51 protein-coding genes and 1 riboswitch (2 of these 52 only partly in view) are annotated in these 57,671 nt (G+C 38.7%); of the genes, 23 read left to right on the top strand and 28 right to left on the bottom strand.

Translation table 11 applies throughout. The features are described from left to right. From NY10_RS09810 to NY10_RS09765, 10 genes are all read right to left on the bottom strand, one after another. Positions 1-304, bottom strand: the 5' portion of a protein-coding gene (locus NY10_RS09810) for a LemA family protein (protein ID WP_058919788.1). 251 nt of this gene lie to the left of the window's left edge; only the first 304 of its 555 coding nucleotides appear in the window; its start codon is at positions 302-304; its stop codon lies off the left edge, out of view. Between the two features lie 131 nt (positions 305-435). Next, positions 436-705, bottom strand: a complete 270-nt coding sequence (locus NY10_RS09805; RefSeq protein ID WP_058919787.1) for a type B 50S ribosomal protein L31 — start codon at positions 703-705, stop codon at positions 436-438. A gap of 134 nt (positions 706-839) precedes the next feature. Then, positions 840-2,135, bottom strand: a complete 1,296-nt coding sequence (gene rho / locus NY10_RS09800) for a transcription termination factor Rho (RefSeq protein WP_058919786.1) — start codon at positions 2,133-2,135, stop codon at positions 840-842. Between the two features lie 11 nt (positions 2,136-2,146). After that, positions 2,147-3,421 (bottom strand): UDP-N-acetylglucosamine 1-carboxyvinyltransferase, encoded by a 1,275-nt coding sequence (gene murA / locus NY10_RS09795; RefSeq protein WP_058919785.1) that lies wholly within the window; start codon positions 3,419-3,421, stop codon positions 2,147-2,149. Positions 3,422-4,035: 614 nt separating this feature from the next. Beyond that, complete coding sequence (gene fba / locus NY10_RS09790; protein WP_058919784.1) at positions 4,036-4,893, bottom strand: class II fructose-1,6-bisphosphate aldolase; 858 nt, start codon at positions 4,891-4,893, stop codon at positions 4,036-4,038. A gap of 146 nt (positions 4,894-5,039) precedes the next feature. After that, positions 5,040-6,638, bottom strand: a complete 1,599-nt coding sequence (gene pyrG, locus NY10_RS09785) for a CTP synthase (protein ID WP_058919783.1) — start codon at positions 6,636-6,638, stop codon at positions 5,040-5,042. Between the two features lie 217 nt (positions 6,639-6,855). Then, positions 6,856-7,464 (bottom strand): DNA-directed RNA polymerase subunit delta, encoded by a 609-nt coding sequence (gene rpoE, locus NY10_RS09780; protein ID WP_058919782.1) that lies wholly within the window; start codon positions 7,462-7,464, stop codon positions 6,856-6,858. A 44-nt stretch (positions 7,465-7,508) separates the two neighbouring features. After that, positions 7,509-7,946 carry a YwiB family protein gene (locus tag NY10_RS09775; protein WP_231726730.1) on the bottom strand — a complete coding sequence of 146 codons (438 nt, stop codon included), beginning with the start codon at positions 7,944-7,946 and terminating at the stop codon, positions 7,509-7,511. Positions 7,947-8,062: 116 nt separating this feature from the next. Then, complete coding sequence (locus tag NY10_RS09770) at positions 8,063-9,043, bottom strand: alpha-ketoacid dehydrogenase subunit beta (RefSeq protein ID WP_058919780.1); 981 nt, start codon at positions 9,041-9,043, stop codon at positions 8,063-8,065. A 10-nt stretch (positions 9,044-9,053) separates the two neighbouring features. Continuing rightward, positions 9,054-10,040 (bottom strand): thiamine pyrophosphate-dependent dehydrogenase E1 component subunit alpha, encoded by a 987-nt coding sequence (locus tag NY10_RS09765; RefSeq protein WP_058919779.1) that lies wholly within the window; start codon positions 10,038-10,040, stop codon positions 9,054-9,056. A gap of 201 nt (positions 10,041-10,241) precedes the next feature. On the opposite strand from NY10_RS09765, the gene NY10_RS09760 reads away from it, so the two are divergent. Genes NY10_RS09760 through yidA form a run of 3 tightly spaced genes read left to right on the top strand, consistent with a single transcriptional unit; the run spans position 10,242 to position 13,318 of the window. Next, a complete protein-coding gene (locus NY10_RS09760) occupies positions 10,242-11,114 on the top strand; it encodes a lipoate--protein ligase family protein (RefSeq protein WP_058919778.1) in 873 nt (290 codons plus the stop codon). Further along, on the top strand, positions 11,114-12,496 hold the full coding sequence (locus tag NY10_RS09755) for an HD domain-containing protein (protein ID WP_058919777.1): 1,383 nt from the start codon (positions 11,114-11,116) through the stop codon (positions 12,494-12,496). Before NY10_RS09760 ends, NY10_RS09755 begins: the two co-directional genes overlap by 1 nt. Positions 12,497-12,502: 6 nt before the next feature. After that, positions 12,503-13,318: a sugar-phosphatase gene (gene yidA / locus NY10_RS09750; RefSeq protein WP_058919776.1), complete on the top strand. Its 816-nt coding sequence runs from the start codon at positions 12,503-12,505 to the stop codon at positions 13,316-13,318. A gap of 64 nt (positions 13,319-13,382) precedes the next feature. Here the strand turns inward: yidA and thmT are convergent, their stop codons facing one another. Continuing rightward, positions 13,383-13,562 carry a 2-hydroxymuconate tautomerase gene (thmT, locus tag NY10_RS09745; RefSeq protein ID WP_058919775.1) on the bottom strand — a complete coding sequence of 60 codons (180 nt, stop codon included), beginning with the start codon at positions 13,560-13,562 and terminating at the stop codon, positions 13,383-13,385. Between the two features lie 272 nt (positions 13,563-13,834). Here thmT and asnB point away from each other — a divergent pair, with 272 nt between their 5' ends. Both asnB and NY10_RS09735 read left to right on the top strand, forming a co-directional pair. Continuing rightward, a complete protein-coding gene (asnB, locus tag NY10_RS09740) occupies positions 13,835-15,745 on the top strand; it encodes an asparagine synthase (glutamine-hydrolyzing) (protein ID WP_058919774.1) in 1,911 nt (636 codons plus the stop codon). A 415-nt stretch (positions 15,746-16,160) separates the two neighbouring features. After that, positions 16,161-16,601 carry an organic hydroperoxide resistance protein gene (locus NY10_RS09735; protein WP_058919773.1) on the top strand — a complete coding sequence of 147 codons (441 nt, stop codon included), beginning with the start codon at positions 16,161-16,163 and terminating at the stop codon, positions 16,599-16,601. Positions 16,602-16,661: 60 nt separating this feature from the next. Here NY10_RS09735 and NY10_RS09730 read toward each other — a convergent pair whose 3' ends face one another. After that, positions 16,662-17,111, bottom strand: coding sequence for an NUDIX hydrolase (locus tag NY10_RS09730; RefSeq protein WP_058919772.1), 450 nt, complete (start codon positions 17,109-17,111; stop codon positions 16,662-16,664). A 164-nt stretch (positions 17,112-17,275) separates the two neighbouring features. Next, positions 17,276-17,794, bottom strand: a complete 519-nt coding sequence (locus tag NY10_RS09725; protein WP_058919771.1) for a folate family ECF transporter S component — start codon at positions 17,792-17,794, stop codon at positions 17,276-17,278. 39 nt (positions 17,795-17,833) lie between these two features. After that, a riboswitch (THF riboswitch) is annotated at positions 17,834-17,936 on the bottom strand. A gap of 843 nt (positions 17,937-18,779) precedes the next feature. On the opposite strand from NY10_RS09725, the gene NY10_RS09720 reads away from it, so the two are divergent. The 5 genes from NY10_RS09720 to NY10_RS09700 all read left to right on the top strand — a co-directional run bounded on the left by NY10_RS09720 (position 18,780) and on the right by NY10_RS09700 (position 23,549). Beyond that, the gene (locus tag NY10_RS09720; RefSeq protein ID WP_058919770.1) at positions 18,780-19,853 is read left to right on the top strand and encodes a methionine ABC transporter ATP-binding protein; all 1,074 of its coding nucleotides are present in this window, start codon (positions 18,780-18,782) and stop codon (positions 19,851-19,853) included. Between the two features lie 15 nt (positions 19,854-19,868). Beyond that, positions 19,869-20,549, top strand: coding sequence for a methionine ABC transporter permease (locus NY10_RS09715; protein ID WP_058919769.1), 681 nt, complete (start codon positions 19,869-19,871; stop codon positions 20,547-20,549). Between the two features lie 47 nt (positions 20,550-20,596). After that, positions 20,597-21,424: a MetQ/NlpA family ABC transporter substrate-binding protein gene (locus NY10_RS09710; RefSeq protein WP_058919768.1), complete on the top strand. Its 828-nt coding sequence runs from the start codon at positions 20,597-20,599 to the stop codon at positions 21,422-21,424. Positions 21,425-21,467: 43 nt separating this feature from the next. Further along, the gene (locus NY10_RS09705; RefSeq protein ID WP_058919767.1) at positions 21,468-22,289 is read left to right on the top strand and encodes a MetQ/NlpA family ABC transporter substrate-binding protein; all 822 of its coding nucleotides are present in this window, start codon (positions 21,468-21,470) and stop codon (positions 22,287-22,289) included. Between the two features lie 63 nt (positions 22,290-22,352). Further along, positions 22,353-23,549 (top strand): amidohydrolase, encoded by a 1,197-nt coding sequence (locus NY10_RS09700; protein WP_058919766.1) that lies wholly within the window; start codon positions 22,353-22,355, stop codon positions 23,547-23,549. Between the two features lie 110 nt (positions 23,550-23,659). Here NY10_RS09700 and NY10_RS09695 read toward each other — a convergent pair whose 3' ends face one another. The 3 genes from NY10_RS09695 to NY10_RS09685 all read right to left on the bottom strand — a co-directional run bounded on the left by NY10_RS09695 (position 23,660) and on the right by NY10_RS09685 (position 25,919). Next, positions 23,660-24,025 (bottom strand): hypothetical protein, encoded by a 366-nt coding sequence (locus NY10_RS09695; RefSeq protein ID WP_156413291.1) that lies wholly within the window; start codon positions 24,023-24,025, stop codon positions 23,660-23,662. 514 nt (positions 24,026-24,539) lie between these two features. Further along, complete coding sequence (locus NY10_RS09690; RefSeq protein WP_058919764.1) at positions 24,540-25,520, bottom strand: aldo/keto reductase; 981 nt, start codon at positions 25,518-25,520, stop codon at positions 24,540-24,542. Between the two features lie 192 nt (positions 25,521-25,712). Further along, positions 25,713-25,919, bottom strand: coding sequence for a hypothetical protein (locus NY10_RS09685; protein ID WP_058919763.1), 207 nt, complete (start codon positions 25,917-25,919; stop codon positions 25,713-25,715). An 866-nt stretch (positions 25,920-26,785) separates the two neighbouring features. On the opposite strand from NY10_RS09685, the gene NY10_RS09680 reads away from it, so the two are divergent. Both NY10_RS09680 and NY10_RS09675 read left to right on the top strand, forming a co-directional pair. Then, positions 26,786-27,868, top strand: a complete 1,083-nt coding sequence (locus NY10_RS09680) for an iron-containing alcohol dehydrogenase family protein (protein WP_058919762.1) — start codon at positions 26,786-26,788, stop codon at positions 27,866-27,868. A gap of 142 nt (positions 27,869-28,010) precedes the next feature. Continuing rightward, positions 28,011-29,672: a peptide ABC transporter substrate-binding protein gene (locus NY10_RS09675; RefSeq protein WP_058919761.1), complete on the top strand. Its 1,662-nt coding sequence runs from the start codon at positions 28,011-28,013 to the stop codon at positions 29,670-29,672. Between the two features lie 592 nt (positions 29,673-30,264). Here the strand turns inward: NY10_RS09675 and NY10_RS09670 are convergent. After that, complete coding sequence (locus tag NY10_RS09670) at positions 30,265-31,143, bottom strand: LysR family transcriptional regulator (RefSeq protein WP_082664230.1); 879 nt, start codon at positions 31,141-31,143, stop codon at positions 30,265-30,267. Positions 31,144-31,260: 117 nt separating this feature from the next. Between NY10_RS09670 and NY10_RS09665 the strand changes: the two genes are divergently transcribed. Further along, the gene (locus NY10_RS09665; RefSeq protein WP_058919760.1) at positions 31,261-32,295 is read left to right on the top strand and encodes a YeiH family protein; all 1,035 of its coding nucleotides are present in this window, start codon (positions 31,261-31,263) and stop codon (positions 32,293-32,295) included. Positions 32,296-32,532: 237 nt separating this feature from the next. Here the strand turns inward: NY10_RS09665 and NY10_RS09660 are convergent, their stop codons facing one another. Both NY10_RS09660 and NY10_RS09655 read right to left on the bottom strand, forming a co-directional pair. Continuing rightward, positions 32,533-33,711: a NupC/NupG family nucleoside CNT transporter gene (locus NY10_RS09660; RefSeq protein WP_058919759.1), complete on the bottom strand. Its 1,179-nt coding sequence runs from the start codon at positions 33,709-33,711 to the stop codon at positions 32,533-32,535. Beyond that, complete coding sequence (locus NY10_RS09655) at positions 33,704-34,369, bottom strand: deoxynucleoside kinase (RefSeq protein ID WP_058919758.1); 666 nt, start codon at positions 34,367-34,369, stop codon at positions 33,704-33,706. The genes NY10_RS09660 and NY10_RS09655 overlap by 8 nt, the downstream gene beginning before the upstream one ends. Before the next feature lie 624 nt (positions 34,370-34,993). On the opposite strand from NY10_RS09655, the gene NY10_RS09650 reads away from it, so the two are divergent. Further along, positions 34,994-37,528, top strand: coding sequence for a vitamin B12-dependent ribonucleotide reductase (locus NY10_RS09650; RefSeq protein ID WP_058919757.1), 2,535 nt, complete (start codon positions 34,994-34,996; stop codon positions 37,526-37,528). A 79-nt stretch (positions 37,529-37,607) separates the two neighbouring features. Here NY10_RS09650 and NY10_RS09645 read toward each other — a convergent pair whose 3' ends face one another. The 5 genes from NY10_RS09645 to gnd all read right to left on the bottom strand — a co-directional run bounded on the left by NY10_RS09645 (position 37,608) and on the right by gnd (position 43,729). Beyond that, entirely contained in the window at positions 37,608-38,387 is a 780-nt protein-coding gene (locus NY10_RS09645; RefSeq protein WP_231726729.1) for a sulfite exporter TauE/SafE family protein, read from the bottom strand. A gap of 153 nt (positions 38,388-38,540) precedes the next feature. After that, on the bottom strand, positions 38,541-38,984 hold the full coding sequence (locus tag NY10_RS09640) for a PTS mannitol transporter subunit IIA (RefSeq protein WP_058919755.1): 444 nt from the start codon (positions 38,982-38,984) through the stop codon (positions 38,541-38,543). A 19-nt stretch (positions 38,985-39,003) separates the two neighbouring features. After that, the gene (locus NY10_RS09635) at positions 39,004-41,109 is read right to left on the bottom strand and encodes a BglG family transcription antiterminator (RefSeq protein WP_058919754.1); all 2,106 of its coding nucleotides are present in this window, start codon (positions 41,107-41,109) and stop codon (positions 39,004-39,006) included. A gap of 50 nt (positions 41,110-41,159) precedes the next feature. After that, positions 41,160-42,635, bottom strand: a complete 1,476-nt coding sequence (locus NY10_RS09630) for a PTS mannitol transporter subunit IIBC (protein ID WP_058919753.1) — start codon at positions 42,633-42,635, stop codon at positions 41,160-41,162. A gap of 197 nt (positions 42,636-42,832) precedes the next feature. Further along, the gene (gnd, locus tag NY10_RS09625; protein WP_058919752.1) at positions 42,833-43,729 is read right to left on the bottom strand and encodes a phosphogluconate dehydrogenase (NAD(+)-dependent, decarboxylating); all 897 of its coding nucleotides are present in this window, start codon (positions 43,727-43,729) and stop codon (positions 42,833-42,835) included. A gap of 133 nt (positions 43,730-43,862) precedes the next feature. On the opposite strand from gnd, the gene NY10_RS09620 reads away from it, so the two are divergent. Continuing rightward, positions 43,863-44,711: a MurR/RpiR family transcriptional regulator gene (locus tag NY10_RS09620; protein WP_058919751.1), complete on the top strand. Its 849-nt coding sequence runs from the start codon at positions 43,863-43,865 to the stop codon at positions 44,709-44,711. 147 nt (positions 44,712-44,858) lie between these two features. Here NY10_RS09620 and NY10_RS09615 read toward each other — a convergent pair whose 3' ends face one another. Then, positions 44,859-45,392, bottom strand: coding sequence for a dihydrofolate reductase family protein (locus tag NY10_RS09615; protein WP_058920306.1), 534 nt, complete (start codon positions 45,390-45,392; stop codon positions 44,859-44,861). A 171-nt stretch (positions 45,393-45,563) separates the two neighbouring features. Between NY10_RS09615 and NY10_RS09610 the strand changes: the two genes are divergently transcribed. From NY10_RS09610 to NY10_RS09600, 3 genes are all read left to right on the top strand, one after another. Continuing rightward, the gene (locus tag NY10_RS09610; protein WP_058919750.1) at positions 45,564-46,118 is read left to right on the top strand and encodes an NADPH-dependent FMN reductase; all 555 of its coding nucleotides are present in this window, start codon (positions 45,564-45,566) and stop codon (positions 46,116-46,118) included. A gap of 410 nt (positions 46,119-46,528) precedes the next feature. Beyond that, positions 46,529-47,455 (top strand): UbiA family prenyltransferase, encoded by a 927-nt coding sequence (locus tag NY10_RS09605; RefSeq protein WP_058919749.1) that lies wholly within the window; start codon positions 46,529-46,531, stop codon positions 47,453-47,455. Between the two features lie 152 nt (positions 47,456-47,607). Beyond that, the gene (locus NY10_RS09600; protein WP_156413290.1) at positions 47,608-48,096 is read left to right on the top strand and encodes a hypothetical protein; all 489 of its coding nucleotides are present in this window, start codon (positions 47,608-47,610) and stop codon (positions 48,094-48,096) included. A gap of 52 nt (positions 48,097-48,148) precedes the next feature. On the opposite strand, the gene mgsA is transcribed toward NY10_RS09600, so the two are convergent. Further along, positions 48,149-48,577: a methylglyoxal synthase gene (mgsA, locus tag NY10_RS09595; protein ID WP_058919747.1), complete on the bottom strand. Its 429-nt coding sequence runs from the start codon at positions 48,575-48,577 to the stop codon at positions 48,149-48,151. 280 nt (positions 48,578-48,857) lie between these two features. Here mgsA and NY10_RS09590 point away from each other — a divergent pair, with 280 nt between their 5' ends. Then, the gene (locus NY10_RS09590) at positions 48,858-49,373 is read left to right on the top strand and encodes a type 1 glutamine amidotransferase domain-containing protein (RefSeq protein ID WP_058919746.1); all 516 of its coding nucleotides are present in this window, start codon (positions 48,858-48,860) and stop codon (positions 49,371-49,373) included. A 597-nt stretch (positions 49,374-49,970) separates the two neighbouring features. After that, positions 49,971-52,613 (top strand): calcium-translocating P-type ATPase, PMCA-type, encoded by a 2,643-nt coding sequence (locus NY10_RS09585; protein WP_058919745.1) that lies wholly within the window; start codon positions 49,971-49,973, stop codon positions 52,611-52,613. Between the two features lie 68 nt (positions 52,614-52,681). Here NY10_RS09585 and NY10_RS09580 read toward each other — a convergent pair whose 3' ends face one another. Continuing rightward, the gene (locus NY10_RS09580; RefSeq protein WP_058919744.1) at positions 52,682-54,109 is read right to left on the bottom strand and encodes a glycoside hydrolase family 1 protein; all 1,428 of its coding nucleotides are present in this window, start codon (positions 54,107-54,109) and stop codon (positions 52,682-52,684) included. A gap of 324 nt (positions 54,110-54,433) precedes the next feature. Here NY10_RS09580 and proB point away from each other — a divergent pair, with 324 nt between their 5' ends. From proB to NY10_RS09565, 3 genes are all read left to right on the top strand, one after another. Further along, on the top strand, positions 54,434-55,255 hold the full coding sequence (proB, locus tag NY10_RS09575; protein WP_058919743.1) for a glutamate 5-kinase: 822 nt from the start codon (positions 54,434-54,436) through the stop codon (positions 55,253-55,255). Between the two features lie 19 nt (positions 55,256-55,274). Further along, positions 55,275-56,519, top strand: coding sequence for a glutamate-5-semialdehyde dehydrogenase (locus NY10_RS09570; RefSeq protein WP_058919742.1), 1,245 nt, complete (start codon positions 55,275-55,277; stop codon positions 56,517-56,519). 159 nt (positions 56,520-56,678) lie between these two features. Beyond that, positions 56,679-57,218, top strand: coding sequence for a DUF924 family protein (locus NY10_RS09565; RefSeq protein ID WP_058919741.1), 540 nt, complete (start codon positions 56,679-56,681; stop codon positions 57,216-57,218). Between the two features lie 118 nt (positions 57,219-57,336). On the opposite strand, the gene NY10_RS09560 is transcribed toward NY10_RS09565, so the two are convergent. Then, a protein-coding gene (locus tag NY10_RS09560; protein ID WP_058919740.1) for a peptidoglycan DD-metalloendopeptidase family protein crosses the window boundary here: on the bottom strand, positions 57,337-57,671 show its end. It continues 1,171 nt past the right edge of the window; the window shows 335 of its 1,506 coding nt (coding positions 1,172-1,506); its start codon lies off the right edge, out of view; the stop codon is at positions 57,337-57,339.

The following is a 57,671-nucleotide window of genomic DNA, read 5'->3' as shown; positions in this document are numbered from 1 at the left end:
TCGTTTTCAAAGAGTCCGTTAATTGATTTGAGACCTGCATTTGTTCTTCACGGTTTTCAGCAGGAATTTGAGTCAATTGATTTCTCATTTGAATGACTTTAGCGAGCGTTTCTTGTTCATGTTTGGCGTATCCTTTAACAGTCTCAACTAAATTCGGAATCAAATCATTGCGCCGCTTCAACTGAACGTCAATTTGACTCCATGCTTCTCTGACCCACATTCTGGTTTTAACTAAATTATTGTATAATCCAACGTATGCGAGTACTAATGCAATAATAATGACCAGGGCAATAATCCAACTCATACTAGCTCACACCTCTCCGATTCTTTTACTCATCGTACCAAAGAAAGGGGTAAAAAGCACGTCATATGACGTGCTGCGATAAAATAAAACCAACAAAAAAAGTCCTGGATCTCCAGAACTTTTTTGAAAAATTAGTTTTCTTCTGTTGCGTTTGCATCTGCCAAACCGTATTTTTTGTTGAAACGGTCGACACGTCCATCGGCTTGGGTAAATTTTTGACGCCCAGTGTAGAATGGATGTGAATCAGATGTAATTTCGACACGGATCAATGGGTATGTGTTACCATCTTCCCATTCAACAGTTTCGCTTGAATGTTTAGTAGAACCAGACAAGAATTTGAAACCTGTTGTAGTATCCATGAAAACAACTTGCTTATATTCTGGATGAATTGCTTGTTTCATGTGCTTTCGCTCCTTTGCCCTGATACATTTGCTGAACCAGAGTTTTTTTTATTTTTTAGACAACAGTAGAATATTAACATAATGAACTTGTTAATGCAATATTTTCTTGCTTTTATTCTCTAATTGTTTGGTTTTTATCTGCGCGCATTACGCGTATTTTTAGTTTGGGTAAAGGCTTTTTCTGAAAAACTATTGAAAAACGCTTGATTGTTATCAGAATTACGCAATATTTTGATGAATTGATCCGTGAATTCTAAGGCATCGCCGACCATTGCATGTCGCAATTTCCAAATTTCTTCTAAGCGGTTGCCCGGCAATAACAATTCTTCTTTTCGCGTACCTGATTTTTTGATATCAATAGCAGGAAAAATTCGGCGTTCAGCTAATTCTCTTGACAAGTGCAGCTCTGAATTCCCGGTTCCTTTAAACTCTTCATAAATAATGTCATCCATCCGGCTGCCGGTATCAACTAAAGCTGTAGCTAATATCGTCAAACTGCCGCCTTCTTCAATATTCCGTGCAGCACCGAAGAATCGTTTAGGACGATGCAAAGCCGCTGGATCGATCCCCCCACTTAATGTCCGGCCGCTAGCAGGGACCACTAAGTTATAGGCACGAGCTAATCGAGTAAGACTGTCCATCAAAATAATCACATCGCGTTTGTCTTCTACTAAACGCATCGCTCTTTCTAAAACCAATTCAGTGACCCGTACGTGATTTTGCGGTTGCTGATCAAATGTTGAAGAAACAACTTCGCCTTTTACGCTGCGTTCAATATCCGTCACTTCTTCTGGACGCTCATCGATCAACAAGACGATCAATTCAGCTTCCGGATGATTTTCAGCAATACCGTTTGCGATTTCTTTTAATAGCGTGGTTTTACCAGCTTTAGGCGGAGCAACGATCAACCCACGTTGTCCGAATCCAACAGGAGCCACAATGTCGATCATTCGATTAGAAATCTTCATTTTTTCAGTTTCTAACACCATTTGGCGGTCTGGATAAAGCGGAGTCAATGCCGGAAAATGCGACCGTTCTTTTGCTTCTTCCGGAGCTTTTCCATTTACTTTACTGACGTGCATTAAACCATAATACCGTTCAGATGGTTTGGGCGGTCTGGCTTTACCAGAAACTTTATCGCCGTTTCTCAAACCAAATCGTTTGATTTGTGAAGCAGAAATGTAAATATCTTCTTTACTAGCCGTATAGTTGATCGGACGCAAAAAACCGAAGTCTTGTTGGGCCATGATATCTAAAACGCCTTCTGCCATAAAAAATCCTTGCTTTTCTTCTTGTGCCCGAATCACAGCTAACGATAATTCTTTTTTATTCATTTGGCTGTAATAAGGAATTTTCAATTCTTTGGCGTAGTTGTATATTTCTTTTAAAGTCTTCTCTTCTAATTGCTCTAGGGTTAGTATTTCGCTCATTTTTTTAGCTCCTATATATCGTCATCAGCTTCTATCATTTTGATGTCGGCGCCTAATGCAGTTAGTTTCTCAACAATATGATCATAACCTCGCAAAATGTTCTCAACACCTGTGATCGTTGTAGTGCCTTCTGCCATCAAACCGGCTATCACCAGACAAGCTCCTGCTCTCAAGTCACTGGCTTCAACTTCTACACCTTTTAATTTACTTGGGCCTTCTAATAAAATCAGGTCTCCTTCTACTCTTGCTTTCGCTCCCATTCTGACTAATTCAGGAATGTGTTTCACACGTTTAGCATAAATCGTATCTAAAATAGAAGATTCTCCTACCGCTTTTAACATCAATGGTGTTAACGGTTGTTGCAGATCCGTTGCAAACCCAGGATATGGCAGTGTTTTAACATCCACTGGTTTTAAAGGAGACTGCGCTTCTTTTACACGAACACTGTCTTCTCCGATTTCCATTGGAACGCCCATTTCTTCCATTTTCGCTAACGGACCTTCAAGGTGTTCCACGATCACGTTTTGCACTAAAATATCGGATCCTGCAGCTCCAGCTAACGCTAAGTAAGTACCTGCTTCGATTCTATCCGGAATAACGGTATGGCGACAACCATGCAGCTCTTCAACGCCTTCAATACGAAGAATATCCGTTCCTGCTCCTCGTATTTTTGCACCCATATTGTTCAACAATGTAGCAACGTCGATAATTTCTGGCTCACGTGCAGCATTTTCAATAATGGTTTTTCCCTTGGCCTTAACAGCAGCCAACAACACATTGATGGTTGCTCCAATGGAAACGACGTCCAAATAAATTCGAGTGCCGACCAAGCCTTCTTCAGGTGTTCTTAAATACATTGCACCCAATTCATTTTCAACCGTTGCTCCTAAAGCACGAAAGCCTTTCAAATGCTGGTCTATGGGACGCGGCCCTAAAAAGCAGCCACCAGGCAGCCCGACAACTCCTTGTCCATATTTGGTTAATAACGCACCCATAAAATAATAAGATGCCCGCAAACTTTGGATCTTTCCACTTGGCATTGGAATAGAAACCATTTCGGTTGGATCAATAACTAATGTCGACCCATCAAAATCCGTTTTAACGTTCATCACATTTAAAATCTCAATTAACGAGTGCACATCTTGTATATCTGGCACGCCTTCCAATGTCACTGGAGAATCCGCTAAAATGGAAGCTGGAATTAATGCAACTGCACTATTTTTAGCTCCAGTAATCGTTACGTTACCTGATAATTTTTTGCCTCCGTTAATAATTAATTTTTTCATTTAATACCCTCACTTCATTAAATTAGCAGTCCATCTGGGTTTTTATAATACATAAAACAACCTGACAAACCGCCTTATCTTTAAAATAATAAATCGTTGCCTTATTCTACTTTTTATTTTTTCATACAGTAATTATACAATAATGGGAAAAACATGCCATGTATTAGAATCTATGTCCGTTCCAGCTGCTTTTTCTATTGACTCTTTCAATTTTAAAAAAACTTAAAAAACTTCCTATTAAGCAATCAGAGGAAGAACTTAGGTACATTTGCGCTAGTGAGATTGAAAAATCAGTGAATCCAGAAAATACAAACACCTTGTAAAAAGAACTGGACAGATTGAAATAGAAGATACGAGGAAGCAAGATAACCAGCATAAAATGCGATTTAGGTGAGAGCCATTAAAATAATTTTATTTTTCGTATAAGTATACGTATTAACATATCTGGTTTATATTACTATACTTTAGCCTAACATACAATCCTTATCTATCCCCTCTCATTTAAGTTAACTTTAGATGAGAATACAATGATAAAAAATATAAGAGTCTCAAGAATGAGGTTATCCCTTCACTCTTTAGACTCTTATTTATTCTTGCACAAAATTTAACTATTCTTATGCTTTATTTGAAGAACCAAAACGTTGCATTGTTTCTTTAACTTTTTCAACGATTTTTTCTTTACCAGGAGCGATAACTTTACGAGGATCATAAACTTTATCGTCTGAGTTTAATTTTTCACGAACAGCTGCTGTCCAAACTTGTTGTAATTCAGTGTTCACATTGATTTTAGAATGTCCGTTTTCAATTGCTTTTTTAATTTGGAATTCAGGAATTCCAGATCCACCGTGTAAAACAAGTGGTGCATTTGTCAACTCAGAAATTTCTTTCATTTCGTCAAATCCTAAAACAGGTTCGCCTTCGTAGTCTCCGTGAACAGAACCTAAAGCTGCAGCTAGTGCATCAACGTTCGCTTCTTTGACCATACGTAAACATTCTTGAGCATCAGCGTATGAAACTCCGCCGGTAACACCGTCTTCAGTTCCTCCAACAGTTCCAACTTCTGCTTCAACAGAAGCGCCTTTTGAATGAGCGTATTCTACGACTTTTTTAGTTGCAGAAATGTTTTCATCAATCGGGTATGCTGAATTATCGATCATTACAGAAGAAAATCCTGCATCAATTGCTTCTTTACAGTTATCATATGAAGAACCATGGTCTAAGTGTAAAGCAACAGGAACAGTGATGTTCATTGTTTCCATTAATGCTTCTGTCATTGCAGCAACAACTTTTGTACCACCCATGTATTTTGCTGCGCCTTCAGAAACACCTAAAATAACTGGTGATTTTTCTGCTTCTGCAGCTTCAAGTACAGCTTGTGTCCACTCAAGGTTGTTGATGTTGAATTGCCCAACAGCATATTTACCTTCTAAAGCTTTATTTAACATATCCGTCATACTAACTAAACGACTCATATATATTTTCCTCCTTAAGGAAAAGAATTTGGTTGCCAAGATGATTCTTGACCAACATTTTTATTATACCAAACAAAGTCAAGAATTTCTACTCATAACTGATGATTGTTATAGGAACTATCGATCGTTTTACCCAGCAATTCTTTTTATTTTCCCAATGCTGCTGTTACAAAACCTAAAAATAGTTTTTGCGGGCGATTTGGACGTGAAAGAAATTCTGGATGAAATTGACAAGCTACGTAAAACGGGTGGTCTGACAACTCAACGATCTCAACTAAACGGTTATCAGGTGAAACGCCTGAGAAGACTAAACCTTTCTCTTCCAATAAAGGACGGTACTCGTTGTTGAATTCATAACGGTGACGGTGGCGCTCTTGAACGACTTCTTCATTATCATACCATTTCGCCGCAACTGTCCCAGCTTTCAAGTGACATGGATAAAGACCCAAGCGCAATGTTCCGCCTAAATCGATTACGCCTTTTTGATCGTTCATCAAATCAATGATATTGTATGGCGTTTCTGGATTTGTTTCAGTTGAATGAGCTCCCTCTAAACCAGCTACATTTCGAGCATATTCGACACAAGCCAGTTGCATGCCGAGACAAATACCTAAGAACGGTACGTTATTTTCACGGGCGTACTGAATAGCAACGATTTTGCCTTCCAAACCACGGTCCCCAAATCCGCCCGGAACTAAGATTCCATCAGCATCTTTCAGTTTACTGACAACAGTATCAGCCGTCACTTCGTCAGCATTGACCCAATCTATTTCAATCTCTGAATCAATTGCGTAACCAGCATGATTCAAGGATTCAACCACTGACAAATAAGCATCTGGCAATTCAACATATTTTCCAACTAATGCAATTTTAGTTTTTTTCGATAAATTTAAAACTTTTTCTTCTAATTTGATCCATTCAGTCATATCAGCCTTTGGTGCTTCAATTTTTAAGTGATCGCAAACGATTTGGTCCATATTTTGTTTTTGCAGGTTCAATGGAATGGAATAAAGTGTATCCACATCAAGGGATTCAATGACGGCTTCAGGTTCAACATCACAAAAAGAAGCCAGTTTATCTTTTAGCCCTTGCGGTACAGGTCTTTCAGTCCGGATAACCAATACGTTAGGTTGAATCCCTAAACTGCGTAATTCTTTAACACTGTGTTGCGTAGGTTTAGTTTTCATTTCCCCAGCTGCACCAAGATAAGGAATCAAGGTTGTATGAATGTACATCACATTGTCTGCACCCATATCGCTTTTCATTTGACGTAAAGCTTCTAAGAAAGGCAAGGATTCGATGTCCCCGACAGTTCCTCCAACTTCAGTAATGATGATGTCTGCATCTGTTGTTTGAGCGGCACGCATGATTTTCTCTTTGATTTCATTGGTAATGTGCGGAATCACTTGAACAGTAGCTCCTAAGTATTCGCCTTTACGCTCTTTACGAATAACTTCAGAATAAACTTTTCCGGTTGTTACATTCGAATATTGATTTAAGTTGATATCAATAAACCGTTCATAGTGACCCAAATCCAAATCTGTTTCTGCTCCGTCATCGGTCACAAAAACTTCTCCATGTTGATAAGGACTCATTGTTCCTGGATCAACGTTGATATAAGGATCAAATTTTTGAATCGTCACTTTCAGTCCGCGGTTTTTCAATAACCTTCCCAAAGAAGCTGCCGCAATGCCTTTTCCAATCGAAGAAACTACCCCGCCTGTTACAAAAATATACTTTGTCATTCTACCAAACTCCTTCTATTCGATTTGGGTGGTAAAACAAAAAAATAAAGCTCCCTATTCAACTAAGAATAGGGAGCTAAATAAATACCTTTTAGTCCTTGTCCCTTAAAAAAAATTTTAAGGGAGCCCAATAAAAATGATACAGCCTTAGCTTACCATCGTCAAGGACTTTGTATTATTTTTTGATTGCTTATCTAAAACACAGGTTTCATACTTATTAGTGAGTGCTTAAATTAAAATCGTCATCGTCATCGCCAGGTTCTTCATCCTCGTCAACGACCGTCAAATCGCCTTCTACACCATCCGGCAATTCATCTTCTGCATCTTCATCTGCACCAATTTCAGTTAAATCTTTTTTGTATTTTCCAAGGTCTTCTTTGTCTTCATGCTCAATTACAACGCCATCACTGTCAACGAGAAGTTCTTCTTCTTCCTCTTCTTCATCGTCTTCTGGATCGTCGTTGCTGTAATCAATTTCATCTTCGCTCGAAACAAATGCACTAACTTTTTTACGTTTTTTACGACGTGGAGTTTCATCTTCGTTTCCTTGAGTGACTTCTTCATCAATAAAATCAACTGGATACCATGAGCGTAATCCCCAACGGTTTTCTCCAAGCGAAATAAAGCTGCCGTCAATATTTAAATCTGTATAAAATTGAGGCGTTTCACGTTGCACTACTTCCGCGCTAAGTCCTAGAAACTCTTTGATTTGTTTAAGCAATGTTGCAAATTCTACTACTTCTCCATTTTGTTCTAAAATGGCATGAGCTACTTCAATCAATGATAATTCATTTCTATTTTGTCCATTAAATCTTTCAAATTCCACGAAAGCCACGTCCTTTCAACAGTCTACTCTCTATCATACAATATTTAGACAGTAAAAAGCAATTGTAATTTGTATTCTCCTAATTTTTCTTGTCCTAAATACAAATCATATTCCAGCTGTAATCTTCCAGAAAAAGGTTGTTCTGTATAGCTGATTTGCAATTGGCGGGTGACAGTCTCCATTACGATCAATCCTTGCGGGGTTTGATAGTGTGTTTCATAACGTTCTCCTTTATCAAAACGCAGACGAGTTGTTGTTTCGCCACGGCGAATGATGGTGACGACGCCAGCTGCATCTAATTTAACGGTCACTGGAATCTCCACATTGTCATACGTTTCTTGGTAGCGAACATAATATGCACCATTCATTTGAACCACTTTACCTGTTTCATCAAATACATAATTTTCTGTTGCTCGACCTTGCAAAATAATCATTTCCATTTGTATTCTAGCCGGCATGCCTTTGCTTAAATCTGTTTCCACTATTGACAGTCCCTTCATTGACTTCTCGCCTATTTCCGGCGAATGCACTTCTTTTTATTTTTCATTTGTTTAGTGCTAGTTTAGCACATTTTATCTATTTTTCAGTTTTTTTTCGCTTAGCGATCCATCAAGTGGCGAACAGCTGCCAAAATATCTTCTAGCTGCGGGATAGCATGATACTCCAATTCTTTTTGGTAAGGCATCGGAATAGCTTTCCCTCCTAAACGTTGAATCGGTTTTCGCAAAGCATAAAAAGCTTCACTTTCTGCTACTAGGCTTGCAACCTCGCCGCCAAATCCGCTGCGCTTAACTGCTTCATGGACAATCAACAAGCGTCCAGTTTTTTGAACAGACTGGATAATCGTTTTGGTATCCAACGGAACCAGTGTACGTGGATCGATCACCTCAAGCGAAATGCCTTCTGCTGCTAATTGTTCGGCGGCAGCTAAGCTTTTTTCGACCATGATGCCCGTGGCAACGACTGTAACATGAGTACCTAAGCGTTTGATATCAGCCACTCCTAAAGGAATAACATATTTTCCGGCTGGCACCGTGCCCTTTGTTTTGTAACTTAGCTTATGCTCGTAAAACATGACTGGGTTATTGTCTTCAATGGCAGCATGCAACAGCCCTTTAGCATCATAAGCAGTCGATGGTTGCACCACTTTCAACCCCGGGATATGCGCTGTCCAGTTTTCTAAACTTTGTGAATGCTGAGCCGCATGTCCAGTCCCTGAACCGCCGGCTGTTCGCATCACAAGCGGAACCGTCGCTTTGCCGCCATACATATAATGGATTTTGGCCGCTTGATTGACGAGCTGATCCATTGCAATCGTAATAAAATCTGAAAATTGTATTTCAATGATCGGACGCAGTCCTGTCATTGCCGAACCTACTGCAGCTCCAGCTAAAGCGCTCTCTGAGATCGGCGTATTGCGAATCCTTTCTGCACCATATTTTTCGATCAATCCTTTTGTCGCACCAAAACCACCGCCATAAAGGCCGATATCTTCCCCCATCAAAAAGACACGGTCGTCTTCAGCCAATGCTTCATCCAACGCTTCATTGATCGCTGCTAAATACGTTATCTCGCGCATGCTATTCCTCCTAATCGGCATATACATTTGTTTCTAGATCCGCCAATGTGGCATCTTCCATTTTTTCAGCTGTTGCTATTGCCTGCTGGACTTTTTGATAGGCTGCTTTTTGCCATTTAGCCAAATCTGCAGGAGTCGCCAAATCTGCTGCTAATAATTGTTGTTCTGCCAGTAAAATCGGATCTTTTTCGTACCACTCCGCTTCTTCCTGCGCACTGCGGTATTCCCGCTTGTCTGATTTTGAATGACCTCTAAACCGATAAGTCAACGCCTCGATCAAGGTGGGCCCGCCGCCTTTCCGTGCTTTTTCAATGGCCGCGGCTGTTGCATCGATAACTTCCAGCCAATTATTGCCGTCGATCGTTTTCCCTTCAAAACCATAACTTTCAGCTCGTTTGGATAATTCCGGAATATTGACCATCTGTTCAATAGAACTGCTCATTCCATACTGATTGTTTTCAATAAAGAAGATAACCGGCAATTGCCAAATAGAAGCTAAATTCAACGCTTCATGAAAACTTCCTTCATTAGTAGATCCGTCACCAGTGTAACAAATAACGACATCTTCAGTTTTAGTCATTTGAGCAGTCAAAGCTGCACCTACAGCAATCGGATATCCGCCGCCAACGATTCCATTGGAACCTAAGTTGCCCGTTGCACTGTCGGCGATATGCATGCTGCCGCCTTTCCCGTGGTTGGTTCCGCCTTTTTTACCAAACAATTCTGCCATCATAGCTGCCATATCGGTTCCTTTAGCAATCGTATTGCCATGACCGCGGTGAGTCGTAGTGATGTAATCAGTTGGTTTTAATAAATACCCGCTTCCAGCTGCGGTAGCTTCTTGCCCAATCGACAAATGGGTCGTGCCATGAATTTTCCCAGCAGCGAATAATTCTTCCACTTGCTCATCAAAATAGCGGATCTCCCACATCATCCGGTACAGATTTGAGAAATCTTTCATCGTTAGATTGGCTTGATTTGGCAAGGTTTGTATCATCTCAATCGCCTCTTTTTCTTCCTCTTTCTTTATGTTCTTTAATTGTACCCAGTATAGCCTTATCGATACAAACGGGTCAATGAATCTTGATAACTCTCATTATTTTCTTGCTAAATGCTCGGTTTCATAGGAGTCTATCCTAAAATTTGTTATAATAAGATGAATGAACAGATTTGAACTTTAAATAAAGGAAGTAAACCTATGCCTGAAATTGAAAAAACTGACTTTTTGACCAACCACTCTTATTTACTATTTGATGCGGCAACGATGCCGTTCAATAACCAGCCAGTAGCCCATTTCGCTTTGGCAGACAGCTTGATGACGTACATTGGAAAAAACCAGCAGCAAGCAGCTCTTCATTTTTGGCCAACGAGCGATTTGGTGATTTTGGGTATGATGGATACAAAATTGCCCTACTTCAGGGATGCTTTAGCTAGCCTCAAAGCCAATGATCAGCATTACATTGTGCGTAATTCAGGCGGTTTAGCGGTTGTCGGAGACGAAGGCGTCTTGAACTTTTCTTTGATTTTTCCCGAAGATCCTGAAAACAAGATCAGCATCGATGAAGGCTACGAATTTATGTTGCGTTTGATTCGCGAGGCCTTTGGGGCTTATGCTAAAACGATTGAAGCTTATGAGATTCCAGATTCTTATTGCCCTGGCGATTTCGATCTGAGCATTGATGGCAAAAAATTTGCGGGAATTGCTCAACGCCGCTTGAAAAACGGGGTCGCTGTCATGATTTACTTGAGCGTCAACGGCAACCAGCAAAAACGCGCTCAAATGCTGCATGACTTTTATGCTGCTGGATTAAAAGGCGAAACGGTCAAATGGCACTTCCCAACGATCGATCCTGCGGTAATGGGAACGTTGGAAGAACTATTAGGTGTTTCCCTAACTGTTGCAGATGTGGAGGAAAAGATCCTTCAAGCCTTGCAAAAAAACCATTGTACGATTCAAAACGGCAACTATACACCCGATATTCTAGCCTCTTATGAAGAAGCCAAGCAAAAAATGATTCGACGCAATGTCCAAATGCTGCAAGATGACTTAGAAAAGGAGCTGTTAGACTGATGCCTAGATACGATGCAAATCAACAATTGCCTATGGAACAGGTTTTCCGTGACCCCGTTCACGATTACATTCATGTCCAACATCAAGTGATTTTAGATTTGATTGATTCAAGAGAATTTCAACGGCTGCGTCGTATCAAACAACTGGGAACGTCTTCTTTTACATTCCATGGTGCGGAGCATTCCCGCTTCACTCACTCGTTGGGCGTTTATGAAATCACTCGACGGATCTGTGATAAATTCGCTCGTAATTATGCCACAAAAGTTCCTGGCGACGGCGGTTGGGACGATTCGGAACGTTTAGTCGTTTTATGTGCTGCTTTGCTGCACGATATTGGACACGGCCCTTACTCGCATACATTCGAACGTATTTTCCAGACTGACCATGAAGCCATCACGGTAGAAATCATCACGTCTCCTACAACGGAAGTCCACCAAATCTTAGCTAAAGTCGCTCTTGACTTTCCCGGAAAAGTTGCCAGCGTGATTCAAAAAACCTACTCAAACCCGCAAGTCGTGCAGCTGATTTCCAGCCAAATCGATGCTGATCGAATGGATTACCTGCTGCGTGATGCTTACTTTACCGGCGTAAACTACGGAACGTTTGATTTGACCAGGATCCTGCGCGTGATTCGTCCTTATAAAGACGGCATTGCGTTTCAAATTTCTGGGATGCACGCTGTTGAAGACTACATCGTCAGCCGCTATCAAATGTATATGCAAGTTTATTTCCACCCTGTTTCTCGCAGTATGGAAGTGATTCTCGATCACTTATTGAAACGGGCTAAACGGCTATACGAAGAATCTGATTTGCAAATGAAAAACAAAGCAGACTTATTGGTTCCCTTTTTCGACCAAACATTTACATTGGAAGACTATTTAAAACTAGATGATGGCGTGTTGAGTACGTATTTCACTCTTTGGCGCGATGAACAAGATCCGATTTTAAGCGACTTAGCGACGCGTTTTCTCGATCGTAAACCGTTCAAATCGGTTAATTTCTCGAGTAAATACGATGAGCCCATCTTGCATAAACTGCAAGTTTTGATCCAAGAAGCTGGTTACGACATTGATTACTACACAGCCATTAATAACAGTTACGATTTACCATACGATTTTTACCGTCCGAACCAAATTGCCAACCGGACGCAAATAGAGTTGATGTACCAAGACGGTTCATTCATCGAATTGTCAAAAGTGAGTGAAATCGTTTCTTCGCTTACGGGTAAAGTCCGCGGAGATGAACGGTTTTATTTTCCAAAAGAGTTTTTAAAACCTAAAACGCCTAAAGAAATCACTCTATTCGAACCGATTTACCAAGATTTCAAACGTTACATCAAAAATGATGCAATCATACAACCCACTAACCCATTGGAGGAATAATACTACATGACAATTAAACTAATCGCTATCGATTTAGATGGCACACTACTAACAGATGCAAAAACAATCAGCCCGAAAGTAAAAGCAACCCTTATCAAAGCCAAAGAAAAAGGCATTAAAATCGTTGTTTGTACCGGCCGGCCTTTACCAGGCGTCATCGGCTTCTTGAAAGAATTGAATTTGGAAGAAAAAGGCGACTATGTTATCACTTACAATGGTGCCTTAGTTCAACAAGCTTATGATGGAAAAGCTATCGCTCACCACACGATGACATTTGAAGACTTTTTAGAAGTCGAAGCCATGAGCCGCAAAGTTGGCGTTCACTGCCAAACGATCGATCAAGAAGCTATCTATACGGCGAATAAAGACATCAGCCCTTATACGGTCAGAGAATCTTCGCTGGTGAATATGCCTATCAAATACCGCAGTGTCGAAGAAATGGATCCAAATTTAGAAATCAGCAAAATGATGATGATTGACGAACCTTCCATTTTAGACCGCGGCATTGCTCAATTCCCCGCAGAATTTTATGAAAAATACACCGTTTTAAAAAGCGAAGCATTTTACTTGGAAGTCTTAAATAAATCTGCTAGTAAAGGCCAAGCGTTAAAAGATTTGTCATCTATTTTAGATATCCCTAGAGAACAAATCATGGCGATCGGAGACAATGAGAACGACCGCGATATGCTTGTTTTCGCAGGTATCGGTGTTGCTATGGATAATGCCATCGACAGCATCAAAGACATTAGCGACCACATTACACACTCTAATGAACTAGACGGCGTTGCTACTGCGATCGAAAAACTAGCTTTTAAAGATTAATAGCCTTAGAAAAAACCGCTGAGAAAATAATCTCAGCGGTTTTTTCTAACTTTATTTTTTGCATTTACCCTAGCAGCTCTCCGCCTTTAGCGTAATTGCTTTTTTTCATTTCATTGAGAATGACATGGACACTTTCTTTGGAAGCACCCGTGTTTTTTACTACAGCCTCGGTTACTTCTTTCACTAAATTGGCTTTCTGTTCTGCTGTCCGGCCTTCAACTAATTCGATATGGATAAATGGCATTCTGATTCCTGCTTTCTTTAACGTAAGTATTTTTACTATAGTGTACTACTTTTCAGCCTTACATTCAGTATATTTATACAACCAGCGAATTTTTTACAAATTATAACGCTTAAAAACTTTGTTTATTACTTTTATTACATAAATTTAAAAATTATGTAATTTATGTAACATTCCGAAGTCTAATCGGTTATAATAATAAAAGCAAATTAATTAAACTGGTTTTTTGGATTTACAAATTAAACGTTAGACTAACATTGAAAAGAGGAAATAGAATGTGTGGATTTGTAGGATGCTTATCAAATGATGGAGAAACGTGGTTAGAGGAACAAAAAGCTGTCGTTGAGAAAATGAACAAACAAATTATTCATAGGGGACCAGATGACGAAGGGTACTATTTCGATGATGCCATTGCACTAGGTTTTAGAAGACTTAGCATTATCGATATTGAAAATGGGCACCAGCCTCTCTCTTATGAGGGTGATCGGTACCGAGTTATTTTTAATGGTGAGATTTACAATTACATCGAATTAAGAAATGAACTGATTGAAAAAGGATTCGCTTTTCAAACCGACAGCGATACAGAGGTGATTCTAGCAGCTTATCTATTTTATAAAGAAGAAGTGACTAGTAAGTTAAGAGGAATGTTCGCTTTTGTTATTTGGGATAAGCATGAAAAAACACTTTTTGGAGCACGCGATCAATTTGGAATAAAACCTTTTTATTACGCCGTTGAAAACAACTGTTTATACATAGCTTCAGAGAAAAAATCTATTTTAAGTGTCCTTGATCCTCAACCGCTAAACCAAGCTTCTCTACAGAATTATTTGACTTTCCAATACGTTCCAGGACCAGAAACGATGCATACTGCGATTAAAGCATTAGCTCCTGGGCACTTTATCATAAAAAAAATGAATGAGGATCTGACGATTTCTAAATATTGGCAAGCCGACTTTACTCCTGCAGCCAATTCTGAAGAACACATTACAGCAGAAATAAGAGCTGCCTTATTTGATTCGATCGAAAAACATATGCGTTCAGATGTTCCTGTAGGAGCTTTTTTGTCAGGAGGAATCGACTCTTCCATCGTCGTAGCTATTGCACGTGAATTCAATCCGAAATTAAAAACACTTTCGGTTGGTTTTGAAAGAGAAGGTTACAGCGAAATAAATTTAGCAGAAGAAACCGCTGAAGAGTTAAAAGTAGAAAATTTCAGCTACACGATCACTGCACAGGAATTCATGGATGAATTTCCTCGTTTTGTATGGCATATGGATGATCCTTTAGCAGACCCGGCCGCTGTTCCTCAATTCTTTTTATCAAGATTGGCCCGAAAACATGTAAAGGTTGCTTTGTCTGGCGAAGGTGCTGATGAGTTGTTTGGCGGATATGGCATTTATAATGAGCCAAACTCCTTAAAACTGTTTAAAAACACAGGGAAAATGACGAACCGAGCCCTTAATCGATTGGCTCGGCTGATGCCAGAAGGTGTTAAAGGCAAAAGCTTCCTTATAGGAGGAACGATGGCTTTAGAAGATCGATACGTGGGCAACGCAAAAATTTTTGATGAATTTGAAAAAAAGAAAATCTTAGTAAACTATGATTTGCATTTTCCTTATCAAGCAGTCACAAAACCTTTTTACGAGCAAACCATTAATTATGATCCTATCGATAGAATGCAATTAATTGATATCAATACGTGGTTGAGCGGAGATTTGCTTTTGAATGCAGATCGGACAACGATGGCCTATTCATTGGAATTAAGAACGCCTTTCTTAGACAAAGAAGTATTTGAAGTTGCCCGAAAAATACCGGCAAAACTTCGAATCGCTAACGGAACAACAAAATACATCTTGCGAAAAGCAGTAGAAGGCATTGTTCCAGATAATGTGATTTACCGAAAAAAACTTGGTTTCCCAGTTCCTATCCGCCATTGGTTAAAAGATGAACTGTATGAATGGGCACTTGCCATCATGAAAGAATCTAAAACCGAACACTTATTAGAGAAGCCTTACCTCATCAATTTGCTGGAAAAACATCGAACTGGAAAAATAGATCATTCTCGCAAAATTTGGACAGCTTTAACTTTTATGGTTTGGCACCGCATTTATGTCGAAGAGCCGCAAATGTTTTTAACTGAACCCAAACCTTTGCGTGATAAAATCAAACAGCCATTCCCTAATTAAGTCTTCAGCTGCCTCCTTTTGTAAGGCATTTTGTTAAGGTTTCCTTCTTTTTTGTATATCCTCACGCTTGACAGTAAAAAAACCTGAAATGCCTTTATAACAGTCATTTTAGGTTTTTTTATCGTTCGAAAGTGAGTAAAGGAATTTAAATCTCTATCCACAGGGCACCCAAACCTCTTTTGAGTACCTTAATAAGGTTAAACCTCTATCTTTAAGGTAGGCAAACACATCTTGCGGAACTTAAGGATGCGACAAGCGTAAAGATAAGGCACGCAAACTTCCGACCAAAAATTCAACGAATCCCTTATAAGAACTGCAGCTGCTATGCTTTTTTGTAAAGCGTTTTGTTAGGGTTTTCTTCCGTTCTTTTGTATAATCAATATGTACGATGATATCAGAAAGGAGTTTTTATTAAATGTCAGAATCAAAAGTTATGTACCAAACTACGGCTATCAATACAGGTGGACGTGACGGTGAAAGTCATTTACCAGATAAATCCTTCTCAGTTCGTGTATCAACTCCAAAAGCAATGGGCGGTCCTGGACAAGGCAGCAACCCAGAGCAATTGTTCGCGCTTGGATACAGTGCTTGTTTCAACTCCGCTCTAGAACATATGATGAAAGAAGAAAATGTTACTGGAAAGTCACAAGTAACATTGACCGTCGAATTGCTTTCCGATCCGACAGACAATGGATTTAAATTGGCTGCTAAAATTGAAGTAGCTGTTGAAGGCAAAAACACAGAAGAAACACAAAAATTAGCAGACAAAGCTCACGCTTTTTGTCCTTATTCAAAAGCCACCAAAGGCAATATTGATGCTACGGTGACAGCAGTTGAATACCAAGCAGACAAATAATTTTTAACATTCTTTACCAAAAGACCAGCTGACTATGCCAGCTGGTCTTTTACTATTTTTTTATTTTTTTTGGTTTTTCAGCCATTGTTCAACGGCCCACTGATGGCTGCCGCGCTTCAATTTTTTTAGGGCTTCCGTTACAGTCATCCATTCTAATTCATTAAAATCTTCTAACGGTTCACTCACAGCTTCCCATTTTTTAATGACATAAAAGTATGCTGGATTGTGGTAATACTGTTTGCGATGAGTAGAATAAAAATAATCTTCTGCATCGCCTAAATGGGGTCCTACTTCGATTTGGTAACCTAATTCTTCCAGAGATTCGCGTTGCAAGGTCTCTTCATCTGTTTCCTGATTTTCTTTTTCACCGCCTGGAAGCAAATACGATCCATTAGGCGGAGAAACCAGCAGCAGTTTGTCCTTTTCTGAATCATAGACGATTCCATATACGCCAATACGCAATTGGTAATCTACGTCTGCTTGCCGCTCTCCGAAAGTATAGGGTTTCATTTTTGTTGCCTCCATTTATTTGCTTTGAATTTTTTCACAAAACCATTCCTCATCTTATTCTCATTATTCTAACTTTTTTCTATAGAGGAGTCAATTTTATTCTTTCAAAAAAAGCATATCCTAAAAAGGACATACTTTTTGAACAACTATTAAATGGACAATTTTCACTGGATTCCCGTTGCTTTACGCAAGGTTTTGTTTTGCAACACAAAGTATAATAATGCCACATTGATTGGAGCCAGCACAAGGTTCTGAATCACTCGTGCAGGGAAAATAACATAGGCAGCTTTATCCAATAAAATGGTTAACCACCACGTGTTCAATCCCAAGTTGACGATAACGGCCACTAGAACTACTGCAAGAATCACTCGTCCAAGTGTTTTTGGCTTTTTGTACAAAACCAATCCATAAATCACGCCACCTAAAAAAGCAGATAACGTAAACCCTGGAAAAAAAAGTGCTGTCTTTGGAAAAAGTATAATTCCCATAAAATCAGTGATCGCTGCGGCCACTCCTGCAATCCAAGGGCCATACAACATAGCGATAATCGCTACTGGCAAAAACCCAAAACCAATTCGGACAATGGGAGTTTCTATTGAAACAAAGCGGGTCAATATAATTTCCAACGCCATCAACAAGCCAATAATCGAAATACTTCTTGCATCAAACTTACTTTTGTTCATTTTGAAGATCTCCTTTAAGAGCTCCCCACATAAAAACTATGCAGCGAATGCAGAAATAAAACCGCAAATTGCCAAGACAATTTTTCGTTTGAGGGCAACATCCCATCCCATCAACACTTAACGCTTTATTTCCTACTCTGTTTATTTTGTCATCGGAGATGCCTCTCCTTTAACAAATCCTACTATAGCATGTTTCAAACTCCTCTTCCACAAAACCTGCTATTTCTCCCACTCTTTTCCTCACATATGTTTTTCATCTTATTCTCATTTAATGGTTGACTTTCTCATTTTGTCCCTGTATATTTAAAAGCAAGTCAACTAACCAAACACTATGATAAGAAGAGTACGTTCCGACAGAACTTTTTAGAGAACCCAGTAACTTGCTGCAAATGGGGAAGGATGTCGAGCTGAAGATGGTCTTGGAGTGGAATGATGCAAACAATGATTAGATTCATTTTAGCTTATTCCGGGTGCACCCGTTACAGTGCCTCAGTTACATTAAGATGCAATAATCTTTTTAGACTGAATGAGGTAAAACCAGTGATGGTTTTATAAACTAAGGTGGTAACACGAAAGAGCTAATGGCTTTCGTCCTTAAAAAGAGACAGTTTTTCTGTTTCTTTTTAAGGACGATTTTTTATTTTAATAGTCTTAAACGCAGTGACGAGAAAAGTACTTCTATCGATTGCAACAACAGAGAGCCTGGCAGCTGAAAACAGGTTTGCAAAAGTAGAACGAAAATGGCCTCCGAGCGGGATACCAAGTGTCAGATAAGACCAGACATCAGGCTATCATGGGTGCACCCATTAACGTGCTCGAGTATCAGAACAATCTGTTCTTGTACTTTATAAGGAGTTATTTGCGAAAATAACTTAAACAAAGGTGGTAACACGAATGTTCAAGCGTTCGTCCTTTAATCTATTGCAAAGTAGATTATTGGATGAGCGCTTTTTTATTTCTACAACAACTATTAGGAGGCTATAAAATGATTTCATTAAAAAATGTCAGCGTCACATTTAACAGCAAAGAACAAGATATCCATGCAGTGAACGACGTTACCCTCACCATCCCAAAAGGTGAAGTATTCGGTATTGTGGGCTACAGCGGTGCTGGAAAAAGTACCTTGGTAAGAACGATCAATTTACTACAACGCCCCACAGCAGGTTCAGTTATCGTAGCCGATCAAAATCTGATCCAGTTAAAACCAAAAGAATTACGGGCTGCACGCAAAAAAATCGGCATGATTTTTCAGCACTTTAACTTGATGGCTTCACGGACCATTGCAGAAAACGTCGCTTATCCATTAAGGAAATCAGGATTGACCAAACCTGAGATCAAAGCACGTGTCGCTGAATTACTGGACTTGGTCGGTTTATCCGATAAAAGCAGTGCTTACCCTTCTCAACTTTCCGGCGGTCAAAAGCAGCGTGTTGCGATTGCTCGTTCACTGGCCAACGACCCTGAAGTTTTGTTATGTGATGAAGCTACCAGCGCATTAGATCCTAAAACGACCCTTTCTATTTTAGAATTGTTAAAAGAATTAAACCAAAAACTTGCTTTAACCATTGTCATTATCACTCATGAAATGCAAGTTGTAAAAGAGATTTGCCATCGAGTCGCAGTCATGGAAAATGGACATGTCGTTGAAGCTGGCGACATTGTTTCCATCTTCACTGAACCAACAGAACAACTCACTAAAGAATTTATCAGTACCGCTACTCACACGGATCGTGCATTAGCAAATCTGCTTAAACACCCGACCTTATTGAACTTGCAATCGGATGATGTCTTAGCCAATATTTCCTATGTCGGTGCAAGTACCAGTGAACCGTTGATTGCGGCTTTATCGACTCGCTTTGGAGTGACCACCAATATTTTGTTTGGAAATGTTGAATTTTTACAAGAAACGCCTGTCGGAAATTTAATCGTTGTCTTTTCTGGAGAATCCAGCCAGCGCAGCAAAGCTATTGCTTATCTGCAATCAAATCAGGTAAAAGTCAACTTGATCAATCACCAGCAAAAAGTCATTCAATTTAAAAAAGAAACCAAAGCTATTTAATAAGGAGGAAAAATTATGACGAATTTCTTAACAACTTACTTTGAAAATGTTATTCCTTTAAAAGATGAAATCATTGCCAGCACTCTTCAAACGCTTTACATGGTGGGCGTGACTGGCCTGATCGCAGGTGTTTTAGGCATCATTTTAGGTGTGATTCTCGTGGTTACGGATAACAACGGTATCCTAGAAAACGCACCGCTTTACAATATTCTAGATAAATTTGTCAATGTCTTCCGCTCACTGCCCTTTATTATCCTGATGGCTTTGGTCGTTCCATTAACGCGGTTTCTGGTCCACACTTCTATCGGAACAACCGCCGCTATCGTGCCGTTAGTGATTGGAACAGTGCCTTTCTATGCCAGACAAATTCAAATTGCTCTACTAGAAGTTGACCCCGGCGTCATTGAAGCTGCTCAATCAATGGGCTCTAGTCCGTTAGAAATCATTTTCCGTGTTTACTTAAAAGAAGGCTTGACCGCCATTATTCGCGTTTCTTCTTTAACCATTATCAACTTAGTCGGGCTGACTGCTATGGCAGGTGCGATTGGCGGCGGCGGTCTTGGCAACTTAGCCATTGCTCGCGGTTATAACCGATTCCAAGGTGACGTTACTTTGGTCGCTACGTTAATTATTTTACTGATTGTTTTCATCAGCCAATTTATCGGAAACCAATTGGTTAAAAGAACCACACATTGATCCAGTTTACAAAAACTAAAAAAAACAGAAAAAAGGGGAAATCAAAAATGAAAAAACTTAAAAAATTAGCTATTGGAACTATTTTGACAGCAGGAGTCCTGTTGACTGCTGCTTGCGGCAACGGCAATAAAGCAACCGGAGAAGAAACGACTACCGTTAAATTAGGAGTGGTTGGCGAAGTGAATGAACCTTGGGAATATGTTAAAGAACAACTTGCAGCAGATGGCATCAATCTTGAATTGGTCAAATTTTCTGACTACGCTACTCCAAACACTGCTCTGGCAGAAGGCGAATTAGATTTAAATTCTTTCCAAACCAAAATTTTCATGGAAGCTTTTAATGAAGATCACGGCGAAGATTTGACACCCATCGGCGATACGGTTATTGCCCCATTGGGAATTTATTCATCAGATTTAAAAGATATTAGTGAAATCAAAGAAAATGACACTATCGCCATTCCAAATGACGTTTCTAACGAAGGACGTGCTTTATTGTTATTGCAAACAGCAGGTTTGATTGAAGTGGACCCAGCTAAAGGCCAGGTCCCCGTTGTTGAAGATGTGACTTCTAATCCATTGAACCTGACCCTCCAACCGTTAGATTCTTCGCAAACAGCTCGGGCGTTAGAAGATGTTGCGGCTTCAGTGATCAATAGCGGCATGGCCGTCGATGCTGGATTTATCCCAACTGAAGATGCTATTTTCCTTGAACCGGTAACAGAATCTTCTGATCCATATGTGAATGCTATCGTTGTTCGCGGAGAAGACAAAGACAATGAGTTATACAATAAAATTGTTGCGGCTTATCAAACAGATGGTACGAAAGAAGTTATTGAAAAAACATCTAAAGGATCATCGATTCCTGTTTGGAAATAATCATTTACAGTTAAACTAACGCTAAAGGAGCTTGAATTCTACTATGAAAATCACTAAAAAATATTATTTATCTGCTTTACTTGTTTTATCCCTCTTCTTAGCAGCGTGCGGCCGTTCTGCTGCAGATGAAACACCTGTCGTTAAATTAGGTGTGGTCGGTGAAGAACAAGATGTATGGGAATTCGTTGCCGATAAGTTGGCAAAAGAAAACATCACACTAGAACTCGTTAAACTAACGGATTATACACAACCCAATACTGCTCTCGCCGAGGGTGAAATCGATTTGAATTCTTTTCAACATCAAATTTTTCTGGATACTTACAATGCTGAAAGCGGCAATGACTTAGTCACTATTGGGAAAACCTATATTGCTCCCTTAGGCCTTTATTCCAACGACTTAACTTCAATTGATGAAGTCAAAGAAAAAGATGTGGTCGCAATTCCTAATGATGTAACCAATGGCGGACGGGCACTACTGCTTCTGCAAACTGCTGGCTTACTGACCGTCGACCCTGCTGCCGGAACAACGCCAACTGTCAACGATATTACAGAAAATCCATTAGATTTAGAAATCAAAGAATTAGATGCTGCCCAAACCGCTCGTTCTCTGCCCGATGTTGCCATTTCTGTTATTAACAGCGGGATGGCCGTTGATGCTGGCTTTATCCCAACTGAAGATGCAGTTTTCTTAGAACCAGTAGATGAGAAATCTGATCCTTATATCAATATTATTGTCGCCAATTCTGAAGATGCAGAAAATGATATCTATCAAAAAGTTGTCAAAGCTTATCAAGCAGAAGACACCAAAGAAGTCATTGCAGAAACGTCCAAAGGTTCTTCTGTTCCTGCTTGGGATGAAAATTAATTCTATTTCCACTATTCATGACGTACTTGTTCCCCACTACTACAATTTGAAAGGATGATTTTCATGACCACTACATTGACCAGTTCGACCATTAAAGAAGAAGTCCAACAAGGAGCCGAAGACGTGATTGCCTTACGTCGCTACTTTCACCAACACCCTGAACCGAGTTTAAAAGAATATGAAACGATCAAACGCATCAAAGCAGAACTCGACAAGTTAGCGATTCCTTATGAAGCAGTTGGCGAAACGGGTGCTATTGGAACGATCGTCGGCGGAAAAGGTCCGGGAAAAACACTGTTGCTGCGAGCGGATATCGATGCATTAGAATTAGAAGATGCCAAAGATAAATCGTATAAATCCACGCAACCAGGATTGCATCATGCTTGCGGACATGACGGACATACCTCCGCTTTATTAGGCGCAGCCAAAATCTTGAAACAACACGAAGCTGATTTTTACGGAACAATCAAACTAGCTTTTCAACAAGCCGAAGAAATCGGAGCCGGTGCACGTCAATTTGTAGAGGGTGGTTTCGTTGAAGGAGTCGATCAAGTTTTTGGCCTTCATTTAGATTCGTCCGTTGAAACCGGCAAGATCGTAGCAACAGCTGGTCCGACCAACGCTTCTTGCGACATCTTTTCAATCACTGTTCGCGGTGAAAGCGGACATGCCGCTCGTCCTGATTTGGGACGCGACGCTTTACTGACGGCTGCAGCAATCACCGTCGAACTGCAAAGCATCGTCAGTCGTGAAGTTAGCCCATTAGATAACGTCGTTGTAGCTGTTGGTGTCTTAAAAGCTGGAACGCGGTATAACATCATCGCAAACGAAGCCACATTAGAAGGAACGGTTCGTACTTTTAGCCATGAAACACGCAAATTCGTTTTAGAAGCCGTGGAACGTATTGCACAGGATGTTGCAAAAGCACATCGTACAACGATTGAATTTAAAAACTACGATGCTGCTGCTCCGCTGATCAATCATCCAACCGCAACAAACCGTGCAGCTCGCATTGGTGCTGAAATAGTGGGTGAAGAAAATGTCATCAAAGACAACGAAAAAAGTTTAGGAGCCGATGATTTTGCTGACTTTTTAGCGGTTGCTGAAGGAGTCTACGCTCGTGTCGGCACGAAAAACCCTGAAGACCCAGACACATGGTTCGGCCACCATCACGAAAACTTCGATATTGACGAGCGTGGCTTAGCGGTTGCTACTGAATTACATGTCAAATATGCTTTGGGTTATCTAAACGACCTTTAATCCTATTTCAGAAATGACTCGAGAAAACCAAAAATAAACCGTCTCCCTCTCCACAAAGCAGAGGATTGGCGGTTTATTTTTATTTTTTTAAAATTAGATTTCCTTATTTTCTAACATTTGAACTGTTTCTTATTTATATTGCGTCTTCGAATAACTCCATAACTTACTCCTAAAACTGCGAGGATCAGGATGGTAAAAACTAATACCGCGTTTTTCTCTGTTGGGTATGGTGCAAGTGATTGTCCAACTAGCAGATTTGATAAGACTGAAGCTGGTATGAGTGTAATTAACAGAACATTCAACAGAGGACTAACCAAAATGGTAGTTGATTTAGACAACATTTTTCCAATACCATAAAGAATTGCACCAACGATTTGTATGATCATACCGCTTACGATTGCTTCGGAGGTCTGATGATCGTACCATGTGCTGAACGAAATGAGCAAACCTACGATCATAAATGCAGTCGACATCATTAACAATACCGTACTAGATAAAACAGCAGTACTTTTTTTCGACTTGTTTTCAATTTTTTCATTGCCTTCTTGAAAATCATCTCTCAGCAGATAATCTATCGAAGTATCAAAAAAACGGCTTATTTCTATGATGTTTTCTACGTCAGGTAAAGAAGCACCTCCTGTTTTCTATCTTAAGTTTACCATGATGCTTGGTTGCATCCCACCATCCATAGCTGGAAATCCCGCAACTGTTGGTTGCAAAAGTGTTTTCAGCTTCTGTTTCTCTGGCCATGTAAAAATCCGGTGTATATTCGGACTTTTCAAGAATAAACACAGTGAAAGAGGTTGGGACAAAAGTCCCAACCTCTTTTGCATATCCGAATATTTATTCTAGAACGTGTTCCAAAAAGCAGACCCGACGTCCACTTCACGAATAATGCTCGATGGTCTGTGACCATACTGCGCTTATTCGTTCCAGTGATTCGGGTCTAAACGCTTTTTGTCTCACTCCCCTTTTGAAATCCTATTTTTCTTAACTATACCCAACAATAGTATGTGGAGTATAAGGTTCTTCAAGGTAAGCTACTTCCTCATTAGATAATTTCACGCTTAAAGCAGTTACCGCATCTTCTAAATGAGCCATTTTAGTTGCTCCAATAACAGGAGCTGTAACAGCTTCTTTTTGCAGCAGCCACGCCAAAGCAATATGGACGCGTTCTACTTGTTTATGCGTTGCAAGTTCTGCTACTCTGTCTGCAATGACTTTGTCTACAGCTTCTGTGGAACCATATTTGGATTCAGCGATAAAATCGGTTTCGGATCTTTTAGTTACTTCAGTCCAATCCCTTGTCAGCCGACCTGATGCAAGTGGGCTATAAGGCGTTACTGCGATTTTTTGGTCTTCGCAGAAAGGCAGCATTTCTCTTTCTTCTTCTCGATACATCAAATTATAATGATTTTGCATTGAGACAAAAGGTGTCCAACCGTTCTGTTTGGCAACATTATTAGCTTTTTGAAATTGCCAAGCAGCCATCGAAGAAGCACCAATATATCTTGCTTTACCCGATTTAACGACATCGTGTAAAGCTTCCATAGTTTCTTCAATAGGTGTGTCGTAATCCCAACGGTGGATGATGTATAAATCTACATAATCCATATCCAAACGGTTTAAACTATTGTCTATTTCAGACATGATCGCTTTTCTTGATAAGCCTGATCCATTCGGTCTGTCGTTCATTTTCCCATGGACTTTCGTGGCAATGACCACATCTTCCCGGTTAGCATATTTTTTTATAGCTTTCCCAAGAATTTCTTCGCTTTTTCCTAAAGAATAAACGTTAGCGGTATCAAAAAAGTTAATGCCTAATTCAATGGCTTTTTTAATAATCTGAAGGCTTTCTTCTTCTTTTAAAGCCCACTTATGCAGCCATGTATCAGGGTCGCCAAAACTCATGCACCCAAGACAAATCGGTGAAACATCCATTCCAGTATTTCCAAATTTTATATAGTCCATTTATTTCCCTCCTAATTTTGATAAAACGAAAATTATTTTATTCTTCCATTGCCTTTTACAATCCCACTTAATGTTAACTCTAACGATCCTTAGAAAACCAGCTAAACAACTTTCGATTTGAATAATGAATGCTGCAATAGCTACCGCTAATTAAAACAACGCTTTCATTAGCCCGTAGTGTTCTTGTTAATTTCACTTAAATACCTTTTTGGGAGAAATCTTTTCAATTTTTTTATCAAGACCCGTTCCTACCATAAAAATAGATACTGGTATTAGCCATAGGGGAATAGGGAAAAAACCTTTGAAACTGAGGTTGCTTATAAAGTGAATAACTAAAGTAATTATGACTAATTCAATATAGCTTTTCAACATGTTGATTGCTGTTCCTTTAATCTTCATAATAGACACCGTCCCTTTTTTCGCTTCACTACAAGTATAGTTTAACTGATTAAAATAACATAACAATCGAACCCGTTGATTAAACGATAAGTTACAGTTGAATTGCATAAATAAGAATTAAAGCATTAGATATTAGAAACTTCCTAATAGAGTACGATAAAATTGCTATATCGGATTTTTAGAATAATCAGTCTTTTTTCAGTTTGTTTTTTTCCCATATCCTAATAACATTTACAATAATAATTGCCGGAATAAAATACAGGAATAAAGAAGGATAAGGAACTTTCATTAACATCAGACCTACTCCGAAGATTATTGCGATAATCAGTGATGCGTTAGTTAGCTTCATAGTTAAACTCCTTTTTTGTTTGTCATTCCATTATGCCTAAAATAATTTAGAATTAATAGGATATGTTGGTTTACAGTGTTTAATTCAAGCCGCTTCATTAACTTAAGATTACAATACGATGATAAAAAGGGTTGAGTTTTTAACCATAAAGCGTTATGCTATCATTATTAACTTATGAGAGGAAAGATCCCATGACATATTTACTCAACCAAACAGCTATTATTATTAGAACCAGGATTTAAGCACTGTAGGTTTTTTACAGTAGTTTAAGTCCTATTCACGCTTGTTTGGTTGAATGGGATTTAGATCACCCATTCATTTATTGAATAGGTGGTCTTTTTATTTTCTCGAAAGGATGTGGTGATATGGAAAGTGACATTAGTTTTATTAAATATTTAATGAAACTGAACTGTAGATACAAATTTCACCAGCACAAATTGGAACTATTCTTATGAATTTCCTACTGCAGTCTCTTTAGCAAGATAATCTCTTAAATAACAGAAAGAAGGTATTTATTATGCGTTTAAGTCAAGTTGTTCGTCCAGGTCCCGGTCAGTTTTTGTGTGAACCAGGAGCACTAAACTATTTAGATGAAAAGTTATCCTCTTTTGCCACTCCCGTTATCATCACTGGCGAGTTGTCATATAAAGCTTTCCAAAAATATTATAAAGGTTCTTTAGAATTACCTGTTTATCAGTATGATGGCACTGCTTCCCATGAAGATATGGCTCGCCTCTCCAAACTTATAGAAGGTACCGATTGTATAGTCGGAATCGGCGGTGGACGTGCTTTGGATACTGCAAAAGGAACAGCGGATTTATTACAAGTTGAGTATGTCACCATTCCTACTGTATTAGGAACCTGTGCTGCCTATACTCCACTTTCCGCCGTTTATCATCCTGATCACTCATTTAAAGTCGTTGATTATTACGAAAAAGCTGCTCTGTTGTGTTTAATGGATTTAGATTTATTGGTAGAATCTCCTAAAAAATATTTTATGGGCGGCATCGGAGATACGTTGGCTAAATGGTATGAAGCAGAAGGCATCACTCGACATGTAGCTACTGAATTGCCTGCTATGGTACAAGTCGGATTGAAAACTGCAAAAGTTACTCAAGAGCTGCTTCTAAAAGACAGCAAAGAAGCATTAGAAAGTTTGGAACGCGGTGAATTAACACCTGCATTCCAGCGCGTTGCAGAAGCAGTTGTGGCGATTGCTGGAACAGTTGGCGGATTTGCCGGTGAATATGGTCGAATGGCTGGAGCACATGCCATTCATAACGGAATGTCGCTCGTTCACGAAACCCATGCTTTTGAACATGGTGTAAAAGTAGCTTATGGGGTTCTTGTTCAGCTTTGGGCTTCCGGTGACCAAGCAGAAGTCCGAAAATTACTGCCTTTCTTTGTGGAAAACCAATTCCCTCATCGTTTTTCTGATTTTGGCGTAACTGAAGAAGTATTGAAAAAAGCTGAAAAAGTAGCTGCATTCGCTGCATCTGATGCTGAAACCTTTAATTTGGCGGTACCGGGAGTTACAAAAGAAGATGTGTTACAGGCAATGAAAGCTGTGGAATCTTTGACTCAATCGGTTGCAATCTAACCGGATAGACAATTCTTTGTACTAATGAGTCCTCAAACTAGTTGTTTAAGGATCCTTTCCCATCTCACAATCTATTGTTTGATGGGAGAATTTCATGACAAACACAGCTGTATTAAACTAAGTAGATAAAGGAGTAATAATAATGAAATTGTCTTACAAATTAGCGGCTTCAATTGGGGCTGCACTTTTATTAACAGCATGTAGCGGAAATGGAGACTCTTCAAGTTCAACGAGTACTGAATCCGCAAGCAGCACAAGCGTAAATCCCGAGGGGCAGGTTGTTCATTATACTGCACCCACAGAATTAGCTACCATGGATACTACTTTAATTACCGATAACAATAGTGCAAACTATTTAGGCCATGTTATCGAAGGGTTATTGAGGATCGACGAAGAGGGAGACCCCGTACCGGCAATTGCAGCTGAAGAAGGAGTTATCTCGGAAGACGGACTGACTTATACATATAAACTTCGTGAAGATGCTGTATGGTCTAATGGGGATCCTGTTACTGCCCATGATTTCGTGTATGGCATACAAAAATTAGTAAATCCTGACACTGGTGCATCGTATAGTTATTTAGCTGAAACCATTATAAATGCCAACGAAATTATGTCTGGAGAAAAAGATGCAAATGAGTTGGGAGTTACTGCTGATGGCGACTATGAAATTACTTTTAACTTAACGCAACCAACGCCTTATTTTGAATTCTTGTTATCCTTCACGGCTTTCTTTCCCCAAAATCAAGCCTTTGTTGAAGAACAAGGAGAACAATACGGCACATCTAGTGATGCAATCATCGCTAATGGTCCATTTGTATTGGAAAATTGGGATGGAACTGGATTAACTTGGGACTTAGTAAAGAACGAGGATTACTATGCAGCTGATGACGTTGCTTTAGACACTATCAATGTTCAAGTCATAAAAGAAACAAGTACCGCTGTTAACTTATTTGAAGGTGGCCAAGTTGATAATGCTCATCTAACTGGAGAAATGGTAAAACAGTATACTGGTGATGAAAATGTTGTCGTTCAAAAGAAAGCTCGAACAGCCTATTTGGAATTTAACTGGGATAATGAATACCTGAAAAATGCTAAATTAAGAGAAGCATTAGGTCTAGTTATCAACGCAAATGATTTAGTAAACACCGTTTTAGGTGACGGTTCTACTGAAATCGGCGGATTTTTACCAGCTGACTTTGTAACTAATCCAGCTACCGGTACTGATTTCGCTGAAGAAGCAGGAACGTTCCTATCTTACGACATCCAACGTGCTCAAGAGCTATGGGAAGAAGCAAAAACTGAACTAGGCGTTGATACCCTTACGTTATCTCTAGTTGGTGATGATGATGAGAAAAACAAAAAAATCAGCCAATATGTTCAAGGTCAAGTTCAAAACAACTTACCAGGTATCACCCTTGATTTGCGTAACGTTCCTAAGAAAAACCGTCTTGCTCTAGCTGATTCTCGCGACTTCGATATTCTTCAAACTGGTTGGGGAGCTGACTTCGCTGATGCCATCAACTTCATGGACCTTCTATACAGCGGTTCTTCATACAACGAAGGCGGCTACACAAATACCGATTTTGACGCTCTTATTGATTTAGCAAAAACAACGAATGCCAATGATGACGAAAAACGTTGGAACGATCTTCAACAAGCACATAAAGTCTTGACCGATGACTTTGCCTTCATTCCATTGTATCAAGAAGCAGAAACACAACTTCGTAATCCTGCTGTTAAGGGAATCATTCTCCACCCCGTTGGTGTAGAGTTTGACTTAAGTCGCGCAAGTGTTGAAGATTAAGCCTTGATAGGATAAATTAATTGAAACAGGTCCTCTAACGCTACAGCAAAAGCGTTAGAGGACCTGTTTGGTTACAACATATGATTTTACATAAACTAATTTTTTCGTAAGCTGACAAAAAAAATGGAATTGTCATTTTGCATTTATTTGGCAGTTTTTCAAGAAGATAACTTAATTTTAAATAATGAACCCGCCAGAATATTTCATCAGAACAAGTATTTTTTAAGCAAGGCTACTTGTTCTGATGAAAGAAAATAGAGGTAGAAAATAAGAGAGCCTTCACTTTTGCTAACTATAGAAAATAACTTCTAACCAACAGACGTCTCCAAGCTTGTGGCTTATCTCAATGCACTTCTCCAAAAAAATTCATGTGTTTTATTTTCCTATAGAAATAAGGTACTATTACAGAATATAATATGAGTTGAGTTTTTCATTTTAAAATGCAACGTTCAACTTATCCGTATGAACTAATTAATCTAAGGATTAAAACAAAAGCAGCAGCCAATTAAATTAGCTGCTGCTTTTGTTTATAGATATATGAGTTTAAGCCATTTCATGTGTTTATGAAATAACAGTTGATTTTTATCTGAGTTTACTTTATAAAATTCATAAAATTTTTTGCTGCTTTCATTCCTTTTAAATTTGTTTCCTTTAAATAAATTAAATGAAAAGGGTGTTCAATAGTAAAATCCTTTAATTTAATTTCTTTTAACTTGTTATTTTTAAGTTCTTCTTCAACCGCTCTACGATATAAAAAAGTGATTCCGAGATTCTTTTCCACTAACTTCTTGATGGAACCAATACTTCCAATCGTCATGGTTTTTATAAAACTATCTAAATGAATCCCTTGATTTTTTAAAGCTGTCTCTAAAATTAGACGTGAGCCTGATCCTTGTTCTCGTGTCAACAATTGATATGAAAATAAATCAGTAATGTTCTGTTCTTTTTTCCATAAAAAGCTTTTTTCTGAACATACTGCAATAAACGGTTCTGTAGAAATTTTATGAAACCCAAAAAAGTGCTGGTTAAATTCTCCTTCCACAAAAGCGAAATCAATTTTTCCATGTTTCAACAAATCAACCAATGATTTTGTATTATCTGCAACCATAGAAAGCTCGTGCGTAGGATAAGTCTGCATATAAGATTCAATAAGATCTGGCATCATATATTCGCCGATCGTTAGTGTCGCTCCAAATGTAAAGAAAGGTCTTTCTTCTTTTGGATTTAATTGTTCTTGAATTTGCTGTATTTCTTTTTGCAGCAAGAAAAGGTCTTTTTGCAATTGCTTTCCTTTTTCAGTTATCGTCAACTGTCTGCCTTCATAATGAACCAACTCAACTTCCAATTGATTCTGCAAGTATTGAATGTGCTGCGTAACAGCCGGCTGAGTAATATGCAACTTTTTTGCTGTTCGAGTGTAATTCATTTCTTCCACAAGTGTAAGAAATGTTTGATAGCGATAGTCCAACATGGCTTTCCCTCATTTATAAATCTAATTTATAAATGTATAATAAATGATTATTTTAACTTATGCAAATTAAAGCGTAAACTTTCCCTTATAAAAGAGTTTATACAAAGGAGAGACAAGATGCTAACTCAACTAAAGAAAAAATCAAAACTTATTCTGCCTGGTTTATTTATCAGTATAATTGTTTCTATATTTAGTCAATACCTAGCTGTTTTTCTGCCTACTATGGGTTCGGCATTAATTGCTATTTTTATAGGAATTTTACTAGGAAATACACTATTAAATAAACCTTCTTTAAACAGCGGTACCAAATTCTCTGAAAAGACATTGTTAGAACTGTCCATTGTTTTAAATGGATTGATTCTTAATTTCCAAATCATCAAACAAGTTGGCTCTATCGGTTTTATTTTCATTCTTCTTCAAATGATTGCTACTATTTTTATAACTTATTGGATTGGCCGTGCTATGAAATTTAACAAGAAATTTTCATTATTAATGGGGGCCGGTAACGCCGTTTGCGGTTCTTCTGCAATCGGTACAGTTTCTCCTGTCATTAAAGCAAACGATAAAGACAAAGGCATGTCCATTACGGCTGTCAACATTGTAGGAACATTCTTGATGATTTTATTGCCGCTTATTTCTTCTGTTCTTTACCATAACGAAGCTGTTCAAACCTCAGCTCTAATCGGCGGAACAGTCCAATCAATCGGTCAAGTTATCGCATCTGCTAAATTAGTCAGCGGAGAAGTAACTAATTTAGCCATTGTATTCAAATTGATGAGAGTTCTTCTTATTGTAGCTGTTGCACTTATATACGGTAAATTAAATGTAAATGAAGAAGAGCCGTTGTTTTCTAAAACAACTGTTGTCTCGGCTGCTGATAAAAATCCGGAAAAATCAATTGGCATTCCTTGGTTTATTATTGGTTTCTTTCTTTTATTTATCCTTAGAAGTTTTACTCAGCTGCCTCAATCAGCCCTTCACGGTGCAGAAACCATCAGCAATCAATTTGAGATTGCTGCTTTAGCTGCAATTGGCTTACGTGTAAATTTTTCGGATATTATTAAAGAAGGACCAAAAACTATGCTTTACGGGCTATTGATCGGCCTTTTCCAAGTCATCATTGCCGTTTTATTGATTATCTGGTTGTTTTAGTCTTTCTTCTACTGTTCACTGTATAAGTTCAATACAGCTTCCCACGCTTCATTGAGTGCTTTATTTTTAGCGATACACAGTATTTCTTCAAAAGGACCAGTTCTAGTAATTGAATAGTGTTTTAAAAAGAGCACTAACTGAATGTTTTTTTAATTAAAAATGAAAAAAATAAGACCTGCTGATTTGTTAGGATCAGCGGTCTTATTTTTACTTATAGCACTTAACAAAATGACTTTTTTATAAAAATAACCCTATAAACATTGCAGATAATATCGGAACAATAAAGCCGCCTAACATTCCTCGCAAAGCTAGTTTAGACAAATCATTTTTTCTAGTTGGAGCAAATACTGATAAACCTGTCACACAAATAGCTATACTAGAGAACGCTCCAAAGCTACCCACAGCAACGGATAACATCGCTATGGCTCTCTCAGATAAATCTGTCATCAAAGGCGCTAGATCTGCATAAGCTACGAATTCATTAATCGATAATTTTGTCCCTAAAAGCTGCCCGGCTATCATGGCCTCGGAACCAGCTAAGCCCATTAGCCAACCGATAGGCATAAAGATATAGCCTAAAGCCCCTGTAAAGCTAGTACCGACTAAACCTAACAAACTGTTTAACAGCGCTACAATAGAAATACCTGCAATCAAACTAGCACCGATACCTAAAACCATTTGCAACCCGTTGTTGATTCCCTCAGCCATAGCGGAAAAAACGGATGTGTTAGCGCCTTTGCGGTCTAATGTTACGTCTGATACTTTACTGATTTCTGTCTCTGGCGTTAAGATCTTAGCGACGAGCAATGACCCAAAAGGAACCAAAGCCGTTGTAATCAAAAGCCATTTCATAGGAATACCGAGCAAACTATACCCAACTAAGATAGAAGCGGACATGGATCCCATACCTGAAACCAAAACGGTCATCAATTCTGACTTCGTCATGTTAGGCAGATACTTAGCAACTAAGAAAGGTGCTTCTGTCTGGCCTAACAACATATTAGCTACAGCTACAAAAGACTCCGCTTTCTCGGTGCCTAATAATTTGCCTACAGCCCCTCCGATTACTTTAACTACCCAACCTACTATACCTAAATAGCCTAAAATACCTGTTAAGGCAGATAAGAAAATAATGACGCCTAGTACATCAATAAAGAAATACCCTTTTCCAAATAAATCCCCAAAAACAAAAGCAAGCCCCTCGTTAGCAAAACTAAACAACTTAGTTACAGCTCCTGCTAACTGTTCAATGATCCAGCTGCCCACAGGAACTTTAATTAAGAATAGCGACAAAACTAACTGCGCTCCCAAAGCAGTAGCTACGGTTCTTTTATTGATTGCTTTTTTATTATCTGATAAGAGATATAAAATCCCCAGCATGACTATAATGCCCAAAATTGTTACTAATTTATTCATTCATTCTATTCTCCATCTCTGCTAATTTATCTTTGACCATTGTTACAACAGCATAGGCATCCTCTGGGTTATTGACTACATCAATATCGTCAATGTTAATGATCAGCACATCAGAAGCATTGTAGTGTTTCGTAACCCAATGGTCATATCCTTCCCAAAGCGCTTTATAGTAATCAAGTAAACTTTGGTCTTGCTCAAAGTCTCTGCCTCTCAAACCGATACGGTAAAGAATCGTTTCAAAAGACCCTTGCAAATAGACCATTAGATCCGGGGACTTTTTAGGAAGTTCTTGTAATTCTTCCATCATATTATTGAGCAATTTCTCGTATATATTAAACTCGGTGTCTGAAATGCGCCCTAAATTTGCGTTTACTTTAGCAAAATACCAGTCTTCATAGATGGAACGATCTAAAACATTGTTTTTATTATGTAACGCCTCTTTAATACTTTTAAAACGACTATTTAAAAATTCCAGTTGCAATAAAAACGGATACCTTTTTAAGCTTTGTTCCTCCTCGCTTGCTGTATAAAACAAAGGCAAGATTTCGTTATCCTCTACATTTTCATAAAACACTTCACTATCTAAAGCTCCTCCTAAAAGATTAGCTACACTTGTTTTTCCCGCACCAATCATTCCGCCTATTACTAAAATCGCCATCTACCCCTCTCCTTGTTCTTGTTGATTTTATTTTATAACCTAAGTTTTTGCAGCTTTGATCGTTACTCACTAGGTGAATGAACTATCCAATCTTTTTCCTGTTTTATCTCCTATACGCTTAGCTCTAGTGATATACTACCTCCCGCATGCTTATCGTTTGCTCTTTTAATAGATATTCGCAATTATATATATTAATACATTAGCTATGATACACTGTTTTTTTGTTTTTTCAATAAAAAATCACACCATATGCCGAATAATTTAAAACAAGACACAATATGTTGTGTTTTAACGCATTGGATTAATTCTGCACAAATAGCAGGCCAACTGAAAAAAATACACTAAAGCCAAAAATAATACGATTACTGTGAGGTGAAGTTAACCAACAAGCAAAGGAGTGCTGACAATAAAAGCATTCAAACTCAATTAAAATTTCTTCAAGACCGGAATGATTGATGTCTCAACATTTCACAAATAAAACATAACTTCCTTAGAACTTCAATAGTGATTTAACACTATATATGGTGTACAATAAAAACAGAGCAACACTATATGGTATAAAAAGGTGATTAACCTTACTATACATACTTATTAAGAGCTTAACTAATACAAGGAGTGATTGATATGGTGATGAACGTAACTACCGATGCAACAGTAAATATAAAAAAATTGAATGAGGATATTCAGGCTTTTCCTCAAGTTCATCCGATTACAGCGGAAATGAAGCTGACCCATAAAGGCGTCTCGCGTCTTGTGATGTTGGATCGCTACGCTTTTAAAGATACATCTAAAGTGACTCTATCCGTGGGAGACTTGGTTATTTTAACGGTCAAACCGGATCCCAGCTATCCAACTCGCGGCACTGGCTTCGTGACTCACATCGACCATGAGCAGCATACCGCTCAAGTTTTGGTTGAAGAAGAATACCGCGGCGTTATTGAAGATTCGGCGGCACAAGAAACGGGTATCGTTACATGTAATTTAGACGCTATCGAAAAACCATTAGAAATCTATTACGAGCAAATCGCGAAACGCAATGCAACAGGATTGTCTGCAGTCGAAAAAACGGCTGAACAGCGTGAAGCGTCTTACCAACTCTTTTACAATGAATTAGTGCAGTTAAACTTTATTCCTGCTGGACGCGTTTTATACGGTGCTGGTTCGGATACTGAAGTAACCTATTTCAATTGTTACGTTATGCCTTTTGTTCCTGATTCACGCGGCGGAATTTCAGATCACCGTAAAAAAATTATGGAAATCATGAGTCGCGGCGGCGGAGTCGGCACGAATGGTTCTACCTTACGTCCGCGTAATGCATTGGTTCGCGGTGTGAATGGCAAGTCATCAGGGTCGGTTTCATGGTTAGATGACATTGCTCAATTAACTCATTTAGTTGAACAAGGCGGCAGCCGACGTGGTGCTCAAATGATCATGTTGACTGATTGGCATCCTGATATTATTGAATTCATTATTTCTAAAATGCAAAACCCGCGGATCCTCCGCTATTTGATTGAAAATACAGAAGATGCACAAATTAAAAAAATGGCTTCTGAAAAATTAAAATTCACGCCTTTCACGGAACGTGAAGCAGCGATGTACCAAAACATCTTAAATTACAAACACATCCCGGGTACTGGCGGATTTGACCAAGCTACCTTAAAAGAAGTTGAAGATAAAGTGAGAACCGGCGGAACATATGGAGTTCATCACCCCGATTTCTTGACTGGTGCCAATATTTCGATTTGTTTAACGGATGACTTTATGCAAGCTGTTGAAAATGATGAAGATTACGCTTTGCGTTTCCCAGCTGTTGAATCCTACAATGAAGCTGAAATGGCTTATTACGACGCTCATTGGACAGAAGTTGGCGATGTTCGCGAATGGGAAGCCAGTGGACATGCGGTTCGGACTTATCGAACCATTAAAGCTCGGGAACTCTGGAAACTGATCAATATTTGTGCAACTTATTCTGCTGAACCTGGTATTTTCTTTATCGATAATGCCAATAAAATGACGAATGCAGCTGCTTATGGACAAAAAGTGGTCGCAACAAACCCTTGTGGCGAACAACCCCTTGCTCCTTATTCCGTTTGTAACTTAGCTGCTATCAATTTAGCTGAAATGGTTAATAAAGATAGCGAAACGATCGACTTTGCTAAACTAAAACAAACTGTTAAAACCGGTGTGCGGATGCAAGATAACGTTATTGATGCTACACCTTACTTTTTAGAAGACAACGAAAAGCAAGCATTAGGCGAGCGCCGAGTGGGCCTTGGCATTATGGGATTAGCTGATTTGCTCATCTACGCTGGTAAAGAATACGGTTCTCCTGAGGGGAACGAGTTGGTCGATCAAGTATTTGAAGCTATTGCTGTCACCGCTTATGAAACATCCATTGAATTAGCTAAAGAAAAAGGCAGCTTTCCGTTCTTGATTGGTAAAACAGAGGAAGAAACAGCTCAATTGCGCAAAAACTTCATCAATACTGGATACATGAAGCAAATGCCAGAACACATCCGTCAAGATATTTTGACCTATGGTATTCGCAACTCTCACTTGCTGACGGTTGCTCCAACAGGTTCAACTGGTACGATGGTTGGAGTGTCAACTGGTTTGGAGCCTTACTTCTCTTTCAGTTATTTCAGAAGTGGACGTTTAGGCAAGTTTATTGAAGTCAAAGCGGCTATTGTTCAAGATTACTTAAGCCGTCATCCAGAAGCGGATCCAGACAACCTGCCGAGTCAATTTGTCTCAGCTATGAGTTTGGCACCTGAAGCACACGTCGACGTACAATGTGTTATCCAACGGTGGGTAGACAGTTCGATTTCTAAAACTGTCAATGCACCTCGCGGCTATAGTGTCGAACAAGTCCAAAGTATTTACGAACGTTTATACAAAGGCGGTGCTAAAGGCGGCACAGTTTATGTGGACGGCAGTCGCGACTCGCAAGTATTAACGTTAAAAGCTGAAGAAAACAACTGGGAAGAAGATGCTGTTCAAACTGAAAAAACAGTACACGTCGCTGCACCTACCCAAGAAGCTGTTTTTGGCAATGAAGTTGGCGATACTTGCCCAATCTGCCGGCAAGGAACGGTTGAAGATTTAGGCGGCTGCAACACTTGTACCAATTGCAACGCTCAATTAAAATGTGGTCTATAAGAGAACTGAAAAACCATCGCATTCATTAAACTGAATGCGATGGTTTTTTTCTTATTGTCATTTGATCAAAAGATACTGTTTAAGCTGGATTGATCAATAACATAATACCTAATAGGATAACAACGATAAAGACATAACGCTCAAATTTATAACTTGGGATCCGCCCATGGATAAAGGTTCCCAGCAAGATGGCTAAACCAATCGCCGGCAATGAAAAAACATATAAAACAAATAACTCTTTAGACCAAAATCCTCCCATAAACTGACCGATAATGATCAACGAACTCGAAACCAGAAAATGGGCTTGCAGCGTCCCTCTAAAAACTGCTGGTTTCCAATCGCGCATCGTACCATAAATAACAATGGGTACGCCGTTCATATTATAAGCACTCCCGAACATCCCAGCTGCAAAACCAAATGGCAATGACCAGGCAGGTTTATTTAACCATAAACGTGGTTTTGATTGAAGCAATTTCGGTTTGATCAACGAGTAGATGCCATAAACAATCAGAAAAATTCCTAACCCATAAGTGATCACTGCATTAGGTGCAAACTTGACCAACAGCAAACCAACAGGTATACCGAATAACGTAGAAATGGAAAGCCGGCCTAAGACTGGCCGGTCAACATCTTTCCATCCTGAAAAAACCGTTAATACAGCAACAGTAAATCCGCCTAAACCAATTAATGAAATGGATGTAGCCAAACTGATTGGCAGCAACGCCAGCAAAGGCATACTAATAATGGAATCTCCAAAACCAAAAACTGCCCGCATCAATGCACCGAGGAAAACAATTCCTACTACTAATAAAATAAGCGTGACACTCATTACAAAAATAACCCCTTTTCTATCCAACACCTTTAAACTACTTTTTAATGTTTTTTCTAACTGATTTCATCCTTCTATCTTAACAAATGTGCCGACCATTTGCATTAAAACCTATTGCTTTTATAGCCATAAAAAAAGGAACCTATCATAGTGATAGATTCCTTTTTGTTTTCTCATTAACTCTTATTCATTTGCCGTTTTCAATAATTCAATAACTTCTTCTGGTGTAGCGGCTTCAATCAATTTTTGTACATTTTCGATTTCTGAACAAAAGATAGCAATGGATGACAACAAATCTAAGTGCTCGTCGCCTTTTCCAGCGATTCCAAATAAAACAAAGACTTTGTTTTCATCGCTTGTTTCACTAAAATCAATTCCTTTTGGAAAAGTCGCTACCGAAATCGCTGTTTCATAAATGTCTTTTTTTGAAGCATCGGTACCATGAGGAATAGCGATAAAATTCCCCATATAAGTAGATACGGTCTGTTCTCTTTCCAGCATGCTTTCAACATATTCTGCATTTACTGCTCCGCTTTCAACCAATAAATTACCTACTAAACGAATAGCCTCTTCTTTAGTTTCGGCTGTTGCTCCTAATTCTATCAACTCTTTTGTTAATGTTGCCATTTCGTTCACTCCTCTATCTTTAATGAGACTTTCTTAACACATATGCTTTAAATTCTTTTTCCATCTTCTGTCGAACCGCTTCTTCCGTTCCCTTGTCGAATAAGGCCGTAGTGCTGTCATTTTCTATGATCATACTGCTGACCAAGCCTAACAAATCACGTTCAACTACATTTAATGGGTAAGGCGCAACCATTATCAATAACCGTTTCAAAATCATATCTTTCCTATCAATTCCTACGATCGGAACCTCTTTTTCTAATTGATAGATTCCAAAATAGCTGGAAGCAACATTCGCATTTCTTACATGGAAAAGGCCCATTTGAGACCCCGGTATTCCGACTGGAGCAATGTTTGCTCGTTCGATCAACTTTTGCTGCACGTCACCAGCTTCTGTTAAAATCCCAATTTCTTGAAGCCGACAACAAATCCATAATAGCGTTTCTTCTAAAGACTGGTTCCCATCAACTGACTCAACTGAAAAATAATTTAAAATGCCTAATGCTGTTTTCGATAAATGATGTATTTCCTTCAGCGTTTTTTCTGTAGGCAGTGCTTCATTGCTCTGTTCGTTTATTTCTTTTAGCGAATTGGTCAATGTGTAATGCTTCTTTTGATTGATGCATTCATCAATCAATCCTTTGATTTTCACTACTTCTTCGCTTAAAAGCATCGGCGTGATCAGATGATAGCGGACTGAAAATTGCGGCAAAAAAATGGTTGAAAAGATAAAATCAAAGTCTGTTAGTTTATGTTCATTGACTTCAGAAAGAGAAACCACGGTTATTTCTTTCAATTCAGAAAAGTTTTTGCGCAATCGGTTTTCTAATATCCTTGAGGTTCCGATTCCGCTGGAACAAATGACCATTGCTTTTAAGCCGTATACTTTTTTGGAATTTTCCCAGGAAGAAGCAAAATGAATGATCAGATAAATATAATCATTTTCTGAAAAATAATCATTTGGAAAAACACTTTTTAATCCTAGTACTACGCCTTTATAAATTTCCGGATACCGTTCACGAATAGTTCCGTACAGACTGTCTTCTACTTGAAGAACCGGCGGAAATGTTCGATTCAGTAAAGATTCCATATGTGTCAATAGGCCTGAAAACAGCGTATAGTCTTTGTTAAAGTCCCACTGAACTTCTGTTGCAACTAAACGAATAAAGTGCTTAACTTGGTAAGTTAGTTCCACGTTGTAATCTGTCGAAAACAAATCTTGTTTTTGAAAAAAACGCACACCGTTTACAGCTTTTTTTAAAAAAGTTCGTTCTGATATTGAAAATTCCAACGCTGTTTCTTGAGAAATTTCTTTGATCACATAATCCGTTATGTCTTTAGTAAGATCAGAATTTTCTTTTTTTTCAAAGTGGATGTCTTTTAACTGATTATCTTCCGATAAACGCATGATCATCAAGGTTAAAATGACAATGAATTGCATCAACCCGCTATTTGATATATCTTCAAAAAAATGTTGCTTCATACGAAATGTGACCTGCACAGCTATTTTAAAGTCACGATACGTTAGAAAAGATAGAAAAGGCATTCTGGTTTTCTTTACTTTTTCAAAATACTCTTCATTATAATCCTTTTGAAAAAGATTAAGAAATTCATATTCATTCAATTTACTAGTGATGATACCGCTGACGATCAGTCGCAGCGATTCTTCATTACTTTTGATGGAAACAACTTTGCCTTTCCCTCGCTGCAAAGTCATTTGAAATTCTTCAACAATTTCTGCTATTTTAGTTAAATCATTATTAATCGTTCCTAGACTAACATTAAAGTCTTGTGCTAACCCTATTAATTTAACGTTATCTTTTGTCAACAGCAACTGGCAGATCAGGTAACTCTGCCGGTCTTTCGAATCAAAGATCAGGTCCGTGTTCAATAAGTCTTTTTTTAATCGGTTTAATTCTTCTCTTTCACCGCTTAAATAAAAGCCGGCACCTAACTTTTTAGTCAGTGTAACCTGATAAAGAGATAACGTATCTTCAGCTATGGCCAGTTCGCGATAAACGGTTCGGCTGCTCACTTCCAGTTCTCTAGCCAAAACTTCTAGCGAAATCCCTGTTTTATTCAGTAAAAGCAATTCTAAGAGCTGCTTTTCCCTAATTGAAAAATACATTTCTTACCCTCGTTCCTACTCTCTTTTTTCCTTGCTCTTTTATTATATCATCAAGAACGGAGTAAGCTTTCAATAACTTCATCGTATTTAGGGCTGCTTAAAAAATTATCGACGGTTTCATGTATTCCGCTTGGCGTCTTTTGCCGCGCTCTGGCATTTAATTCTATTTGTGTGATAATCAACGTTTCTTTTTCATCTTCCAAATCACTGATGGCCGAATTCGTAACCGGTATATCCAATCCGGCTTTTTTAGCTTTATTTCTTAAAATCGAAGCGCCCATAGCACTGGAACCCATTCCTGCATCACAAGCAAAAATAATTCGTTTAACGGTTGCTGAAGAAATATCTGCTTCAACGGTTGCAGTTTCAGTTGTTGCGCTAGCAGAAGCTTCAGAAACTGAATTCATGACTGTGCCTTTTGACTCAGCTTTCATACCTTGCATTTTAGTTACATTGCTTTCAAAATCTTCATTTTCAGAACGGTCTGCTTTTAAAATAAGCATCGCCACAACAAATGACGCTATAATCGACGCTAAAACACCGGCTAATATTTGCAAATATTCTCCTTTAGGCGTCATAGCAATGACGGAAAGAATAGAACCCGGAGACGCAGTAGCAACTAAACCTGTATCAAATAGTGTAAACGTTAAAGTTCCTGCTACTCCACCAGCCATGACTGCCAAAATCATTAAAGGTTTCATTAATACATACGGGAAGTACAATTCATGTATGCCGCCAATAAATTGGATGATCGCAGCACCAGGTGCAGAAGCTTTGGCTGTTCCTTTACCAAACAACATATACGCTAGTAAAACTCCAAATCCAGGACCAGGGTTTCCGGATAGAATAAACAATACTGACTTTCCTGTTTGAGCTGCCTGTTCAACGCCGAGCGGCCCTAAAATTCCGTGATTGATTGCATTATTTAAAAAAATAACTTTTCCAGGTTCAGTAAAAATATTAACTAATGGCAGTAAATTTGCATCGATCATAAATTCGATACCATTGCCTAAAAAAGCCATTATGATTGATACGATTGGCCCAATTCCTAAAAACCCTATGATTGCTAGTACAAATCCAATAATCCCACTAGAAAAGTTATTGACCAACATTTCAAATCCAGCTTTTATTTTAGGTTGAAAAATAGCGTCAAACTTTTTAATAGCCCAACCGCCGAATGGCCCCATAATCATTGCGCCAATAAACATCGGCACATCGGTTCCAACAATAACACCGATCGAAGCAACTGCTCCTACTACGCCTCCGCGATGTCCTGAAATCATCTTTCCGCCGGAATACCCTATTAACAACGGCAGCAGATAAGTAATCATCGGCGTCACTAACTGAGCAAGCGTCTCACTTGGAAAATACCCGTTTGGAATGAACAATGCAGTGACTATTCCCCAAGCTATAAAGGCACCTATATTCGGAATAACCATATTGCTTAAAAATGTACCCACTTTTTGGGCGCCGACTTTGATGGTCGTTTTATCTTTTATTCTTTCTTTGCTCGTTACAGCTTCCATTTTGTTTTCCTCCCAAAATTCGTTTATTTCTTTGATAGTATTATCTTACAAGCGTTTGTTTCCGCTTTCAATGGTTAGTGAATACAAACTTGTCAAAAGAAAATTGACAAGTTTTAAAAAAACTTATTCTATGTGCTTTTAAAACCAAAAAGAGTCATTATTTCAAAAAGCGAAATAGCGACTCTTTTTGGTTTAGTTTACTTCTTCGTGACCTCATGGCCGCCAAACTCATTTCTAAGAGCTGCAACTACTTTTCCCGTAAACGTATCTTCTTCTAATGATCGGTACCGCATCATTAGAGAGAGTGCAATCACAGGCGTCGGAACTTTTGCTTCCAAGGCCGCTTCTACAGTCCATTTACCTTCACCAGAAGATTGCATAATGCCTTTTATTTCATCAAGATGAGCGTCTTTTTGAAACGCATTTTCGGCCAATTCCATTAACCAGCTTCTAATAACCGATCCATTATTCCAAACTTTTGCCACATCGGCCAAATCATACTCGAATTCACTTTTCTCAACGACTTCAAATCCCTCTGCCATCGCTTGCATCATGCCGTATTCAATCCCATTGTGTACCATTTTCAAGTAATGTCCACTGCCGGATTTCCCAGTATACAAATACCCGTCTTCCACACAAATGCCTTTTAAAACTGGTTCAATTACCGCAAATGCTTCTGGGTTGCCGCCAACCATTAAACAAGCACCTGCATTCGCTCCGCTCGTGCCGCCTGATGTGCCCATATCTAAGAAATGGATGCCTTTTTCTGCGGATACTTCAGCATGCCGGATAGAATCTTTGTAGTGTGAATTTCCTCCATCGATGATGATATCATTCGGTTCTAGTAACTCATTGACTTCGCTTAGTACATTTTCTAATGGTTTTCCTGCTGGCACCATGATCCAAATAATTTTAGTTTGTTTGAACCCCGTAACCAGTTCTTTTAAATCCCCCGCGGTTTTGATTCCGTTTTCATCTGCTTGTTTTCTAACCTCTTCTACGCTGTCGTATCCCACAACCTGATGCCCATTTTTTTGTAAGTTTAAAGCTAAGTTGTAACCCATTTTTCCTAATCCGATTAATCCAATATCCAATTTCACCACTCCTTATATATTTATGGTCTCAGTATATGGAATATTTTTTCTTTTTGCAACAATAATAAAAAAATATTTTTTCTTCGGTAGCGATATGCTATACTTATCTCAACTCTTTTAAGCAGGTGAAAACATGAAAAACCAAGATATCAACTTAAAAATCAAATCTATCTATCGTGATTTAAGCAGCAAAGAAAAAAAGATTGCGGATTTTATTCTTTTGCATCCCGAAGAAGTCATGCATGGAACCATCAGCAATATCTCCGATACGATTCAAGTTGCTGATGCTACTTTTTTCCGTTTTTGTAAGCGGTTAGGTTATAAAGGGTTTCAAGATTTCAAAATTGCCTTAGCTTCAGAAAAAGTAAACGGGGCTTTATCTATCCACGAAAATATTTCTAAAGAAGATAATGAACTGCTAATGGCACAAAAAGTCTTTGAATCCAATATTAAATCCTTAAATGACACAAAAAAGTTATTGGATGAACAAGAACTGATCAAAGCTGTCCAGTTTCTGACTGCTGCCAAAACGGTTGGTTTCTTTGGTGTCGGCGGCTCTAGTATTATTGCCATGGATGCCTATCATAAATTTTTACGTACGCCACTAAATTGTATGTATACACAAGACACTCATATCCAAATGATGCAAGCCTCTCGGTTAACTGAAAACGATTGTGCCATCATTATTTCTCATTCTGGCATCACCAAAGACACTATACAATTGGCAGAAATCATTAAAGAAAAAAAAGCCAAAGCAATCATTATCACTAGTTACTCGCTTTCTCCTTTAGCGAAATTCGCAGATGCTTTGTTGTTATCGACCGCTGAAGAAACCGACTATCGTTCTGAGGCTCTGACTTCTCGCATCACACAGCTAAGTTTGATAGATGCTTTATTTGTTAGTGTTATGTTTAAAACGGGTGATTTTGCGACGCATTCACTTGAAGAAGTCCGGAAAGTGATTTCTCAGACGAAACTTTGATAGACGGTTATTTGATAGACGGTTAAACATAAAAACCCGTTTCAATAAGAGAAACGGGTTGATCGAGTAAGTTGATCAGCAGTCAGAGATGGTACCTAATCAGACATTTCTGCCTTCATCCGCTTGGTATCAGCTGGTTCACTTTTTTTATTCAGTTTGTTCGTAATGAACTTCTACAAATTGGTGGTATTGCTTTACGTCTTTCAATAACAATTTATTTTCATAATCACCAGGTACAAATAACGGAATGCCGTTCCCAATAATAACTGGAGTGAGCTGTATGATAAATTCATCTACCAGTTTCTCTTCAAGAAGAGGCTTCAGCACTTCGCCACCACCCACGATCCAAATCCTTTTACCTGTTTGGCTGGTTAACGATTTAACAAAATTCGCTAAGTCGGAATTTACAAACGTGACAAACTCAGTTGAACCGGTCAACGTTCTTGAAAAAACATAACATTTTTTACCTTTGTAAGGAAATTCTTCCGGCGAAAGCAACAGCATTTGTTCATAGGTTTTTCTGCCCATGATCAGCGTATCAACGGTTTCATAAAATTCTGGATAGCTGGTGTCATTTTCACCTTCAGTCCCTATTAACCAATCCAATAAATGGTTTTTTCTTGCTAAATACCCGTCTAAACTGATCGCCCCATAAAATACTGTTTTTCTTTGTTTGCTCATCGTATAAACCTCCATATGATTTAGTTGTTCCATTAAAAGAATGGCTATCAAATTGTGCCTTTCTTGACTGTTGACTTGTTCGCTAGCAACAAGCGTCATTAGTTGCGTTTTTAAATTATGAGCGGTAAATTTGAAGTAACGAAAATAATTCATTAAAAGGAGTTCATCATTATGACAAAAAATATCGGTGTCTTAGTTGGAAGTCTTCGTAAAGGTTCTTACAGCAAACAAGTTGCAAAAGTATTTTCTACCTTATTTCCTGAAGAATACCATATCTCCTTTATTGATATCAATGGGTTAGATATCTATAATCAGGATTTTGATGATGAAGGAAACGTTCCTGAAAATTGGAAGACCTTCCGTAATGCGATTGGCAAAATGGATGCTATTTTATTCGTAACCCCTGAATACAACCGTTCCGTTCCCGGCGTGTTAAAAAATGCGCTAGATATTGGGTCACGTCCAGCCGGTTCGAGTGTTTGGAATGCTAAACCCGCAGCTATCGTCAGTGTTTCTCCAGGAGCTATCAGCGGATTCGGTGCAAATCATCATTTACGCCAATCCTTAGTGTTCCTAAACATGCCGACTGTCCAACAACCAGAAGCTTATATCGGAAACGTAACAAAGCTGCTTCAAGAAGACGGCTCCATCACTAATCCAAATACTCTGCAGTTTTTCCAATCCATCGTCAATGCTTTTGTTGAATTGATTGAAAAAAACAGTTGAGTTCTCTTTGCTTATCAGTATAAATAAATTCTGTCAGAAACTAAAGCCATGTATGCCCAAGCAGTCCATGACTTTAGCTTTTTTTATGTTGATCTATAACAGGACGTCACTATCCGTCATAAAAAGCTCTTGAAATCGACTCAAATTAACTATCGTTGTAAGATAGTAACTGATATACTTCTTAAGGAGAAACCCATTTAAAACTGTACTTAAATCGTTTCACTGGGCGATCAAACTAGGCAATTCAATGTTAGGAGGCATAAAAAATCATCCTGTGCTTAGTCCGATAAACCATTTTGAACAGAGTCTAACGCGCATAGACTGCCGTTCTTTTTGTACATAAAATGGTTGCCAAATTTACAACTATACTATTACATTAAACCTGTCTGTTACAGGCTTATTTTCAGGAGATGGATACGATCAAAGCTAAATTTAAAGTATTATGGGAACTTGGAGAAATCTACACTTCTCCCTTAAACCTTTTTTTAATTCTATTAGGAGTTTCTTTTTCAACTTACCACTACAACCATACTTGGAACTGGCGGATAATTTTATACGTTTTAACGATTCTTTTTTTCCATGTGGCCGTTAATATTTTTAATAACTATATGGATTATAAAAATGCTTCAGACGCTCATGATTACAAAGTAAAATCAAATATCATCGGAAGAGAAAATCTGAATCTAGCAACGGTAAAGAAAGCTTTTCTATTCTTTTTAGCATTGGCTTCTTTTTTTGGTCTGCTACTAGTCTGGTCTACCAATTTAGTGTTATTGGGATTAGGCGTACTAGGTTTTTATGTTGGTTTATTTTACTCATCAGGGCCAAAACCATTAAATAGTTTGCCCATTGCTGAAACAGTTACCTCTTTGTTCAGCGGTTTTGTCATTCCTTTAATTGGTGCTTATTTGTGTTTGTATGATCAGGTTGATTTTTCTTTCCACACCATAAAATTAGTTTTCTTCATTAGTTTGCCAATGGTGGTCATGATGTTTAACAACTTATTGGCCAATAATACTTGTGACCTAGAAGAAGATATTGTAAATGGGCGAAAAACATTAGTCTATTACTTAGGTAAAAAGAAAGCTGTGCAATTATTTAAAGTCGTATTTGTTTTTAATTTTTTATGGTTGATTTTGCTGGTTTACTTGAAGTTAGCTCCATTCCCTATCTTGTTGCTGGTTCTTTTGTTTCCCAAATATTGGAAAAGCTTATCGCCTTATTTTGAAGTTCAAGATAAACAAAAAACCTTTCCAGTTGCCTTAAAAAATATGGCTGCTATCATGATGCTTTACCCTATTTTGTATACGATTGGAGTAGTGTTCGCTCAATTTTAATCGTTGATTGACAAAACAGCAGAGAAACCTTAAAGTTACACTGATCACTATATATAGAGTTGGAGGGGTGCTTTATCAAAAACGAAACAGACCCGAATAAGAAACAACCATGGAAAATAGTTTTAATCATTGCAGCAATCATAGTCGTATGTATGATTGGATTAACGGCCTACTTAACGATCAGTGGTCCGAATCGTTCTGAAACGCCTATCTCTGAGACCAGCGCTCAAGAAGCTGCTCTTGCTAATCTAAGCCAAAACGATACGACCTATCAATCTCTTTATCCAGAATATGAAATAGCCTATGTGTATCTTATGAGTGCTTTTTCCAAACAAATGGATGGGATAGAAAGCGGAGAAACCACAGAAGAAAGTTTTAATAAAGTCATTGAAGATTTCGAAATATTAGTTAGTGATTTTTTAAAACGAGTTCCTGATACCGCTGATACCTTTAAAGAAAGCAGAGATGCTGCTGTTTCCAGTGCTCAAAAAACACAGGATACCTTAATTCATTTTGAAGACCTTATAAACGAAATAGGAATTACGAATGATGAAATCAGTATTGATCATTTAAGTGATGCACTGGATGATTTTAAAGAAAGTCAGATAACCTTCAAAGAAACAATGGATTCACTAAAATAATCAAAAAAATGAGTTCCTTCATTGTGTTATTAATGAAGGAACTCATTTCTTATTAAACATCTGTATTCAATATTTCTCGTCCAGCATGGTGGTGGATTTTGCGCCAATCTACTAACCCTTCGCCTAATCCACGCAATAAAATTTCACCTGTTCCCATATTCGTTGCTAATGGAATTTCATAGACATCGCTCAAGCGGAGCAATGCAGTGATATCTGGTTCATGAGGCTGAGCTGTTAACGGGTCTCTTAAAAAAATCACCATGTCTATTTTATCATCTGAAATATAGGCTCCAATTTGTTGGTCGCCACCTAATGGCCCTGACTTAAACCGGTGAACGTCTAATCCTGTAGCATCCACGATTCTTTGTCCCGTGGTTCCTGTCGCATAAAGGACATGCTCTTTCAAAATATCTTGATAAGATGAAATTAATTTAACCATTTCATCTTTTTTCTTATCGTGAGCAATCAGTGCAATATTCATTTTTATTCCTCCATCCTTTATCCTTTACTTCTTCTGTCCTATATTAATAATAACATGCAAATTGTGGAATCGCATACTTTATTGAAAAACCGGATAGTATCAATTTTTTTTGGGAAAGTAATAGAAAAGAGAAAATTTCTTTTAATTGCAGCTCATCCTCTGTTATAGGATTCCGCCCCAAAAAAACGCAGTAAGTTTTACAATGAGTGTTTATTCTTGAGTCGCTTTTTCACTTACGTTACACTTAAATTAATCAACCATAGAAAGAGGGAATAAAAACATGGGAAAAAAAGTTGCAGTAGTTGTTACGAATTTATTTGAAGATGTCGAATTCACCTCCCCAAAAGATGCATTGGAAAAAGCTGGACATGAAGTTACTACTATTGAAGAAAAAGCAGGCAATCAAGTTACGGGAGAAAAAGGCGATGCGACGATCACAATTGATAAAAGTATCGATGATGTTTCTCCAGACGAGTTTGATGCTTTACTCATCCCAGGAGGCTTCTCGCCTGACCAATTACGTGCAGATGAGCGCTTTTTAACATTTGTTAAACAATTTGCGGATGCTAAAAAACCGATTTTTGCTATTTGTCATGGTCCACAGCTTCTCATCAATGCTGAAGTAGTCAAAGGCAAAAAAATGACTTCTGTTAAACAAGTCGGTGTTGATTTGAAAAATGCCGGTGCTTTATATGAAGACAGCGAAGTTGTGACCGACGAGAGCGGCTTGATTACCAGCCGTACCCCTAAAGACTTGCCGGCTTTTAATAAAGCCATCGTAGAAGCGTTAGCTTAGAATAGCAATGCGACTGCTTCATTGAAACTATTAAAACCTTTAACCGACTTTCATGTTCTTCTCATCTTTTTCTGATAGAATCAACAAGTCGTTTAAATAAATTCAATTTATTTTTACTCTCTTTTCTCCCCTATGAAAAGAGTCTTATCCCCTAGCTGTCTCACAAATGTGAGGCAGCTTTTTTTACGTCTTAACATAAAAATTAATCTTTAGTCACACTTTCTTCATATCTCATCGTTATAGTAGAAACATACCAATAACAACCAACTTTTTTATATTTTCATTTTTACCTTTTACTCCTCCAAAGTAATAGGTATTACTCCTTTTAGCCACTTGTTTTTACAAGTGGCTTTTTTTGTGTATACGATCTTTTACTTAAATTTAATAAAAATATAACAATTCAAACAAATGTTTCGAGATTATCCCCATCGCAACGATGAAAGCGATTGATTTTTTAGGCGTCGCTCAAAATAACCTATTTGTCAAGGTTTCCGTCTTGCATTACCTCTTACTTTTTGTTAGAATTATAGATATAAGGAGCAAACATCTGCTTCCTACTGAATGAAATCAGCAAAAAAACTATATAGGAGGAATGTTATGGATTTCAAAACAAAACAGATCAAGTCCATTATAAAGACATTAAAGAGCGACGAGAAAAACGGGCTTACGTCGCAGCAAGTTGAACAAAAAAAGAAAGAATTTGGTGCTAACCAATTTACAGAAGAGGAACGCATTTCGCTTTTCAAAAAAATACTGAATCATTTAAAAGAAGTGACAGTTATTATTTTGATTATAGCTGGAATCATTTCCACGTACATCGCCATTACTCAACACCCCTCTGACTTATCAGAACCAATCGTTATTTTCGCTATCATCGCTTTAAATGTTTTCATCGCGATTCGCCAAGAAGGAAATGCAGAAGCCGCTTTAGAATCGTTAAAGAGCTTATCTGCTCCAAAAGCTCGGGTTATCCGTGATAACCAAACAGAAGAAATTGACGCCGTCGATTTAGTACCCGGTGATATTTTACTTCTTGAAGCTGGTGACATGGTTCCAGCAGATGCTCGTATGATCTCTAGCAGCAATTTACAAACGGAAGAATCTGCTTTAACAGGTGAAAGTTTGCCTATTGAAAAAGATGAAAATGCCGTTGTTGACGAAGATGCTCCAGTTGGGGATGTCTTTCATACCGTTTTTTCAGGGTCATTGGTTACCAATGGTCGTGCAAAGACGATAATTACTGCAACTGGAATGGACACTGAAATGGGTGCTGTAGCAAGTCTACTTAATAACACCAAACAAGGAAGAACGCCACTGCAAGACCGGATGAACAAGCTGGGCAAACAATTAAGTATCATTGCTGTATTAGCTGGTGTTTTGATTTTCATTTTGAATTTTTTCCAAGGTGAAGATTTCATTACAACCTTAATGACCGCTGTTACGTTAGCTGTTGCCGCTGTTCCAGAAACTTTGCCAGTGATTGTGACCATTAGTTTAGCTTTCGGGGTACAAAACATGGTCAAACGCAATGCGATCATCCGTACGATTCCTTCGGTTGAGACATTAGGCAGTGCTTCTGTCATTGCTTCAGATAAAACCGGAACATTAACTCAAAATAAAATGACTATTCAAAAATTGTGGGCTTTCCCGCATCCGCCTATTGATGCTACTGCTGAATTTGGTGAAGATGAGAAAATGCTCTTGAAGATGATGAGTTTAGCTTCGAATGCCACCGTCGAAGATCGTGATGGTGAAGAAGTTATTGCTGGTGACCCAACAGAATCAGCCATCATTCGCTTATTGCAAGAAAAAGGAATGCCTAAAAAAGAATTAGAAAAAGAATACCCACGTGTTCACGAAATTCCGTTTGATTCTGAACGTAAATTAATGACCACTGTTCATAAAACAGAAGATGGGTATATTTCCATTACTAAAGGGGCTTTTGACCGTATACCGGTTCACTTTTCATCTATTACAGATGAAGTTGGAACTAGAGCTCATGAAATACATGATTCATTTGCACAAGATGCTTTACGTGTGATTGGCGTAGGATACAAAAAATACGATGATTTGCCTAAAGATTTATCAGTTGAGGAATTAGAAAAAGATATTCTATTTGCTGGAATCGTCGGCATGATCGATCCTCCTCGTGAAGAAAGTCGTGACGCAGTTAAAGAAGCAAAAGCAGCTGGTATTAAAACGATTATGATTACTGGTGACCACGCTGTTACAGCGACTGCTATCGCTAAACAAATCGGGATTTTTGAACCAGGTGATAAGACCATTACGGGTGCTGAGCTTAGCAAATTATCGGATGAAGAACTAAAAGGAAATGTTAGAGACTTTTCCGTTTATGCACGCGTCTCGCCTGAAGACAAGATTCGAATCGTTAAAGCATGGCAAGCCAATGATGAAATAGTTGCCATGACCGGTGACGGAGTCAATGATGCGCCAGCTTTAAAAGCAGCAGATGTTGGTACTGCGATGGGAATCGCTGGTACAGAAGTTGCTAAAAATGCAGCAGATATGGTTTTAACAGATGATAACTTTGCTACAATCGTTCATACCGTTGAAGAAGGCCGTCGAGTCTACGAAAACATCAAAAAAACTGTCTATTTCTTATTAGCGTGTAACATTTCAGAAATTTTTATTATGTTGCTTGCTGTTCTCTTTGGTTGGGGCCTTCCAGTTGTTTCTATTCAACTCTTATTTATTAACGTAGTAGCAGATGGAATACCAGGTTTCGGCTTAAGTAGAGAAAAGGCAGATCCAACGCTGATGGAACAAAAACCAACGAAAAAAGGCGAAAGTATTTTCGCTCGTGGTATGACTCGTAACATTGCGATCGTCGCGACTATTTTTACTATTATCACTTTGCTTGGTTTTTATATTGGATCTTCTGTCACGGTTGATGCTACTATCGGCGCAAGTCATGAAGTTGGACAAACGATGGCTTTCCTTATCCTAGGTTGGTCTTCCGTTATTCACATCTTCAATGCCCGAAGTAAAGAATCCATTTTTAAAATTGGTTTCTTATCAAATCCAACTGTTTTCTGGACATCTCTTTTATCCATTTCGATTTTAACAATCGTTGCTTTGGTACCTTTCTTAGCAAACATTTTCTTTCTTGTTCCAATGAGTTTGACCCATTGGATCATTGTGGTTGTTTTGTCGATACTTCCATTGATATTCGTGGAAATACAAAAATTGGTCTTTAAGAAGATTGGAAAAGCATTCTAAAATGAATACTAACAAAAAAGGTTCCAGTAGAAATTATTCTGCTGGAACCTTTTTGTTGTTTAACTGGGTTATTTTTCAGTAAGACTAGCTCCATTAGTTTCGATGACTTGTTTGTACCAATAAAAGCTTTTCTTTTTATAGCGTTCTAATGTACCTGTGCCATCGTCATGACGGTCCACATAGATAAAACCATAGCGTTTTTTCAATTCAGCCGTTGAAGCACTAACAAGGTCAATACAGCCCCAAGTAGTGTACCCCATTACATTGACACCGTCTTTGATTGCTTCTCCTACTTGAACTAGGTGATCGTTTAAATAATCGATTCGGTAATCATCATTAACGGTCTTGTCGCCATTTTCATCAGTGATCAATTCGTCATTAGCACCTAATCCATTTTCGACAATGAAGAGTGGTTTTTGGTATCGATCCCAAAAGTCATTCAATACGATTCGTAGTCCTTTTGGATCAATTTGCCAACCCCATTCAGAGGCTTCTAAGTACGGATTTGGTATGCCGCCTAAAATATTGCCTTTACCAGGCTTACGTTTGCTCTCATCAGCTGTTTCCGTGACACTCATATAATAACTGAATGAAATGAAGTCCACAGTATTTTTAAGGGTTTCTTCGTCGTCTGGACCAAAATCAAGTTCAATATTGTTCTCACGGAAGTAGCGTTTCATATAGCCTGGGTACGCTCCTCGCACGTGGACATCCGAGAAGAAATAGTTTTTGCGTTCAGCTTCCATAACCGCAACCATATCATCAGGATTAGATGTTAGCGGATAAATCGGCATCGCCAATACCATACAACCGATTTGAGCTTCCGGCATGATTTCATGTCCTATTTTTGTTGCTAACGCACTCGCTACTAACTCATGGTGTACTGCTTGATACAAGTCTTTTTGCGTCAGCTCTTCAGGGGCTGTATAAATACCGCCGCTCATAAATGGTGCATGTAAAATAGAGTTGATTTCATTGAATGTCAGCCAATATTTTACTTTTCCTTTATAACGGGTGAAGACTGTCCGTACGTAATTTTCGTAAAAATCAATCATTTTACGGTTTACCCAGCCGTCATATTCTTTAGATAAATGCAGTGGGGTTTCATAGTGAGAAAGAGTCACTAAAGGCTCAATGCCGTATTTCAACAATTCATCAAATAAATCATCATAGAATTTCAAACCAGCTTCATTTGGCTCAGTTTCATCGCCTTTAGGGAAAATACGTGACCAAGCAATTGATGTACGGAATGTTTTGAAACCCATCTCCGCAAATAACTTGATGTCTTCTTTATAACGGTGATAAAAATCGATTCCGACTAACTTCATATTGTCTTCTGTCGGTTCGTCGGTTATCGGACCGAATCCGCCATGAGGCGTAACATCTTGGACAGACCATCCTTTTCCGTCTGCGTTATAAGCACCTTCTAATTGGTTCGCTGCAACCGCTCCACCCCATAAAAAACCATCTGGAAATTGTTCTTGTGTCAAAATGATCCGCTCCTCTTTTATTCATTAGTTTAACTATTTTTAAAAAATAAAAAACCTAAACTCATTCCAAATGCTCTATCCAACTTGCAATAGAACGATTTCGAATCAATTTAGGTTTTGCCTGCCGAACAGTAACAATCCTTCTGCTAAACTCAATATAACACGCTGCACCATGAAATGCAAACGCTTTTCATACTTCCCATTAAGTAATTACCTACATAAAAGGTCGAAGGATAGTCTTTTCAAGTAAAAACTGTTAAAATGGTAGGCAATTGAAGTCATTTGGTGTTCGATTTTAAATGACTTATCTTGAAAGAATGGATGGGTGTAATGAATAAAACAGCAAGACAAACCTTAGCTTTATGCAAACGAGTCATCATAAAAGTTGGTACCAGCACCATCATGTACCCCAATGGCACGGTCAACTTACAACGGTTAGACAAATTGGCTTTTGTCTTGAGCGATTTGAGAAATCAAGGAAAAGAAGTCATCCTAGTATCTTCCGGCGCAGTCGGCGTTGGTCTTCACCGGTTGAATTTGAAAGAATCGCCTAAAACCATTCCAGAACAACAAGCTGTTGCTTCTGTAGGGCAAAGCGAACTCATGAATTTATACAGCAATTTCTTTTTCAACTATGGTCAAATCATCGGACAAGTGTTGATGACGCGTGATATTGTCGAGTTTCCTGAAAGTCGGTTAAATGCTATCAACACTTTTGAACAATTATTGAAGAAAAATGTTATTCCGATCGTCAATGAAAATGATACGGTCGCAGTCGATGAATTGGACCATTCGACAAAATTCGGCGACAATGATCGTTTGTCTGCTATCGTAGCCGAAATTACACAAGCGGACTTATTGATCATGTTGTCCGATATTGATGGTTTTTACGATCGCAATCCTAATGAAGATGCGGATGCTGAACTGTTCCGCGAGATAAATGATGTCACTCCTAGGCTCTTTTCGCTTGCCGGCGGCGTAGGTTCAGAATTCGGTACTGGCGGTATGGTCACCAAATTAACTGCAGCAGAACACATTTTAAAACAAACTAGTCAAATGGTCTTAGCAAATGGCGAAGACCCAACAATCATTTTTAAAATTATTGCCGGTGAGGATATCGGAACACTTTTCACGACTAAACAGAATCAGTAAAGGATAGGGAGGAATTTGAATGGAAACCTTAATAGAATTAGGTGAAAAAGCAAAAAAAGCCAGCCGTTATTTGGCACAAGCTTCTTCTAAAGAAAAAAATGCAGCACTTCAATTAATGAGTGAGGCTCTTTTAGAAAATGCTTCAACTATTCTGGCTGCAAATCAACAAGACCTTGCTGCAGCTAACGAAAACAACATCGCTGAAACGCTGGTAGACCGTTTGGTTTTAAATGACGAACGCCTGCAAGCTATGGCTGATGGCCTAATGCAGATTGCTGAATTGCCAGATCCAATTGGGTTAGTGAGCGGCATGTGGAAAAACGAAGCTGGTTTAACTATCGGCAAGCAAAGTGTACCGCTTGGCGTTATCGGCATTATCTACGAATCACGACCAAATGTGACCACAGATGCTGGTGCCTTATGTTTTAAATCAGGCAATGCGGTCATTTTACGCGGCGGAAAAGAAGCCATTCATTCCAATAAAGCTTTGGTCACTGTCTTGCAGCAAGCTTTAGCTAAAACTAACTTTCCAACAACAGCTATCCAATTGGTAGAAGACACAACCAGAGAAACTTCTCGCGACATGATGCGCTTAAACCGCTACTTGGATGTTTTAATTCCTCGCGGAGGCACACGTTTGATCCAAACTGTGATGGAAACAGCGACTGTTCCCGTCATTGAAACCGGCACAGGCAATTGCCATGTCTACATCGATAAAGACGCGCAATTGAAAATGGCTACCGATATCATCGTCAATGCAAAATGTTCTCGCCCTTCCGTCTGCAACGCCGCTGAAACTTTGTTGATTCATGAAGACGTCGCTGCTGAATTCCTACCCGTGATTGAAGCCGCTTTGGCTGAATACCACGTCGAATTGCGAGCAGATGAAACAGCTCTTAGCATTTTGAAGAAGTCGCAGCCTGCAACAGAAGAAGACTGGGAAACAGAGTTTTTAGATTTTATTTTAGCTGTAAAAGTCGTTTCTTCATTAGACGAAGCCATTACCCATATCAATCAATACAGTACAGGGCATTCTGAAGCAATCGTAACCGATAATTACTTTGCTGGACAACAGTTCCACCGTGAAGTCGATTCATCCACAGTCTATATTAATGCTTCTACTCGTTTCACTGATGGTTTTGAATTTGGCTTCGGCGCCGAAATCGGCATCAGCACTCAAAAACTGCATGCTCGAGGACCAATGGGTTTAGCTGAGTTAACTTCTTCCAAATACATCGTCTTTGGAGAAGGACAAATTCGGTAGCTTCTTTTTGGAATACATTTTTTTGAGGCATGATTTCGATTTTACTTCGAAATCATGCCTTTTAAACTAATCACTGCCTGTGGATAACCGCATTTGACAGTCTGCCAAGTTATACACAGGGGATAACTAAGGCGACCAAAATTAACGGGAGGTCAGTATATGGAGTATCAAGCAGTATTAGATTTTTGGTTTGAAGAAGTTACGCCTAAACAATGGTTTGAAAAAGATGAACAGCTTGACGAAGAGATTCGGCAACGTTTTGGAAGTTGTCACCAACAAGCCATTCAAGGAGAGTTAGTCGCCTGGCGCAAGACCATTCAAGGCCGTTTAGCAGAGATCATCGTTTTGGATCAGTTTTCCAGAAATATTTTCCGAAACGATCCTCGTTCATTTGCATATGACGGGATGGCATTGGTTTTAGCTCAAGAAGCTATGAAACTGGAAGAGTTGAACCAATTAAGCGTAGTTCAACGCAGCTTTATCTATATGCCTTTAATGCATTCCGAATCCTTAGTGATTCATGAGGAAGCCTTGAAACGCTTTTCAGAAAAAGGAATGGAAATAAACTTAGACTTTGAATTAAAGCATCGAGATATTTTAGTGAAATTTGGTCGTTACCCTCATCGCAATGAAGTTCTGAATCGCAAATCAACACCAGCAGAAATCCAATTTTTGAAAGAACCATATTCATCTTTTTAATATGCCTTAGACGTAAAAAAGCTCCCTTCGCAGCAGACACTTCTTAGAGTGTCTCCTTTGAAGGGAGCTTTTCGATTTAGTACAGCCTGTACTACTGTGCTTCAATTTTATTGTTTGTCTACAATCCTAAATAAGGAGCTGGGTTGACGCGACTGCCATTCAGGTATACTTCAAAGTGCAAGTGTACACCTGTAGAAGAGCCCGTTGTTCCCATGGTACCGATTTGCTGTCCTTGCGATACTTGTTGCCCAGGTGCTACGGTCAAGCTTCCTGCGACCATGTGGGCATAAAGCGTTTGAACGCCATTGCCATGGTCGATTTTCACATAGTAACCCCAGCCGCCGTCGTAACCAGCAAAGACCACTGTTCCGCTTTTAGCTGCCACGATAGAACCGCCGCCGCCAAAGTCCATTCCGCCATGTAACTTTTTCTTCCCTGTAATCGGGTGAATCC

It is taken from the genome of Carnobacterium sp. CP1 (genome assembly GCF_001483965.1).
Classification (GTDB): domain Bacteria; phylum Bacillota; class Bacilli; order Lactobacillales; family Carnobacteriaceae; genus Carnobacterium_A; species Carnobacterium_A antarcticum.
This window is presented reverse-complemented; position numbering and strand designations above follow the sequence as displayed.

Coding starts and splice junctions, on each gene's coding strand:
- NY10_RS09805 (WP_058919787.1), bottom strand. CDS start 705: ATGAAACAAGCAATTCATCCAGAATATAAGCAAGTTGTTTTCATGGAT.
- rho (WP_058919786.1), bottom strand. CDS start 2,135: ATGAGCGAAATACTAACCCTAGAGCAATTAGAAGAGAAGACTTTAAAA.
- murA (WP_058919785.1), bottom strand. CDS start 3,421: ATGAAAAAATTAATTATTAACGGAGGCAAAAAATTATCAGGTAACGTA.
- fba (WP_058919784.1), bottom strand. CDS start 4,893: ATGAGTCGTTTAGTTAGTATGACGGATATGTTAAATAAAGCTTTAGAA.
- pyrG (WP_058919783.1), bottom strand. CDS start 6,638: ATGACAAAGTATATTTTTGTAACAGGCGGGGTAGTTTCTTCGATTGGA.
- NY10_RS09770 (WP_058919780.1), bottom strand. CDS start 9,043: ATGCGCGAGATAACGTATTTAGCAGCGATCAATGAAGCGTTGGATGAA.
- NY10_RS09765 (WP_058919779.1), bottom strand. CDS start 10,040: ATGATACAAACCTTGCCAAATCAAGCCAATCTAACGATGAAAGATTTC.
- NY10_RS09760 (WP_058919778.1), top strand. CDS start 10,242: ATGCCTGAAATTGAAAAAACTGACTTTTTGACCAACCACTCTTATTTA.
- NY10_RS09755 (WP_058919777.1), top strand. CDS start 11,114: ATGCCTAGATACGATGCAAATCAACAATTGCCTATGGAACAGGTTTTC.
- yidA (WP_058919776.1), top strand. CDS start 12,503: ATGACAATTAAACTAATCGCTATCGATTTAGATGGCACACTACTAACA.
- thmT (WP_058919775.1), bottom strand. CDS start 13,562: ATGCCATTTATCCATATCGAATTAGTTGAAGGCCGGACAGCAGAACAG.
- asnB (WP_058919774.1), top strand. CDS start 13,835: ATGTGTGGATTTGTAGGATGCTTATCAAATGATGGAGAAACGTGGTTA.
- NY10_RS09735 (WP_058919773.1), top strand. CDS start 16,161: ATGTCAGAATCAAAAGTTATGTACCAAACTACGGCTATCAATACAGGT.
- NY10_RS09730 (WP_058919772.1), bottom strand. CDS start 17,111: ATGAAACCCTATACTTTCGGAGAGCGGCAAGCAGACGTAGATTACCAA.
- NY10_RS09725 (WP_058919771.1), bottom strand. CDS start 17,794: ATGAACAAAAGTAAGTTTGATGCAAGAAGTATTTCGATTATTGGCTTG.
- NY10_RS09720 (WP_058919770.1), top strand. CDS start 18,780: ATGATTTCATTAAAAAATGTCAGCGTCACATTTAACAGCAAAGAACAA.
- NY10_RS09715 (WP_058919769.1), top strand. CDS start 19,869: ATGACGAATTTCTTAACAACTTACTTTGAAAATGTTATTCCTTTAAAA.
- NY10_RS09710 (WP_058919768.1), top strand. CDS start 20,597: ATGAAAAAACTTAAAAAATTAGCTATTGGAACTATTTTGACAGCAGGA.
- NY10_RS09705 (WP_058919767.1), top strand. CDS start 21,468: ATGAAAATCACTAAAAAATATTATTTATCTGCTTTACTTGTTTTATCC.
- NY10_RS09700 (WP_058919766.1), top strand. CDS start 22,353: ATGACCACTACATTGACCAGTTCGACCATTAAAGAAGAAGTCCAACAA.
- NY10_RS09695 (WP_156413291.1), bottom strand. CDS start 24,025: ATGATGTCGACTGCATTTATGATCGTAGGTTTGCTCATTTCGTTCAGC.
- NY10_RS09690 (WP_058919764.1), bottom strand. CDS start 25,520: ATGGACTATATAAAATTTGGAAATACTGGAATGGATGTTTCACCGATT.
- NY10_RS09685 (WP_058919763.1), bottom strand. CDS start 25,919: ATGAAGATTAAAGGAACAGCAATCAACATGTTGAAAAGCTATATTGAA.
- NY10_RS09680 (WP_058919762.1), top strand. CDS start 26,786: ATGCGTTTAAGTCAAGTTGTTCGTCCAGGTCCCGGTCAGTTTTTGTGT.
- NY10_RS09675 (WP_058919761.1), top strand. CDS start 28,011: ATGAAATTGTCTTACAAATTAGCGGCTTCAATTGGGGCTGCACTTTTA.
- NY10_RS09670 (WP_082664230.1), bottom strand. CDS start 31,143: ATGTTGGACTATCGCTATCAAACATTTCTTACACTTGTGGAAGAAATG.
- NY10_RS09665 (WP_058919760.1), top strand. CDS start 31,261: ATGCTAACTCAACTAAAGAAAAAATCAAAACTTATTCTGCCTGGTTTA.
- NY10_RS09660 (WP_058919759.1), bottom strand. CDS start 33,711: ATGAATAAATTAGTAACAATTTTGGGCATTATAGTCATGCTGGGGATT.
- NY10_RS09655 (WP_058919758.1), bottom strand. CDS start 34,369: ATGGCGATTTTAGTAATAGGCGGAATGATTGGTGCGGGAAAAACAAGT.
- NY10_RS09650 (WP_058919757.1), top strand. CDS start 34,994: ATGGTGATGAACGTAACTACCGATGCAACAGTAAATATAAAAAAATTG.
- NY10_RS09640 (WP_058919755.1), bottom strand. CDS start 38,984: ATGGCAACATTAACAAAAGAGTTGATAGAATTAGGAGCAACAGCCGAA.
- NY10_RS09635 (WP_058919754.1), bottom strand. CDS start 41,109: ATGTATTTTTCAATTAGGGAAAAGCAGCTCTTAGAATTGCTTTTACTG.
- NY10_RS09630 (WP_058919753.1), bottom strand. CDS start 42,635: ATGGAAGCTGTAACGAGCAAAGAAAGAATAAAAGATAAAACGACCATC.
- NY10_RS09620 (WP_058919751.1), top strand. CDS start 43,863: ATGAAAAACCAAGATATCAACTTAAAAATCAAATCTATCTATCGTGAT.
- NY10_RS09615 (WP_058920306.1), bottom strand. CDS start 45,392: ATGAGCAAACAAAGAAAAACAGTATTTTATGGGGCGATCAGTTTAGAC.
- NY10_RS09610 (WP_058919750.1), top strand. CDS start 45,564: ATGACAAAAAATATCGGTGTCTTAGTTGGAAGTCTTCGTAAAGGTTCT.
- NY10_RS09605 (WP_058919749.1), top strand. CDS start 46,529: ATGGATACGATCAAAGCTAAATTTAAAGTATTATGGGAACTTGGAGAA.
- NY10_RS09600 (WP_156413290.1), top strand. CDS start 47,608: ATGATTGGATTAACGGCCTACTTAACGATCAGTGGTCCGAATCGTTCT.
- mgsA (WP_058919747.1), bottom strand. CDS start 48,577: ATGAATATTGCACTGATTGCTCACGATAAGAAAAAAGATGAAATGGTT.
- NY10_RS09590 (WP_058919746.1), top strand. CDS start 48,858: ATGGGAAAAAAAGTTGCAGTAGTTGTTACGAATTTATTTGAAGATGTC.
- NY10_RS09585 (WP_058919745.1), top strand. CDS start 49,971: ATGGATTTCAAAACAAAACAGATCAAGTCCATTATAAAGACATTAAAG.
- proB (WP_058919743.1), top strand. CDS start 54,434: ATGAATAAAACAGCAAGACAAACCTTAGCTTTATGCAAACGAGTCATC.
- NY10_RS09570 (WP_058919742.1), top strand. CDS start 55,275: ATGGAAACCTTAATAGAATTAGGTGAAAAAGCAAAAAAAGCCAGCCGT.
- NY10_RS09565 (WP_058919741.1), top strand. CDS start 56,679: ATGGAGTATCAAGCAGTATTAGATTTTTGGTTTGAAGAAGTTACGCCT.